This window comes from Stappia sp. TSB10GB4 (assembly GCF_900185745.1).
Lineage (GTDB): Bacteria > Pseudomonadota > Alphaproteobacteria > Rhizobiales > Stappiaceae > Stappia.
Map to the genome: position 1 here is coordinate 1 of NZ_FYAV01000031.1, position 57671 is coordinate 57671.

General features: G+C 67.9%; 44 protein-coding genes and 1 pseudogene (1 of these 45 running past the window's edge). 20 read left to right on the plus strand and 25 right to left on the minus strand.

Annotation, left to right across the window (positions count from 1 at the left end; translation table 11 throughout):
* Positions 1 to 114: pseudogene (locus tag TSB10GB4_RS04795) on the plus strand (IS5/IS1182 family transposase); the annotation flags it as partial.
* A gap of 27 nt (positions 115 to 141) precedes the next feature.
* Positions 142 to 669, plus strand: a complete 528-nt coding sequence (locus TSB10GB4_RS23625; protein ID WP_208984442.1) for a hypothetical protein — start codon at positions 142 to 144, stop codon at positions 667 to 669.
* 113 nt (positions 670 to 782) lie between these two features.
* Here the strand turns inward: TSB10GB4_RS23625 and TSB10GB4_RS04800 are convergent, their stop codons facing one another.
* Entirely contained in the window at positions 783 to 1544 is a 762-nt protein-coding gene (locus TSB10GB4_RS04800) for an IclR family transcriptional regulator (protein ID WP_186394783.1), read from the minus strand.
* Positions 1545 to 1703: 159 nt separating this feature from the next.
* Here TSB10GB4_RS04800 and TSB10GB4_RS04805 point away from each other — a divergent pair, with 159 nt between their 5' ends.
* Genes TSB10GB4_RS04805 through pcaF form a run of 3 tightly spaced genes read left to right on the plus strand, consistent with a single transcriptional unit; the run spans position 1704 to position 4308 of the window.
* Positions 1704 to 2435 carry a 3-oxoacid CoA-transferase subunit A gene (locus tag TSB10GB4_RS04805; protein ID WP_186388836.1) on the plus strand — a complete coding sequence of 244 codons (732 nt, stop codon included), beginning with the start codon at positions 1704 to 1706 and terminating at the stop codon, positions 2433 to 2435.
* Between the two features lie 3 nt (positions 2436 to 2438).
* Positions 2439 to 3107, plus strand: a complete 669-nt coding sequence (locus TSB10GB4_RS04810; RefSeq protein ID WP_186394784.1) for a 3-oxoacid CoA-transferase subunit B — start codon at positions 2439 to 2441, stop codon at positions 3105 to 3107.
* A 1-nt stretch (position 3108) separates the two neighbouring features.
* Positions 3109 to 4308, plus strand: a complete 1200-nt coding sequence (gene pcaF / locus TSB10GB4_RS04815) for a 3-oxoadipyl-CoA thiolase (protein WP_186394785.1) — start codon at positions 3109 to 3111, stop codon at positions 4306 to 4308.
* A gap of 37 nt (positions 4309 to 4345) precedes the next feature.
* On the opposite strand, the gene TSB10GB4_RS04820 is transcribed toward pcaF, so the two are convergent.
* Both TSB10GB4_RS04820 and TSB10GB4_RS04825 read right to left on the minus strand, forming a co-directional pair.
* Positions 4346 to 5359: a cyclase family protein gene (locus TSB10GB4_RS04820; protein WP_186394786.1), complete on the minus strand. Its 1014-nt coding sequence runs from the start codon at positions 5357 to 5359 to the stop codon at positions 4346 to 4348.
* A 1-nt stretch (position 5360) separates the two neighbouring features.
* Positions 5361 to 6296, minus strand: a complete 936-nt coding sequence (locus tag TSB10GB4_RS04825; protein ID WP_186394787.1) for a 3-hydroxyacyl-CoA dehydrogenase NAD-binding domain-containing protein — start codon at positions 6294 to 6296, stop codon at positions 5361 to 5363.
* Positions 6297 to 6388: 92 nt separating this feature from the next.
* On the opposite strand from TSB10GB4_RS04825, the gene TSB10GB4_RS04830 reads away from it, so the two are divergent.
* Genes TSB10GB4_RS04830 through TSB10GB4_RS04845 form a run of 4 tightly spaced genes read left to right on the plus strand, consistent with a single transcriptional unit; the run spans position 6389 to position 9028 of the window.
* Positions 6389 to 7711 (plus strand): short-chain fatty acid transporter, encoded by a 1323-nt coding sequence (locus tag TSB10GB4_RS04830; RefSeq protein WP_186394788.1) that lies wholly within the window; start codon positions 6389 to 6391, stop codon positions 7709 to 7711.
* 2 nt (positions 7712 to 7713) lie between these two features.
* Positions 7714 to 8019: a YciI family protein gene (locus TSB10GB4_RS04835; RefSeq protein ID WP_186394789.1), complete on the plus strand. Its 306-nt coding sequence runs from the start codon at positions 7714 to 7716 to the stop codon at positions 8017 to 8019.
* A gap of 2 nt (positions 8020 to 8021) precedes the next feature.
* Positions 8022 to 8312: a muconolactone Delta-isomerase gene (gene catC, locus TSB10GB4_RS04840; RefSeq protein ID WP_186388843.1), complete on the plus strand. Its 291-nt coding sequence runs from the start codon at positions 8022 to 8024 to the stop codon at positions 8310 to 8312.
* Positions 8309 to 9028: an SDR family NAD(P)-dependent oxidoreductase gene (locus TSB10GB4_RS04845; protein ID WP_186394790.1), complete on the plus strand. Its 720-nt coding sequence runs from the start codon at positions 8309 to 8311 to the stop codon at positions 9026 to 9028. Before catC ends, TSB10GB4_RS04845 begins: the two co-directional genes overlap by 4 nt.
* Before the next feature lie 186 nt (positions 9029 to 9214).
* Here TSB10GB4_RS04845 and pcaD read toward each other — a convergent pair whose 3' ends face one another.
* Together pcaD and TSB10GB4_RS04855 are read right to left on the minus strand one after the other, a co-directional pair.
* The gene (pcaD, locus tag TSB10GB4_RS04850; RefSeq protein WP_186394791.1) at positions 9215 to 9997 is read right to left on the minus strand and encodes a 3-oxoadipate enol-lactonase; all 783 of its coding nucleotides are present in this window, start codon (positions 9995 to 9997) and stop codon (positions 9215 to 9217) included.
* Complete coding sequence (locus TSB10GB4_RS04855) at positions 9981 to 10901, minus strand: LysR family transcriptional regulator (protein ID WP_186394792.1); 921 nt, start codon at positions 10899 to 10901, stop codon at positions 9981 to 9983. Before TSB10GB4_RS04855 ends, pcaD begins: the two co-directional genes overlap by 17 nt.
* A 293-nt stretch (positions 10902 to 11194) precedes the next feature.
* Between TSB10GB4_RS04855 and TSB10GB4_RS04860 the strand changes: the two genes are divergently transcribed.
* From TSB10GB4_RS04860 to TSB10GB4_RS04875, 4 genes are all read left to right on the plus strand, one after another.
* Positions 11195 to 11548 carry a helix-turn-helix transcriptional regulator gene (locus TSB10GB4_RS04860; protein ID WP_186394793.1) on the plus strand — a complete coding sequence of 118 codons (354 nt, stop codon included), beginning with the start codon at positions 11195 to 11197 and terminating at the stop codon, positions 11546 to 11548.
* Positions 11545 to 12021: an SRPBCC domain-containing protein gene (locus TSB10GB4_RS04865; protein ID WP_186394794.1), complete on the plus strand. Its 477-nt coding sequence runs from the start codon at positions 11545 to 11547 to the stop codon at positions 12019 to 12021. Before TSB10GB4_RS04860 ends, TSB10GB4_RS04865 begins: the two co-directional genes overlap by 4 nt.
* Complete coding sequence (locus TSB10GB4_RS04870; RefSeq protein WP_186394795.1) at positions 12018 to 12662, plus strand: glutathione S-transferase family protein; 645 nt, start codon at positions 12018 to 12020, stop codon at positions 12660 to 12662. Before TSB10GB4_RS04865 ends, TSB10GB4_RS04870 begins: the two co-directional genes overlap by 4 nt.
* Positions 12663 to 12814: 152 nt before the next feature.
* Positions 12815 to 13426, plus strand: a complete 612-nt coding sequence (locus TSB10GB4_RS04875; RefSeq protein WP_186394796.1) for a hypothetical protein — start codon at positions 12815 to 12817, stop codon at positions 13424 to 13426.
* Between the two features lie 54 nt (positions 13427 to 13480).
* Here TSB10GB4_RS04875 and TSB10GB4_RS04880 read toward each other — a convergent pair whose 3' ends face one another.
* From TSB10GB4_RS04880 to TSB10GB4_RS04890, 3 genes are all read right to left on the minus strand, one after another.
* Complete coding sequence (locus TSB10GB4_RS04880) at positions 13481 to 13705, minus strand: hypothetical protein (protein WP_186394797.1); 225 nt, start codon at positions 13703 to 13705, stop codon at positions 13481 to 13483.
* 207 nt (positions 13706 to 13912) lie between these two features.
* A complete protein-coding gene (locus TSB10GB4_RS04885) occupies positions 13913 to 15946 on the minus strand; it encodes a biotin carboxylase N-terminal domain-containing protein (protein WP_208984444.1) in 2034 nt (677 codons plus the stop codon).
* A gap of 5 nt (positions 15947 to 15951) precedes the next feature.
* On the minus strand, positions 15952 to 17487 hold the full coding sequence (locus TSB10GB4_RS04890; RefSeq protein WP_208984462.1) for an acyl-CoA carboxylase subunit beta: 1536 nt from the start codon (positions 17485 to 17487) through the stop codon (positions 15952 to 15954).
* Between the two features lie 185 nt (positions 17488 to 17672).
* On the opposite strand from TSB10GB4_RS04890, the gene TSB10GB4_RS04895 reads away from it, so the two are divergent.
* The gene (locus tag TSB10GB4_RS04895; protein WP_186394799.1) at positions 17673 to 18845 is read left to right on the plus strand and encodes an acyl-CoA dehydrogenase family protein; all 1173 of its coding nucleotides are present in this window, start codon (positions 17673 to 17675) and stop codon (positions 18843 to 18845) included.
* A gap of 107 nt (positions 18846 to 18952) precedes the next feature.
* A complete protein-coding gene (locus TSB10GB4_RS04900) occupies positions 18953 to 19561 on the plus strand; it encodes a TetR/AcrR family transcriptional regulator (protein ID WP_186394800.1) in 609 nt (202 codons plus the stop codon).
* 20 nt (positions 19562 to 19581) lie between these two features.
* Here the strand turns inward: TSB10GB4_RS04900 and TSB10GB4_RS04905 are convergent, their stop codons facing one another.
* Complete coding sequence (locus tag TSB10GB4_RS04905; protein ID WP_186388856.1) at positions 19582 to 20214, minus strand: LysE family translocator; 633 nt, start codon at positions 20212 to 20214, stop codon at positions 19582 to 19584.
* A 382-nt stretch (positions 20215 to 20596) separates the two neighbouring features.
* On the opposite strand from TSB10GB4_RS04905, the gene TSB10GB4_RS04910 reads away from it, so the two are divergent.
* Positions 20597 to 21988, plus strand: a complete 1392-nt coding sequence (locus TSB10GB4_RS04910) for a dicarboxylate/amino acid:cation symporter (RefSeq protein WP_186394801.1) — start codon at positions 20597 to 20599, stop codon at positions 21986 to 21988.
* Between the two features lie 42 nt (positions 21989 to 22030).
* Here TSB10GB4_RS04910 and TSB10GB4_RS04915 read toward each other — a convergent pair whose 3' ends face one another.
* From TSB10GB4_RS04915 to amt, 4 genes are all read right to left on the minus strand, one after another.
* A complete protein-coding gene (locus tag TSB10GB4_RS04915) occupies positions 22031 to 25240 on the minus strand; it encodes an efflux RND transporter permease subunit (protein WP_186394802.1) in 3210 nt (1069 codons plus the stop codon).
* A 118-nt stretch (positions 25241 to 25358) separates the two neighbouring features.
* Positions 25359 to 26522, minus strand: a complete 1164-nt coding sequence (locus TSB10GB4_RS04920) for an efflux RND transporter periplasmic adaptor subunit (protein WP_186394803.1) — start codon at positions 26520 to 26522, stop codon at positions 25359 to 25361.
* A complete protein-coding gene (locus TSB10GB4_RS04925; RefSeq protein ID WP_186394804.1) occupies positions 26519 to 27115 on the minus strand; it encodes a TetR/AcrR family transcriptional regulator in 597 nt (198 codons plus the stop codon). Before TSB10GB4_RS04925 ends, TSB10GB4_RS04920 begins: the two co-directional genes overlap by 4 nt.
* 103 nt (positions 27116 to 27218) lie before the next feature.
* Complete coding sequence (gene amt / locus TSB10GB4_RS04930; RefSeq protein ID WP_208984446.1) at positions 27219 to 30524, minus strand: ammonium transporter; 3306 nt, start codon at positions 30522 to 30524, stop codon at positions 27219 to 27221.
* A 343-nt stretch (positions 30525 to 30867) separates the two neighbouring features.
* Here amt and TSB10GB4_RS04935 point away from each other — a divergent pair, with 343 nt between their 5' ends.
* Positions 30868 to 31410, plus strand: a complete 543-nt coding sequence (locus TSB10GB4_RS04935) for an invasion associated locus B family protein (RefSeq protein ID WP_186388861.1) — start codon at positions 30868 to 30870, stop codon at positions 31408 to 31410.
* A 111-nt stretch (positions 31411 to 31521) separates the two neighbouring features.
* Here TSB10GB4_RS04935 and TSB10GB4_RS04940 read toward each other — a convergent pair whose 3' ends face one another.
* A complete protein-coding gene (locus TSB10GB4_RS04940) occupies positions 31522 to 32292 on the minus strand; it encodes a SapC family protein (RefSeq protein ID WP_186394805.1) in 771 nt (256 codons plus the stop codon).
* A 181-nt stretch (positions 32293 to 32473) separates the two neighbouring features.
* Here TSB10GB4_RS04940 and TSB10GB4_RS04945 point away from each other — a divergent pair, with 181 nt between their 5' ends.
* Both TSB10GB4_RS04945 and TSB10GB4_RS04950 read left to right on the plus strand, forming a co-directional pair.
* A complete protein-coding gene (locus TSB10GB4_RS04945) occupies positions 32474 to 32881 on the plus strand; it encodes a hypothetical protein (protein WP_186388863.1) in 408 nt (135 codons plus the stop codon).
* Between the two features lie 66 nt (positions 32882 to 32947).
* Positions 32948 to 33397 carry a hypothetical protein gene (locus TSB10GB4_RS04950; RefSeq protein WP_371328861.1) on the plus strand — a complete coding sequence of 150 codons (450 nt, stop codon included), beginning with the start codon at positions 32948 to 32950 and terminating at the stop codon, positions 33395 to 33397.
* Positions 33398 to 33406: 9 nt separating this feature from the next.
* Here the strand turns inward: TSB10GB4_RS04950 and TSB10GB4_RS04955 are convergent, their stop codons facing one another.
* The 5 genes from TSB10GB4_RS04955 to TSB10GB4_RS04975 all read right to left on the minus strand — a co-directional run bounded on the left by TSB10GB4_RS04955 (position 33407) and on the right by TSB10GB4_RS04975 (position 50365).
* Positions 33407 to 34087, minus strand: a complete 681-nt coding sequence (locus TSB10GB4_RS04955) for a GNAT family N-acetyltransferase (protein WP_186394806.1) — start codon at positions 34085 to 34087, stop codon at positions 33407 to 33409.
* A gap of 34 nt (positions 34088 to 34121) precedes the next feature.
* On the minus strand, positions 34122 to 34655 hold the full coding sequence (locus tag TSB10GB4_RS04960; protein WP_186394807.1) for a phage tail protein: 534 nt from the start codon (positions 34653 to 34655) through the stop codon (positions 34122 to 34124).
* A 10-nt stretch (positions 34656 to 34665) separates the two neighbouring features.
* The gene (locus TSB10GB4_RS04965; RefSeq protein ID WP_186394808.1) at positions 34666 to 35193 is read right to left on the minus strand and encodes a phage tail protein; all 528 of its coding nucleotides are present in this window, start codon (positions 35191 to 35193) and stop codon (positions 34666 to 34668) included.
* Positions 35194 to 35227: 34 nt separating this feature from the next.
* A complete protein-coding gene (locus TSB10GB4_RS04970; protein ID WP_186394809.1) occupies positions 35228 to 35728 on the minus strand; it encodes a phage tail protein in 501 nt (166 codons plus the stop codon).
* Positions 35729 to 36034: 306 nt separating this feature from the next.
* Positions 36035 to 50365, minus strand: coding sequence for a right-handed parallel beta-helix repeat-containing protein (locus tag TSB10GB4_RS04975; RefSeq protein ID WP_186394810.1), 14331 nt, complete (start codon positions 50363 to 50365; stop codon positions 36035 to 36037).
* Between the two features lie 353 nt (positions 50366 to 50718).
* On the opposite strand from TSB10GB4_RS04975, the gene TSB10GB4_RS04980 reads away from it, so the two are divergent.
* The gene (locus tag TSB10GB4_RS04980; protein WP_186388870.1) at positions 50719 to 51210 is read left to right on the plus strand and encodes an ureidoglycolate lyase; all 492 of its coding nucleotides are present in this window, start codon (positions 50719 to 50721) and stop codon (positions 51208 to 51210) included.
* Between the two features lie 18 nt (positions 51211 to 51228).
* Here the strand turns inward: TSB10GB4_RS04980 and TSB10GB4_RS04985 are convergent, their stop codons facing one another.
* The 6 genes from TSB10GB4_RS04985 to hutH form a co-directional block, all read right to left on the minus strand.
* Complete coding sequence (locus TSB10GB4_RS04985; RefSeq protein ID WP_371328857.1) at positions 51229 to 52779, minus strand: TRAP transporter large permease subunit; 1551 nt, start codon at positions 52777 to 52779, stop codon at positions 51229 to 51231.
* Positions 52779 to 53318, minus strand: a complete 540-nt coding sequence (locus TSB10GB4_RS04990; RefSeq protein WP_244296483.1) for a TRAP transporter small permease subunit — start codon at positions 53316 to 53318, stop codon at positions 52779 to 52781. The genes TSB10GB4_RS04985 and TSB10GB4_RS04990 overlap by 1 nt, the downstream gene beginning before the upstream one ends.
* 129 nt (positions 53319 to 53447) lie before the next feature.
* Positions 53448 to 54545 carry a TRAP transporter substrate-binding protein gene (locus TSB10GB4_RS04995; RefSeq protein WP_186394811.1) on the minus strand — a complete coding sequence of 366 codons (1098 nt, stop codon included), beginning with the start codon at positions 54543 to 54545 and terminating at the stop codon, positions 53448 to 53450.
* An 80-nt stretch (positions 54546 to 54625) separates the two neighbouring features.
* Positions 54626 to 56299, minus strand: a complete 1674-nt coding sequence (gene hutU / locus TSB10GB4_RS05000; RefSeq protein WP_186394812.1) for a urocanate hydratase — start codon at positions 56297 to 56299, stop codon at positions 54626 to 54628.
* Complete coding sequence (hutG, locus tag TSB10GB4_RS05005; RefSeq protein ID WP_186394813.1) at positions 56296 to 57114, minus strand: N-formylglutamate deformylase; 819 nt, start codon at positions 57112 to 57114, stop codon at positions 56296 to 56298. The genes hutU and hutG overlap by 4 nt, the downstream gene beginning before the upstream one ends.
* Positions 57111 to 57671: the 3' end of a histidine ammonia-lyase gene (hutH, locus tag TSB10GB4_RS05010; protein WP_186394814.1), read on the minus strand. Its footprint extends 987 nt past the window's final position; the window shows 561 of its 1548 coding nt (coding positions 988-1548); its start codon lies off the right edge, out of view — the gene reads right to left on this strand; it ends in the stop codon at positions 57111 to 57113. Before hutH ends, hutG begins: the two co-directional genes overlap by 4 nt.

The window sequence follows — 57671 nt, forward strand, 5'->3', positions numbered from 1 at the left end:
CGCATGTTCTGTCGCATCAAGGACTTCCGCCGCATCGCAACCCGCTACGATCGGCTCGCCCGGAACTTCCTCGCCGCCGTCTGCATCGCCGCAACAGTCAGCTACTGGTTATGAGTCTTGGCCCTAGAGGGCAAGAGAGTGATGTTCCACGCATCCGACACGCCAGTACGGCTTCCGAAAATGCCTCGCTCGGACAGGCGTGAGACGGAAGTACCGGTGGCGCTGTCGCCTATGTGGCGCCAGATTGTGCAAGAACTCTATCGCAACACGGACCAGCGGCACCGCTTTGATATTATTAACACTCTTCTAAATCAGTTTCCCCCCTCCCTTTTCGACTTTGAAAAGCGAGTTCGACGTTTCCGAAGGGGGGTTCCGCATAATGGTGAAGACGTCATCATTGCGAAGTTTGCTGTTGGGAGCAAGCTTTTTGTCGTCGCGTGCCACCTAGCAAGGACCGCATGGGACCCAGACGAGTGGCAAGATTTTGGACGAAACATCGTGAGGATGTTCGCAGAACAAGCCGAGTTCGTGGAGTGCGCGACCTTCCTATTCATGAGGCGATCCAAAGAACGCACTTTCGATGGCGTTAGCTTTTATCGGTATGGCTTCAAGCAAAGGCCAACGGCGCTGACCGGTTCCTCCATTCGAGCGGTTCGCAGCCGTAAGTGACAGATTCTGGCGCTTAGCTGCCGTGGTTAGCTAGATACCACCATTCCGTTTACCACGCCCTTGTCGCCGCGCGCGTCGCCCTGATGGGGGAGGCGGTCGAGGTCTTCCGGGCCCTATCCCAGCGTTCTGCGCAAGGTGTCCTGCACCCGCAGCAGCGCGGGCAGGAAGTGCCGGCGCAGGTCCTCCGGCGTGGCGCGGGCGGCCGAGACGCCGACATTCAGCGCGGCCACCACCTTGCCTCTTGCCGAGAGCACCGGCACGGCGATCGAGCGCAGGCCGATCTCGATTTCCTGGTCGTTCAACGCATGGCCGTCGGCGCGCACCTGCGCCAGCCGCCGCATCACCGCCTCCGGGTCGGTCAGCGTCAGCGGCGTGCGGGCGGGCAGCGGTCCGGGGCCGAGCCGCCGGCGCGCCTCCTCCTCGGGCAGGGCGGCCAGCAGCACCCGCCCCATGCTGGTGCAATGGGCTGGCAGGCGCGAGCCCGGCATCAGGGCGATCGACATCACCTTCTGCTGCGCGGCGCGGGCGATATAGACGATCTCGTCGCCGTCGAGGATCGACACCGACGAGCTTTCGCCGATCTCGTCCGACAGCGCATCGAGGACGGGCTGGACGAGCTGCGGCAGCGGCATCGCCGCAAGGCAGGCGGTGCCGAGCCGCAGCACGCGCGGCGTCAGGGTGAAGAACTTGCCGTCCCACTCCGCATAGCCCTGCCGGGTCAGCGTCAGCAGGCAGCGCCGCGCGGTCGCCCGGTCGAGCCCCGAGGCATTGGCGACCTCGGCGATGGACTGGCGCGGCCGGTCGGCGGTGAAGGTCTCGATCACCGCCAGTCCCTTCGCCAGCCCGCTCATCATGTCGCGCTCGCTGATCGTCATGCCTGCCTTCAGCGCCTTTTGTGCGATATCGTAACAAAGTGCAATTATCGCACAAACCGGATTTACGGCAAGCCCCGCGCCGCCTATCCGTTGGCGAGGATCGGGCGAGGGTGCCCGGAAAAAGGGACCGGAAAAGGGACCGGAAAAAAGGGACCCGACATGGACAAGACAGTCGCAGACCTTGCCACTGCGGTGGCGGGGATCGAGGACGGCATGACCGTGATGATCGGCGGGTTCGGCGGCGCCGGCGCGCCGATCGAGCTGATCCACGCCTTGATCGACCGCTACCGCGCCACCGGCCATCCGACGGACCTGACGGTGGTCAACAACAATGCCGGCAACGGCCATGTCGGCCTCGCCGCCCTGATCGAGGCGGGGATGGTGAAAAAGCTGATCTGCTCCTTCCCGCGCTCGGCCGATCCGGTGGTGTTCACCGAGCTTTATCTCGCCGGCAGGATCGAGCTGGAGCTGGTGCCGCAGGGCACGCTGGCCGAGCGGATCCGCGCTGGCGGCGCCGGCATTCCGGCCTTCTACACGCCGACCTCCTACGGCACCGATCTGGCGAAGGGCAAGCCGGTCGAGGAGTTCGACGGCCGTCCCTATGTGCGCGAGCGCTGGCTGAAGGCGGATGCGGCGCTGGTCAAGGCCGAGGCGGCCGACAGCTACGGCAATCTCGTCTACCGGGCGGCGGCGCGCAATTTCAATCCGCTGATGTGCATGGCCGCGCGCGAGGCGATCGTCCAGGTCAGCCGCATCGTGCCGCCCGGCGGGCTCGATCCGGAGGCGATCGTGACGCCGGGCATCTTCGTCCAGAAGGTGGTCGCCGTCGCCGATCCGCATCAGGAGGAAGACCTGAACCGCGCCAATGCCGCCTATCCGCTGGAGGCCTGAGACATGGACAAGCTCTCGAACAACCAGATCGCCTGGCGGGCGGCGCAGGATATCGCCGACGGCGCCTATGTGAATCTCGGCATCGGCTTTCCCGAGAAGGTCGCGCAGTTCCAGCCGGCCGGGCGCGAGGCGATCTTCCATACCGAGAACGGCATTTTGAATTTCGGCGAGGCGCCGCCGCCGGGCCAGGAAGACTGGGACATCATCAATGCCGGCAAGAAGGCGGTGACGATCCGCCCCGGCACGGCGTTCTTTCACCATGCCGACAGTTTCGCCATGGTGCGCGGCGGCCATCTCGATGTGGCGATCCTCGGCGCCTATGAGGTGGCGGAGACCGGCGATCTGGCGAACTGGTCGACCGGGCCGAAGGGCGTGCCGGCCGTTGGCGGCGCCATGGATCTGGTGCACGGGGCCAAGCGCGTTGCGGTGATCACCGAGCATGTCACCAAGGACGGCAAGCCCAAGCTGGTGAAACGCTGCAGCCTGCCGCTGACCGGCGTTGCCTGCGTCACCCGGGTCTATACCAGCCTTGCGGTGATCGACATCGAGGGCGGCCGCTTCGTGCTGCGCGAGAAGCTCCCCGCCCTGTCGCTCGAGGCGCTGCAGGCGGTGACCGGCGCCGAGCTGCTGGTGCCCGGTCCCGTTGCCGATCTGATCGTTCCCGAGGTCTGAGATGCGTGACGCCTTCCTCTGCGACTATATCCGCACCCCCATCGGCCGCTTCGGCGGCAGCCTGTCCTTGGTGCGGGCCGACGATCTTGGCGCGGTGCCGATCCGCGCCCTGATGGCGCGCCATGCCGGGCTCGACTGGGAGGCGGTCGACGATGTCATCTATGGCTGCGCCAACCAGGCGGGCGAGGACAACCGCAATGTCGCCCGCATGTCCTTGCTGCTGGCCGGGCTGCCGCTCACCATCGGCGGCACGACGATCAACCGGCTCTGCGGCTCGGGGATGGATGCGGTGCTCACCGCCGCCCGCGCCATCAAGGCGGGCGAGGCGGAGCTGATGATCGCCGGCGGCGTCGAGAGCATGAGCCGCGCGCCCTTCGTCCTGCCGAAGGCGGACACCGCGTTCTCGCGGGCGGCGGAGATCCATGACACCACCATCGGCTGGCGCTTCGTCAATCCCCTGATGCAGGCGCGCTACGGCACCGATTCCATGCCGCAGACCGGGCAGAACGTCGCCGACGACTTCGGCATCAGCCGCGAGGCGCAGGATGCGATGGCGCTGGCCTCGCAGGCCAAGGCGGCGGCGGCGCAGGCAAGCGGACGGCTGGCGCGGGAGATCGCGCCGGTCGCCGTGCCGCAGCGCAAGGGCGAGCCGCTGATCGTCGAGCGCGACGAACATCCGCGCGCCACCACCGCCGAGGCGCTGGCCAAGCTGAAGCCGCTGTTCGCCGGCGGCTCGGTCACGGCGGGCAATGCCAGCGGCGTTAATGACGGCGCGGCGGCGCTGATCATCGCCAGCGCCGAGGCGGCGGCGCGCCAGGGGTTGACGCCGATCGCGCGGATCCTCGGCGGCGCGGTGGCGGGCGTCGAGCCGCGGATCATGGGGATCGGCCCGGCCCCGGCGTCGGAAAAGCTGATGGCGCGGCTGGGGCTGGGTGAGGCCGATTTCGATGTGATCGAGTTGAACGAGGCCTTCGCCAGCCAGGGCCTGGCGACGCTGCGCCGGCTCGGCATCGCCGACGACGACCCGCGCGTCAACCCGAATGGCGGGGCCATCGCGCTCGGCCATCCGCTCGGCATGTCGGGCGCGCGGCTCGTCGGCACGGCGGGGCTGGAACTGGCGCTCGCCGGCGGCCGGCGCAGCCTGTCGACCATGTGCATCGGCGTCGGCCAGGGCATCGCCATCGCCCTGGAGCGGGTCTGACCGGAGCGGCGACGGGTTTCGCCGCCCGGTTCCCGTCTCAGATCGTCGCGACCGGCGTCACCGGAGAGCCGATCGCGCCGGGCAGGCGCAAGGGCGGGGCGGTGAGAAAGGCCGCGTGCCGGCCGCGCGCGGCAAGCGCCGCCGCCAGGTCGCGGAAGTACCACAGTTCCGCCAGCGGCAGGCCGAGGCGGAACAGGCAGTGGTGGTGCAGCGGCAGGCGGAAGCAGCAATGCTCCGAGGCCTTCTGCATGTGCTCCACTGCCTCGTTGTCGGCGGCGATCGCGGCGATCCGGCTGTCGCCGATCCAGGCGAGCAGGGCCGGGTCGCTGCCGTCCAGCACCGCGCCGAAGCGCGACAGGCCCTCCGGATCGGGCGCCTCCTGCATGTCCAGCAGCGCCTCGGCATAGCCGGTGCGCAGCATCAAGATGTCGCCGGGGCGCAGGGTGACGTCCTGGCTGTCCATCGCCTGTTGCAGCAGCTCGAGGCCGACCACCGTGCGGCCGGGACCGAAGGCGGTGAGCAGATCGACCAGCACGCCGCGTCCCTGCACGCCGGTCGCGGCCATCGGCGCGACCGACAGGCGGCGGGCATAGGAGCCGTGTGGGCTGCCCTCGCGCGCCCCCAGCACATGCTCGCCCGCGCGAAAGCCGTTGTAATAGACCGCCTCCGCCGTGCCGTCGCCATCGGCGTCGAACAGCGCGCCGACATGGGCGAGCGAATCCCACTGTGTCGAATATTGCATCGACATCAGCACCTGATCGTCGCTCAGCACATCCTGCAAGCCGGCTTCCGCCCGTTCCAGCGGGTAGTTGATATAGGGCGTGTCGCCGAGATAGGTCGGCTGCAGGCGCGGCGGCTTGCGGCGCGGATGGATGCTGACCGCACCGGGAATGTCCAGCGGCAGCGACAGGCAGAAGGCCAGCCCCTCGCGGATCTCCGCCGCCGCGGCCTTGCGCTCGGCCGCGCCGATATGGTTCAGCGTGCCGAGTTCGTCGTCAGGGCCGAATCGTCCCCAGTTGCCGCCCTCGGGCGCGGTCTTCCAGTCGGGCATCTCACTCGTCCTCCATCCCCTCGGTCTGCGACCGGTAGCCTGCGCTTTCACGCGCGGTCATCGTCGTGATCAGTGCCGCGAGATCGGCCTCGGCGGCGCGCACAGCCGCCTCGCGTGGCCCGTCCCAGGCGTAGAAGCCGCGCCCGGCCTTGCGCCCGGTCTTTCCGGCGGCAACGCGGCTGCGAAGAGGCTCGGCCGGGGTGTGGGTCGCTGAGAGCTGCGGATAGAGGTAATCCGCGATCGACAGATGGGTGTCCAGCCCGTTCAGGTCCCGCTGCAGGAAGGGGCCGAAAAACGCCATCCGCGCGCCGATCGACCAGCGCAGGATGCGGTCGAGCGTCTCGGCATCGGCCACCCCCGTTTCCAGCAGATGCAGGCATTCGCGCATCATCGCATGCTGGATGCGGTTGGCGACGAAGCCCGGCACCTCCTGCCGCAGGATCGCCGGAAGCTTGCCCGAGCGCGCCAGGATCGCGGCAAGCTCCTGCAACCGCGCCTCGTCCATCCCCGGCCCGGCGATCAGCTCCACCACCGGGATCACGTCGGCGGGATTGAAGAAATGCGCGATGGCAAGGCGCTGCGGCGCGCGCATTCCCGCCGCCAGGTCCGCCGTGGTCAGCCCCGACGTGTTCGAGGCGATCAAGGTCTGCGGGGTGAAGAACTCCTCGGCTGCCGCAAGGGCCGCATGTTTGATCGCCAGCTTTTCCGGCACCGCCTCGATCACCAGCGGGCAGCCGCGCCACCCGTCCGGCAGGCCCATGGGCGCGGCGGCGAAAACAGCGCGACCGGCCTCCGGCAGCACCTCCTTGAGGAAGGCATCGGCCTTTTCAAGGCTCTCCGGCAAGGGGTCGATCACGGCCACGGCAAAGCCCGCCCGCGCAAAATGCGCGGCCAGACGCTGCCCCATCACGCCCGCGCCCATGATTGCCACCTGCATCGGCGTCCCCCTGTCAACTTATTCATTGACAAAATAAGTAAAGTTTATTGATAAGCAAGCGTCATAAGCAGAAACCTCGAGGAGGGGGGAACATGAACGCAGTCGCGAATTTCTTCACAAGGATCATGAGCCGCTATCTGCCTGATCCGCTGGTGGTCGCCGTCATCCTGACGGCGCTGACGGTGGTCTTCGCCATGGTCAGCCAAGGCACCGGTTTCCTGGAGGCCACCCGGTTCTGGGGGGACGGGTTCTGGAACCTTTTGGCCTTCACCATGCAGATGACCATCATTCTCCTGGCCGGCTTCATCCTCGCCCGCACGCCGCTGGCCAACTGGCTGATGGACCGGCTGATCGCTCCGGTCAGCACCCCCGCCGGGGCGGTGATCGCGGCGACGATGATCGGCGCGGTGGCGAGCTGGATGAACTGGGGCTTCGGTCTGGTGATCGGCACGCTGATCGCCCAGAAGCTCGGCCACAAGGTCAAGGGCCTGCACTATCCGCTGGTGATCGCCGCCGGCTATTCCGGTTTCGCGCTTTACGGGGTCGGCCTGTCCGGCTCGGTGCCGCTGCTGATCAACACCCCCGGCCATTTCCTCGAAAAGTCCATCGGCCTGGTGCCGCTGAGCTCCACCATCTTCTCGCCGATCCTGCTGACCACCAGCGTGCTGATCGTGGTGACGCTGCCGTTCTTCAACGCGATGCTGCACCCGAAGGACCCGGCCCAGATCAAGGAGGTCGATCCCGGCACCCAGGCGGCCTTCACCGTCGCCGAGGTCAAGCGCGACACGCCCTCTGACCGGCTGAACAACAGCCCGGTCATCGGCATCGGCCTCGGCCTGTTCGGCATGCTCTATGTCGGCCAGTATCTGTGGAACGGCGGCGGCGTCACGCTGAACTTCGTCAACACCGTCTTCCTGTTCCTCGGCATCCTGCTCTTCGTCACGCCGCACCGCTTTCTGGCGGCGCTGACCGATGGCGTGAAGATCCTCGGCGGCATCATCATCCAGTATCCGTTCTATGCCGGCATTCTGGCGATCCTGTCCGGATCGGGCCTGGTGGTGACGCTGGCCAACTGGTTCGTGGCGATCTCCTCGGCCGAAACGCTGCCGATCTGGTCCTTCGTCTCGGCCGGCCTGATCAACATCTTCGTGCCGTCCGGCGGCGGCCAGTGGGTGATCCAGGGTCCGGTGATGATGGAGGCCGCGCGCCAGCTCGGCGCCTCGATCCCGGCGACCGCGCTCGCGGTGCAGATCGGCGATCAGTGGACCAACATGGTGCAGCCGTTCTGGCTGTTGCCGGCGCTGGCGATCTCGGGGCTGAAGCTCTCGGACATCATGGGCTACATGGTGCTGATCCTTGTCTATCTCGGCGTCATTTTCGGCGGCGCCTGCCTGATCTGGGGGATGGTGGGTTAGTCATGCCGTGGATGGTGGAAACCTATGACAGGCCCGGATCGGGCGATCTGCGCCTGCGCCTGCGCCCCGCGCATCTGGAGTATCTGGAGGCCAACCGCCACCTGCTGCTGGCCTGCGGGGCCAAGCTCGACGACAACGGGGAGGCCGCCTCGGGCGGCCTCTACCTCCTCGCCGTGGAGAGCCGGGCCGAGGCCGAGGCCTTCATCGCCGCCGACCCGTTCCACACGGGCGATCTGTTCGAGCGGGTCTTCGTGACCCGCTGGCGCAAGGCCTATCTCGATGGCCGCAATACACTGAACGAGGAGTGAGAATGCTGTTTCAGGTGGAGATGACGGTGCGTCTGCCGGCCGACATGCCGGAGGCCGAGGCCGCCGCCATCAAGGCCCGCGAGAAGGCCTATTCGCAGGACCTGCAGCGGCAGGGCATCTGGCGCCACCTCTGGCGGGTTGCCGGATCCTACCGGAATGTCTCGATCTTCGACTGCCGCGACAATGCCCATCTGCACGAGGTGCTGACCGGCCTGCCGCTGTTTCCGTGGATGGAGATCGCGGTGACGGCCCTGTGCCGTCACCCCTCCTCGATCCACGAGGACGACAGGTGAGCCGGCGCGCCGTCGTCACCGGCGGGGCACGGGGCATCGGGGCGGCCATCGTCGCGCGGCTGCGCGCCGACGGCTGTCATGTCACCGCGCTGGACATCGTCGAGCCGGACGGGGCCGGGCCGGACCGCTTCGTTCAGGTCGATCTTGCCGATGCGCCGGCCGCCCGCGCCGCCTGCGCGGAAATCGCCGCGCAAGGGTCCGTCGCCTGCCTCGTCAACAATGTCGGCATCGTCGCCCCGGCGCCGCTGGAAGCGGTGGCGCTGGAGGATCTCGACCGGCTGTTCCATGTCAACCTGCGTCCCTCGCTGATCGCCGCCCAGGCCTTCGTGCCCGCGATGAAGGCGGCGGGCCATGGCCGCATCGTCATGAACACCAGCCGGGTGACGCTCGGCAAGGAACTGCGCTCGCTCTACAGCGCCACCAAGGGTGCGGCCCAGTCGATGGCGCGCACCTGGGCGCTGGAGCTTGCGCCCTTCGGCATCACCGTGAACTGCGTCGCCCCTGGCCCCATCGCCACCGAGGCATTCTGGCGCAACAATCCGCCCGAGGCCGCCACGACCCGCGCGATCGTCGACAAGGTGCCGATGCGCCGGATGGGCACCGGCGAGGACGTGGCGCAGGCGGTCGCGTTCTTCTGCGACGCGAGATCGGGCTTCGTCACCGGCCAGACGGTCTTCGTCTGCGGCGGCGTGACGGTGGGCCTGGCCGGCGCTTGAGCGCCGGCGCCACCTAGCATTCCGGCGCTTGAGCGCCGGCGCCACCTAGCATTCCGGCGCTTGAGCGCCGGCGCCACCTAGCATTCCGGCGCTTGAGCGCCGGCGCCACCTAGCATTCCGGCGCTTGAGCGCCGGCCACCCATAGAGCCCGGCGCTTGAGCGCCGGCCGCGCCTTTTGCCGTTCCGTCAGGCCAGATGCTCGCGCAGCAGCGCCGCGAAACGCTCGGGCTGCTCGACGCAGGGCAGATGGCCGGCATCGGCAATCTCGACGAAGCGGGCGCCGGGGATCGCCTCGGCGGTCGCCCGCACCAGCGCCGGCGGGGTCGAGGCATCGCTACTGCCCGCCACCACCAGCGTCTTGACCGCGATGCGTGCCAGATCGGCGGTGTAATCCGCGTCGCGGATCGCCGCGCAGACATCGGCATAGCCCTGCGCCGGGGTCCGCTCCAGCATCGCCCGCCACAGCGCGAAATCCTCGCTCCCGGCATAGGCGGGCACGAACCAGCGTGACAGGATCGCGTCGGAGATCGAGGCGATGCCGCCGCCCAGCACGGCCTCGATCCGCGGGTTCCAGATCTCCGGCGTGCCGATCCTGGCGGCGGTATCGGCCAGCATCAAGTGGGTCATCGCCGCCGGCCGCCGCAGCGCCAGCCGCTGCATGATCAGCCCGCCGACGGAGAGGCCGATGCCGGCGAACCGGTCGATGCCGAGATGGTCGAGCAGCGCCTCCACGTCGCTTGCCATCGTCTCGATCGTCAGGCCCTCGCGCGCAAGGCTGAGGCCATGGCCGCGCTTGTCGTGGCGCAGCAGGCCCCAGCTCTGCGGCAGCAGGGCGACCACCCGGTCCCAGACCCGCAGGTCGGTGCCCAGCGAATTGGCGAAGACCAGCAGCGGTGCGTCGCCCTCGGCCGGCCGATAGCGGTAATGCAGCCCGTCATGGGCGGTGAAGGTTTCAAGGCGTGGGGTCAAGGTCGGGTCCTTCGGCAATGTCCTGGTCGATGCTGGAGAGGAAGAGCTCCAGCGGCGGGCTTTCGCGGTCGCGCCGGTAGATCAGCGCGATTTCGGCCCGTTTGGTGGTGCCCGCCAGCGGGCGATAGACGACGCCCGGCAGGTGCACCCGGCGCAGCGCGTCGGGCACGACGGCAACGCCCAGCCCGGCCTCGACCAGCGAGACGATCGAGGCGAATTGCGGCGCGCGATAGAGGATGTTCGGCGTGATCCCCGCCTCGGCCCAGGCCGCCTGGACGGCGGCGGCAAAGCCCATGTTCGGCGGCAGATGCGTCGCGATGAAATCGGCCCCGTCGAAGGCCGCGAGGCTGACCTCCTCCTGCGCGGCCTGCGGATGGTCCTTCGGCAGGGCGATCCACAGATCCTCGAAATGCAGGCTGCGCGTCGCCAGATGCGGCGAGATGTCGGGATAGGGCAGGCGCACGATCCCGGCGTCCAGATTGCCCGCGATCACCTCGGGAAACTGGCGGTCGAGATCCATCTGCACCAGCCGCAGGTCGATCTGCGTCGCCTTCGGCCGGAAGTTCCGCAGCACCCGTGTCAGCACGCCATTGTAGCCGGCCGTGCCGATATAGCCGAGCGACAGCTCCCCCAGCAGGCCGCGCCCCGCCCGCAGCGCCACATCCTCGGCCCGCTGCGCATGGCGGATCACCGCCCGTGCGTCGGGCAGGATGAGCTGTCCGGCCGGCGCGATTGCGACCTTGCGCCGCGTGCGGTCGAACAGCCGGGTGCCGACGATATCTTCCATCTGCTTGAGTTGCTGCGTAAGCTGCGGCTGCGACATGCCGAGGCGCTGCGACGCCCGGCCGAAGTGCAACTCCTCGGCCAGCACCGTGAGAAGCTCATAATGCTTCAGGGTCAGCACTTATACGCCTCTTGAATTATTCTCAGAATCTTATTGGAAAATATAATAAATTATCCGGTGCAGGACATCAAGCGTTTGCGCGCCCTGCGGCCTGCCGCAATCCGGCCAACCCGCTGGGCGCGGCGCGGCCGATGCTGGAGGCGGACGTCGCCGCCATGTTCGACAAGGGTCTGCCAGGCGCCCGCGCGCCGCACGCTCCCTTTCCGCCGCAGCCGCGCCCGTCGACGTCCCGCTTGACGGGAGGTCCTGTTCGTCGTATTTAGCGATCAAGCTAATTAGCTAAGAGGCTAAATATGCATCAAACAACCGATCCCCTCAGCCTGACGCTTTCGGCGCTGGCCGATCCCACCCGTCGGGCGATCCTGGCGCGGCTGGTCCGGGGGGCGGCGACGGTCAACGAGCTTGCGGAGCCGTTTGACATCTCGCTGCCCTCTGTCTCTCGTCATCTCAAGGTGCTGGAAGGCGCCGGCCTGATCTCGCGAGGCCGGGAGGCGCAGTGGCGCCCCTGCCGGCTGGAAACGGCCCCGCTTCGCGAGGTCGACGGCTGGCTGGAGACCTATCGCCGGTTCTGGACAGACAGCTTCGACCGGATGGAGGCCTATCTGGCCGAAATCACCGGCAAACCGGCGACGGAGGAGACACAGTGACCCTGCTGCGCGACGACGAATTGCTGATCGAGCGGGTCTTCGACGCCCCGCTTGCGCTGGTCTTTCGCCTTTGGGAAAGCCGCGAGCACATGCTGCGCTGGTGGGGGCCCGAGGCTTTCACCACGCTGGATCTGGACTGGCAGCTTGTGTCCGGCCGGCCCTGGCGTGGGACGATGGTCTCGCGGCGCCATGGCATCGCCGGCTTCGGCGGCGTCATCCGCGAGGTCGACAAGAACCGCCGCATCGTCTTCACCTTCCAGTGGGACGAGGGTCCCGGCCGCGACCTGGACACGCTGGTGACCGTCACCTTCGAGGAGCGGGACGGCAGGACCCTCCAGCGCTTTCACCAGACACCGTTCTCGAGCCTTGCCATCCGCGACAGCCATGTCGGCGGCTGGACCTCGCTGTTCAACCGGCAACAGCTCTATGTCGAGAATCTCGCCTTCGCTGAATCGAAAGGACTGCGCACATGATCACGCTGACCACCTATGAATGGGTTCCCGATTTCGCCGCGCCGCTGATGCGGGCGTTGAGGGTGCGCTGGGCGCTGGAGGAGGCGGGCCTGCCCTATGAGGTTCGCACCATCGCGCTGGGGCCGGAGCAGAGTTCGGCGGAGCACCTGGCGCGCCAGCCCTTCGGCCAGGCGCCGGCCATCGAGGACGACGGGCTGACCCTGTTCGAAAGCGGGGCGATCGCCCTCTATGTCGCCGAGCGCAGCGAGACGCTGCTGCCCAGCGACCCGGCAGGACGGGCGCGGGCGATCGGCTGGGTCTTTGCCGCGCTGAACTCGGTGGAGATCGCGGTTCAGCCGCTTGCCGAGATCGACCTGTTCCATGCGGAGGCGGACTGGGCGGCGGCGCGGCGCCCGCAGGTCGAGGCCTTCCTGCGTCGGCGGCTGGGCCAGTTGCAGACAGCGCTCGGCGAACGGCCCTACCTGGAGGACCGCTTCACCGTCGGCGACCTGATGATGGCCGACGTGCTGCGCATCCTTGGGTATACCGACATGCTCGCCGACTTCCCCAAGCTTGCCGCCTATCTGCGGCGCTGCGAGGCACGCCCGGCCTTCCAGCGGGCGCTCGCCGCCCAGTTGGACGGGTTCAAGGCGGCCGCGTAAGGGGCGGGGGCGCTCAGGGGCACGACCGGCATGTCACGCGGCGGCTGACTTTCCCCTCGAAACGCGCTGATATGGCTCCGGTCGACGGCCCGGCAGCGAAAGGACGCCCGATGCGATTGGCAATGCGTGCAACTGTGCAAGCGAAAGTGCGAATGACATTTCTCCTGCTGCTCGCGATGTTTGCGGCGCCCCTTGCCGGGCCGGTGCGGGCGCAGGCACCCGGCATCGCGCCTTCGGACATTCTCGACGCCGCCATCGGCGACTGGAACAAGGACGGGCGCGAGGACCTTGCCCTGTTGGCGGTGACCGACCGGGACGACATGCAGGTCGGGCTCTATGTCTATCTGCGCGGGGCGGAGACCGACGGCAGCCTGCTGACCTTGGCGCTCGCTGTTCCGGACAAGATCTGGGGCGGGCGCGGCGGCGACGGCGGCGCCTTCGGCCAGGAGCCGTCGATCAAGGCGCTCGCCAACGGCTCCATCGCCATCACCACCCAGAACTTCGGCATCGGCCGCGAGCGTTGGGAGCACACGCTCTCGCTCGCCTATCGCGACGGCCGCTTCCTCGTCGCCGGCCTCACCTTCAACGCCTTCGATTCCCTGCAGGAGGAGGAGCCGCTCGCCTGCGACCTCAACCTTCTGACCGGGCGCGGCGTCATCAACGACAAGCCGGCGCGCTTCGCGCCGCTGTCCCTGACCCTCGACCGCTGGGAGACGACCAGTGGCGAGGATCCCGGCATCCGGATCTGCCGGGGGCGCCAGTAGGAGACGGTCAAGGGGAGCGGGTAGGCTGGGCGATTGGCGGAGACGGCTGCGCGTTCAGCGCTTGCGCCGCAGGTCGCGCACCAGTGACACCAGCGCGAAGAGGAGGAAGCCGGGCAGGATCGAAATGATCGCCAGACTCGCCGCGCCCATCTCGCAGCCGCCGGAATCGCCCGCGCCGCAACCGCCGGCGGCATGGGCAAGGCCCAGCACGCCGAAAAACACCACGACCGGCGTCACCAGCAGGCCGAGAAGCCCGGACAGCAGCGCTCTCAAGATCATCACGATTCCCCCTCGCGGCGCGCGCCCGCGCTGCCACACCATCCGGCAGTCAAGCCCGGACGGGCGCGGGAGGCAAGTCTGTATCCGCTGGAGCAATTCCAGGAAAAGTGGGAACCGATTTTCCGTCCGGAATTGCGTAAAAACAACATTTTAGAGCATTTACTGATCCGGCAAAAGCAAATGCTCTAGCGCCCGCACCGTTCTCCCTCAGGCGCCTTCCACAGGCTCCAGCCGCACCAGCAGGCGGCCGGCCTCCACCGTGTCGCGTTCGGCGGCCCGAATCTCCGCCACCCTGCCGTCGGCCGCCGCCTTCAGCTCCATCAGGAGCTTCATCGATTCCATCACCACCAGCGTGTCGCCCTTGGTGACCCTGTCGCCCGCTTCAACGCGGATCTCGACGACGAGGCCGGGCATCGGCGCGGCGATGCGCTCGGGCGAGGCACCGTCGCCCGCCGCCCTGTCCTGGCCGAGATCGCCGAGCGGCAGCACCGCGCAGGCGATCTCCGTGCCCGGTCCGCACAGCCAGATCCGCCCGTCATGGTGAGCGGCGGCAAAACTCTCCGCCACACCATCGCGGGTGATGCGCAGCCGCTCCGGCCCGGTCCACTGCGCGGCGATCTCCTGCGCCTCGCCGTCCCTGCCGAGGACGTGCCAACAGCCCGTCTCGCGCGTCTCCAGCACGACGCGGCTCTCGGGCGCTTGCGCATCCACATAGGTTACCCGCGCCGGGCAGCCGGCCTGCGCGAGGAGGCGAAACCCGGAAAGCTGCTGCCAGGGCGTTGGTGCGGCGCGCGGTTTGCTGGCAAGCGCCGCCGCCGCAAGGGCGAGGCCGTCCGCCTCCGGCGCCCTCCACCCATCCGGCCAGATGCGGGCGATGAAATCGGTGGTGACCTTGCCTTGCACGAAGTCCGCCGAGGCCAGCGCATCGCGCAGGAACAGCCGCGTCGTCGCCAGCCCCGCCACTTCCAGCCGGTCGAGGCCGGAGAGCAGCTTGCGCCGTGCCGCGTCCCGGTCGGGCCCGTGGGCGATCAGCTTGGCGATCATCGAATCGTAAGCCGCCCCGATCTCCGCCCCCGGTTTGACGCCGGCATCGCAGCGCAGCTCCGCCGGCGGCGACCACAGCAGCACCTTGCCGGTGTCCGGGCGAAAGCCGGCACTTGCGTCTTCCGCCGTCAGCCGCGCCTGGATCGCGTGGCCGTTGCAGGTCACCTCGTCCTGCCTCAAGGCCAGCTTCTCGCCGGCCGCCGCGCGCAGTTGCAGTTCGACGAGGTCGAGCCCGGTGATCTCCTCGCTCACCGTATGCTCCACCTGCAGCCGCGTGTTCATCTCCAGGAAGTGGACCTCCTGCGTGACCGCATCCATGACGAATTCGACCGTGCCGGCGCTGTCATAGCCGATGGCCCGGCCGAGCCTGAGCGCGGCCTCGAACAGCCGTTCGCGGGTCTCGGGGCGCAAGCCCGGCGCCGGCGCCTCCTCGATCAGCTTCTGGTGGTTGCGCTGCACCGAGCAGTCGCGCTCGAACAGATGCAGCAAGGTGCCGTGCTTGTCGCCGATCAGTTGCACCTCGACATGGCGCGGATTGCGCACCAGCTTCTCGATGAGCAGCCGCCCGTCGCCGAAGGCCCGCTCGGCCTCCATGCGGGCCGCATCGATGGCGGCCTCCAGCCCCGCCTCGTCGTGGACGGCGCGCATGCCCTTGCCGCCGCCGCCCGCCGAGGCCTTGACCATCACCGGCAGGCCGATCTCCCGCGCGGCCCGGGCAAGGCTTTCTGTCGACTGGTCTTCGCTGCCAGTTCCGGGGCCGCCAGTTCCGGGGCCGCCAATTCCGGAGCCGCCAGTACCGGGAATGCAGGGCACGCCGGCCTCTTCGGCGAGGCGCTTCGCCTCGATCTTGGCGCCCATCGCCGCGATGGCCCGGGCGTTCGGCCCGACGAAGGCGATGCCGTTTTCTTCGCAGGCCCGCGCCAGTTCGGGCCGCTCGGACAGGAAACCGTAGCCGGGATGGATCGCGCCGGCCCCGCTCGCCCTGGCCGCGGCGATGATCCGGTCGAGGCGCAGGTAGCTGTCGCTCGCCGCCGCCCCGCCGATGGCGATGGCCCGGTCGGCCATCCTCACATGCAGCGCGTCGCGGTCGGCGTCCGAATGAACGGCGATGGTGGCGAGCCCCATGCGCCGCGCGGTGCGGATGATGCGGCAGGCGATCTCGCCGCGATTGGCAATCAGCAGGCTGTCGAACATCATCCGCCTCACATCCTGTAGACCGGCCGCGGGCCGGTGTCCGTGTCGCCGCCCGCCCCCAGCGCCAGGCACAGGCCCAGCACGTCGCGGGTCTGGTCGGGCTCGATCAAGCCGTCGTCCCACAGCCGCGCGGTGGCGTAATAGGGATCGCTCTGCTCCTCGAACTGGGCGCGGGTGCGCCGGTCGAGCTCGGCGATCTCCGCTTCGTTCGCCTGCGATTTCAGGCTGGCCCGGCGCAGCTCCGTTACCACGGTCGCGGCGACATCCGGGCTCATCGTCGCGATGCGGGCATTGGGCCAGGAGAACAGGAAGCGCGGGCGGAAGCCGCGCCCGCACATGCCGTAATTGCCGGCGCCGTAGGAGCCGCCGACGATCACCGTGTATTTCGGCACGCGCGCGTTGGAGACGGCATAGACGAGCTTGGCCGAATGCTTGGCGATGCCGCCGCGCTCGGCGTCGGTGCCGACCATGAAGCCGGTGATGTTCTGCAGGAACAGCAGCGGGATCTGGCGCTGGTCGCACAGTTCGATGAAATGCGCACCCTTCAGCGAACTTTCGGAAAACAGCGCCCCGTCATTGGCGAGGATTCCGACCGGGTAGCCATGGATATGGGCAAAGCCGGTGATCAGCGTCGCGCCATAATCGGGCTTGAACTCGGCGAGCTGCGATCCGTCGACCATCGAGCGGATCAGCGCGCGCATGTCGGCCGGGCGCTTCAGGTCCACCGGCGCATGCTCGCTGGGGCGCCCAGTGGTGGCAAGCGGCGCCATCGCCTCGCGCGGCGGCGGCGTCACCCTGCGGCCCTCGCCCAGATTGGCGACGATCTCGCGCAGCTTGCCGATGGCGCTTTCCTCGTCGGGTGCGACATGGTCGCTGACGCCGGAGACGGTGGTGTGCATGTCCGCGCCGCCCAGTGTCTCGCCGTCGACGATCTCGTTGATCGCCGCCTTGACGATCGGCGGGCCGCCGAGATGGATGCGGCCCGTGCCGCGCACCATGATCACCTGGTCGCTCAGCGCCGGGATATAGGCGCCGCCCGCGGTGCAGCCGCCGAAGACGACGGAGATCTGCGGCAGGCCGGCCGCCGACATCCGGCACTGACGCCAGAACGCCCCGCCGAAATGGTCCTTGTCGGGAAACACCCGGTCCTGTTCGGGCAGGAAGGCGCCGCCGCAATCGACGAGATAAATGCAGGGAAGGCCGTGCTCCTCCGCCACCTCCTGGGCGCGCGAGTGCTTGCGCACCGTCTCGGCGAAGAACGAGCCGCCCTTCACCGTGGCATCGTTGGCGATCAGCATGCAGGGCCGGTCGCGGATCAGGCCGATGCCGGTGACGATGCCCGCCCCAGGCACCTCGCCGCCATAGAGCCCGTGCGCGGCCAGCGGCGACAGTTCCAGGAAGGCGGTGCCGGGATCGAGCGCCAGCTCGATGCGCTCGCGCACGAAGATCTTGCCGCGCTCCGCGTGGCGGGCGCGGGATTTCTCGCCGCCGCCTTGCGCTGCCGCCGCCTGCACCTGTCTCAGTGCGGCCACCAGGTCGTCCATGCCTGCCACGAGCTGCTCCTCCCGTTTGCATCGCCTCGCCATCGTTCAAGACCCGTCCGTCTCCCCGTCCGTTTCCCCGGCCCGGTTGGGCGATTGACAATCTACCTAACGACCGTTAGAAAAACTGTCAACTGGCCGGGAGCGAGTGCCGCACACCACGGCCAGGCAATCGTGAGGGGGATCGAATGACAGCTTCCGGTTTCGATGTGACCAGCGCCAGCGACGTCTTCTTCGAGGAAGAGCACAAGATGCTGCGCGATCAGGTGCGCCGCTTCGTCGAGGAGGAGATCAAGCCTTACGGCGACCAGTGGGAGGCGGACGGCGCCACCCCGCGCGAGCTGCTGCGCAAGATGGGCGCCCTCGGGTTCTTCGGCATCCGCTATCCGGAAGCCTATGGCGGCAGCGCCATGGACGAGCGCGCCACCGTCGTCCTGTCGGAGGAGCTCGGCCGTTCGACCTATGCGGGCGTTGCCATCACCGCGCTGGTCCATACCGACATGGCCTCGGTCCATCTCTTCAACGCCGGCACCGACGCCCAGAAGGCGAAATACATGCCCGGCATCGTCAGCGGCGAGATCATCACCGCCGTCGGCGTCACCGAGCCGGACGCCGGCTCCGACGTCAAGGCCATCCGCGCCACCGCCCGCCGCGAGGGCGACCACTACCTGCTGAACGGCAGCAAGACCTTCATCACCAACGGCGTGCTCGCCGATGTCTACTGCATCGCCGCCAAGACCGGCGGCGACGGGCCGGCCAGCAAGGCGGTGACCATGTTCATCATCGAGAAGGGCATGGCGGGCTTCACCGTCTCGCGCGCCCTCGACAAGCACGGCTGGCGCAGCTCCGACACCGCCGAACTCTCCTTCGTCGACGTCCGCGTGCCGGCCGAAAACGTCCTCGGCGAGGAAGGGCGCGGCTTCTACGAGATCATGAAGAACTTCCAGAACGAGCGCCTGGTGCTCGGCGCCATGGCCATGGGCGAGGCCCAGGCGGCCATCGAGCTGACGCTCGCCTATGTCCGCGAGCGCAAGGCCTTCGGCGCCCCGCTCTGGGAGAAGCAGGCGATCCGCCAGCGCCTCGCCATGCTGGCGGCGCGGGTCGAGGCGGCCCGGCAGATGGTCTATGCCACCGCCGCCCGTGCCGCGCGCGGCGAACAGCTCGTGCGCGAGGTGTCGATGATCAAGGCGCTGTGCGGCGAGCTGGTCAACGAGGTGATGTATGCCTGCGTCCAGTTCCATGGCGGCATGGGCTTCATGCGCGAGAGCACCATCGAGCGCATGTCGCGCGACGCCCGCGTCCAGGCGATCGGCGGCGGCGCGACCGAGGTGATGCTCGAGGAAGTCGCCAAGCGACTGTGACCGCCATGCGCGCCTTCGTGCTGGAAACCGGCTTCGCCCTTCCGCACCCTTGAAAAGGGCGAGCACTTGCGAAACATAGGCCTCTCGCTCTCGCAGGACCCGTCCCGTTGACCTCCTCCCTTCCCAGGCCGCAGAAGAAGACGAAGAAGGCGCTGGAGGCCCGGCAGGTGATCATGGCCGCCGCCGCCCGGATGATGCGCGAGCGCGGCTATGCCGACACGTCCTTGCGCGATCTGGCGGCCGAAGTCGGCATGAAGGCCGGCAGCCTCTACTACCATTTCGCCTCCAAGGACGAGCTCGCCATCGAGGTCATGCGGCTCGGCGTGCAGCGCGTCTGCGATGCAGTGAACGAGGCGCTGGCGAAGCGACCGGACGCCGGCCCGCGCCAGCGGATCGTCATTGCCCTTAACGTCCATCTGGAGACGCTGCTGTCGGCGAGCGACTTCGCCTCGGCCCATATCCGCTGCTACCCCTTCGTGCCGGAGGCGGTGCAGCAGGAGCTGCTGGCGACGCGCCGCAACTACGACAAGGTCTGGAGCGCGATCATCCGCGATTATCTCGGACCGGATGCCGACGGCCTGCGCGTCCGCTACCTGCGCCACGCCCTGATCGGTGCGCTCAACTGGTCGCTGGAATGGTTCGACCCCGCCCGCGACAGCGTCGCCGGCTATGTCGCCGCGCTGGAGCGGCTGCTGCCACCAGAAACCAAAGTGTGAAGCGAAGTCTTGAGCCGCGCTCAGCGCTGCGAGGCGGCGACCATCGCGCCGACGCCGATGAAGGCGCCGCCCGTCACCCGGTTGAACACCCGTCCCCAGCGCGTCAGCCACGGCGCCAGCCGTCCGGCCGCCCCCGCCAGCACCACCTCATAGGCGAATTCGACCGCCGCGTAGGTGCCGGCGAAGATCACGAACTGCAGCCACAGCGAAGTGCCCGGCCGCATGAATTGCGGCAGGAAGGTCGAAAAGAAGATCAGCGCCTTCGGGTTCGACAGCGCCACCAGCAGCCCCTGCGTGAAGGCGCGGCGGCGGCTGATCGGACGCGCCGCCGGGCCGCCTTCGCTCGCCGCCTGGATGCCGGCGGTGAAGGCCGGTGCCCGCCACAGCCGGATGCCGAGCCAGACGAGATAGGCCGCGCCCACCCATTTGACGACGGTGAACAGCATCTCGGAGGTCAGCATCAAGGCGCCGAGGCCGGCAAGCGAGGCACCGATCAGCACCGTCATGCCGGTGATGCAGCCGAGCGCGGTGAACACCGTCCGCCCGAGCCCGTAGCGGACCCCGTGATTGAGACACAGAAGACCGTTCGGCCCCGGCGTCAGCGACAGGGCGACCGAGGCCAGCAGGTACACCAACCACAGATCGAAGCTCATGCCGGCACTCCAGACGGACAGACAGACAAGCAGACTGACGGAAAGATAGACACGCAGGCAGACAGGCAGACAGGCAGGCGAGGATAACATGCGGCCGGCGCGAAATCTCGGGGCCGTCGCGAGGGGCGATCCTAGCACGCGCCGCGCCGTTGGAAAGGGGCCGCGCGCGGCTTGGCGATTTTGCGACGATTGAGACGGGTTTGGCCGATTTCGAGACGGAATTTTGCAAAATTCGTCTCAATTTTTGCGAGCCGTGTTATCCCCGCGCGGTCGTGAGGCCGCGGGCTTTCCCCCTTGCCCCTGCCCGCCCCGCGCGGGCTATGGTGGGGCCTCGGGCGAGGGCGGGGCAGGGGTGGTCGAAACCGGAAAGGAACGGGAAAGAATGACGGAATTGCGCGCAGGCGGGGCGACGGAGACGGAGACGGGGCATCTTTCGGGCCAGCGCTTCAAGCTGCGGGTCTGGATCACCTCGCGGCTCTGGGCGCAGGTGGTCGCCGGCATGGTGCTCGGATTTGTCCTCGGACTGCTGCTCGGCGAGGGCGCGGGCCTGGTTGCGCCGGAAACCGCCGAGGCCATCGGCCTGTGGCTGGCCTTGCCGGGCCGGATCTTCCTGGCGCTGATCGCCATGGTTCTCGTGCCGCTCGTCTTTTCCTCCATCATCGGCGGGCTCGCCGGCGCCGGGTCCGGCGACACGCTGCGGCGCGTCGGCGTCCGGCTCGCCGGCTTTATCCTCGCCACCACGACGGTGGCGGCGATCCTCGGCGTGACGCTGGCGCAGTGGCTGCGGCCGGGCGCGGCGATGGCCGGTTACCCCCGCAGCGGCCAGCCGCAGCCCGGCCCCGTCCCCGGCTCCGGCCCTGGCTCCGGCGCGGAGGAGGTGGAAGCGGTTGCCGCGTCGGGCGTCGGCACGCTGCCGGATCTGATCGTCGACATCCTGCCGCAGAACCCCACCGCCTCCATCGCCCAGGGCGACATGCTCGCCGTCGTGGTGCTGGCGCTGCTGGTCGGCATCTCCGTCACCCAGATCGACCGGAGCCGGGCCGAGCCCTTCCTCAAGCTGATGGAAGCGCTGCTGTCGATCTCCATGAACATCGTCAAATGGGCGATGTTCCTGGCGCCGTTCGCCGTGTTCGGGCTGATGGCGCAACTGGTTATCCGGGTCGGGCCGGAGACGCTGGTCGGGATTTCCGGCTATGTCGGCGTGGTGCTGCTCGGCCTTGCCCTGCTGCTCGTCCTCTATCTGGCGCTGGCCGGCCTGGCCGGCGGCATCACCCCGCGCCGCTTCCTGGAGGCGGCCGGCGGCAACCTGCTGCTCGCCTTTTCGACGTCCAGTTCCTCGGCGGTGATGCCGGTGACGATCCAGACCGCGCGCCGCCTCGGCGTGCCCGAAGGCATCGCCAATCTGGTGGTGCCGCTGGGCGCGACCATGAACATGGCCGGCACCGCGCTCTACCAGTCGGTGGCGATCCTGTTCATGGCGCAACTGGCGGGAGTGGAACTGACCGGCCTGCAGATCGCCGTTATCACCGGCACGCTGGTCGCCTCCTCGATCGGCGCGCCCGGCACCCCCGGCGTCAGCATCGCCATTCTGCTCAGCGTCGCCGCCAGCGCCGGCATTCCGGCCGATGGCATGGTGATCATTCTCGGTGTCGACCGGCTGCTCGACATGTGCCGCACGGTGGTCAACGTCACCGGCGATCTGGTCGCCTCAGTGTGCCTGCGCGGTCTTGGAGAGGAGCCGCCGGCGGCCGACCCCGACCCTGTCCCCGTCTGAGACGGGCGGGCGCGGGGCGAACGGCCGCCGGGCGTCGCCGGCCTATTCGGCCGGGGTCCTGTCGGGCGCCCGATCCGCCGTCCTGTCGGCCGCCGGCGTCGTCTCCGCCTCGACCGGCGGATGCCCGTCGTCTTCGTGCCTGGGCAGGTGGCCGTCGATCGGGATGCGGCGGAACATCCGCATCACGAAGACGAAGAACACCGGCACGAAGAACACGGCGAGGATCGTGCCGGAGATCATGCCGCCCATCACGCCGGTGCCGATGGCGTTCTGGCTGCCGGCGCTGGCACCACTGGCGATGGCCAGCGGCGTCACGCCCAGGGTGAAGGCCAGCGACGTCATCAGGATCGGCCGGAAGCGCAGATGCGCCGCCTCGATGGTCGCGTCGATCAGCGAACGCCCCTCGGCCATCAGGTCCTTGGCGAACTCGATGATCAGAATGGCGTTTTTCGCCGACAGGCCGACAATGGCGATCAGGCCGACGGTGAAGTAGACATCGTTCGGCATGCCGCGCAGCGTCACCGCCGTCACCGCGCCGATCACCCCGAGCGGCACGACGAGCATCACCGCGAAGGGGATCGACCAGCTCTCGTAGAGCGCGGCCAGCAGCAGGAACACGAACAGGATGCTGAGGCCGATCAGGAACGGCGCCTGCGATCCCGACTGGATCTCCTGCAGCGACTGGCCCGTCCACTCGTAGCCGAAGCCGGCCGGCAACTGGCCGGCCAGCCGTTCCATCTCGGCGATGGCATCGCCCGACGAATAGCCGGGCGCCGCCTCGCCGGAAATGCGGATCGACGGGTAGCCGTTATAGCCGACGATCTGCGAGGGGCCCTTGCGCCACTCGACGCTGGCGAAGGCCGAGAGGGGCACCATGCCGCCATTGCTGTTGCGCACATTGAGCCGTAGCAGGTCGTCGGTCTGCATGCGGGCGTCCTGGTCGGCCTGCACGGTGACCCGCTGCATCCGCCCGGAGTTGGGGAAGTCGTTGACATAGCTCGAGCCGAGATTGGCCGAGATGGTGGCGTTGATGTCGGCGAAGGCGACGCCGAAGGCATTGGCCTTCTCGCGGTCGATGACGAGATCGACCTGGGCGGCGTCCGGCAGGCCGTCGATGCGCAGGCTGGTCAGCACCGGGCTCTGCCCGGCGGCGCCCATCAACTGGTCGCGGGCGGCGGCGAGCGCCTCGTTGCCGCGGCCGCCGCGATCCTGCAGGCGGAAGGTGAAGCCGTTCGAGGTGCCCAGACCCTGGATCGCCGGCGGCGACAGGGCGAAGGAGATCGCGTCCTTGATGCCGAAGAGCTGGCCGTTGGCGCGGCCGGCGATGGCGCCGGCGGAATCCGACGGTCCGCGCTCCGACCAGTCCTTCAGCGTCACGAAGGCAAGGCCGGCATTCTGGCCGGCGCCGGAGAAGCTGAAGCCGAGAATGCCGACGATGCGCGACACGGCGCTTTCCTTGCCGAAGATCGCCTCGACCTGCTCCATCACCTCCAGCGTGCGGTTGGCGCTCGCCTCCGGCGGGGCCTGGATGTTGACCAGGAGGTAGCCCTGGTCCTCGTTCGGCAGGAAGGAGGAGGGCAGGCGCATGAAGCCCCAGCCGAGGCCGACGAGCAGGGCGAGATAGATGATCATCATCCGCCCGGCCCGGCGCGAGATCCAGGAGACGACGGAGCTGTAGCCGTTGGTGGTGCGGCCGAAGCCGCGGTTGAACCAGCCGAAGAAACCCTTCTTCTCCTCGTGGTGCCCCTTCGGGATCGGTTTCAGCATGCTGGCGCAGAGCGCCGGGGTGAAGGACAGCGCCAGGAAGCCCGAGAACAGGATCGACACGACCATGGTCAGGCTGAACTGCTGGTAGATGACGCCGACGGCGCCCGGGAAGAACGCCATCGGCACGAACACCGCCGTCAGCACCAAGGTGATGCCGATGATCGCGCCGGTGATCTGCGTCATCGCCTTGCGCGTCGCGGCCCGCGGCGACAGGCCCTCCTCGGCCATGATGCGCTCGACATTCTCCACGACGACGATGGCGTCGTCGACGAGGATGCCGATCGCCAGCACCATGGCGAACATGGTCAAGACGTTGATCGAGAACCCGGCCGCCAGCATCACCGCGCAGGTGCCGAGCAGCGCCACCGGCACCACCAGCGTCGGGATCACCGTGTAGCGGAAGCTCTGCAGGAACAGGAACATCACCACGAAGACGAGGGCGACGGCCTCCAGCAGCGTGTGGATCACCTTCTCGATCGACGCCTCGACGAAGGGCGAGGTGTCGTAAGGGATCTCGTAGGCGATGCCGGGCGGGAAGAAGCGGGCGAGTTCCTCCATCTTGGCGCGCACCGCCGACGAGGTCGCCATGGCATTGCCGGTGGGCGAGAGCTGCACGCCGATGGCAGCGCTCGGCTGGCCGTTCAGCCGGGTCGAGAAATTGTAGCTCTCGCCGCCGATCTCGATGCGCGCGACATCCGACAGGCGGACGGTCGAGCCGTCCGGATTGGCTCTGAGCACCACCTGGCCGAACTCCTCGATCGAGGAGAGCTGGCCCTTGACCAGCACGCTGGCGGAGATCTGCTGGGTGATCGGATTGGGCAGCGCGCCGATGCGTCCCGCGGCGACCTGGGCGTTCTGCGCCCGGATCGCGTTGACGATGTCGCCCGACGTCAGGTTGAGGCCGAGCATCTTGTCCGGGTCCAGCCAGATGCGCATGGAGCGCTCGGTGGCAAAGAGCCGGGCGCTGCCGACGCCGTCGATGCGGCGGATCTCGCCGAGCACGTTGCGGCTGAGATAGTCGCCGAGGTCGACCACGTTGTAGGAGCCGTCGGTGGAGGTGACCGAGACCACCATGAGGAAGCCGGCGCCGGCCTGCTCGATGCGGATGCCCTGCTGGGTGACGATGCTGGGAAGGCGCGGCTCGACGCGGCGCACCGCGTTCTGCACGTCGACCGAGGCCTGCGACACGTTGGTGCCCGGCTGGAAGGTGGCGGTGATCGTGATTCCGCCCGAACTGTCGGAGGTGGATTCGAAATAGATCAGGCGGTCGACGCCGTTCAACTCCTCCTCGATGGGCCGCGTGACGCTGAGATAAGCGTCTTCCGGCGCGACGCCCGGATAGTTGGTCGAGATGGAGATCTGCGGCGGCGCGACGTTCGGATACTGGGCGACGGGCAGGAAGGGGATCGCGATCACGCCGGCAAGCGTGATGAAGATGGCGATGACCCAGGCGAAGACCGGCCGGTTGATGAAAAAGGACGGCATCAGATCAGATCCTGTGGGACCGGCCCGCGGGCGGCGCGGGAGGGCGCCGGCGGCCACGGGTGGGCCGTTGCGTCAGGACGGGGCGGGGCGGCCCTGGCGGGCCGTCCGTCCCGACGGGTTAGTTGGCCGCGACTTCGGCCGTCTTCTGGGCGCCCTGCCAGGGCGTCGCCGCGATCGGCGCGCCGGGGCGCAGCTTCTGGAAGCCCTCGACGATCACCTTGTCCCCGGGCGCCAGGCCCTTGGTGATGACCCAGCGGGTGTCGACGATGCGGCCGGTCTCGACGGAGCGCAGCTCCGCCTTGTCCTCGGCGCCGACCACATAGACCTGCGCCTGGCCGCCGGCATTGCGCTGCACCGCCTGCTGCGGCACGGCGACGGCGTTTTCCTCGATACCCTGCTCGATCAAGACCCGGACATACATGCCCGGCAGCAGGTCGCCGTCCGGATTGGGGAACTCGCCGCGCAGGGTGATCTGGCCCGTCGTCGTGTCGACCGCGGCCTCGGAAAACAGCAGCCGGCCCTTTTGCGGATATTCTTGTCCATCATCCAGCTTGAGCCGCACGGCGGCCTCGCCGGCGCGCGGACCGGTCAGCGCGCCGACCTGCAGCGACCGGCGCAGGCTCAGCAACTGATTGGCGGATTGAGTGAAATCGGCGTAGACCGGGTCGAGCTGCTGGATCGTCGCGAGCACGCCGCTGGAGGAATCGACCAGCGCGCCCTCGGTCAGCAATGCCCGGCCGATGCGCCCGGAGATCGGCGCCCGCACTTCCGAGAAATGCAGGTTGAGCTCGGCCGCGTCGAGGCCGGCCTGGGCGATGGCGACATCCGCGTCGGCCTGGGCGAGGGCGGCGATGGCGTTGTCGCGCGCCTGCACGCTGGTCACCCGGCGCTCATGCAGCTCCTTCTGCCGGTCCGCGTCCTGGCGGGCCTGCAACTGCACCGCCTGGGCGCGCTGCAGCGTCGCCCGCGCGCTCGCCACCTGGACGCGAAACGGTTCGGGATCAATGCGATAGAGCACGTCGCCCTCCTGGACGATACTGCCCTGCTCGAACACCCGCTCGACCAGGATGCCGGAGACGCGCGGGCGCACCTCGGCGATCCGCGTCGGGGCGATGCGTCCCGGCAACTCGTTGGTAATCGGCAGCGTTTCGGCCGCGAGTTCGACGAAACTCACGCCGGTCGGCGGCATGGCGGGGGCGCCCGCCTGGTTCTTGCTGGCAACGTCGTTGCAGCCGGCCAGCAGCGCGGCGGCAAGGATCACGGCAGTCAGTCTGGATGTCATCGGGTCGACCTCTCGGGGGAAGAGGAGGGTGAGGGGGCGGGCGCGGGAACCTGGTCCACGAGCCAGCCAATTTCGGCAATGATTCTAGCGCGTTCTTCCGGCGCCCAGTTGTGTAGTCCGAGCCATTCGAGCGACATCAGTCCCTCGAGGGCGAGAAAGGCAAGCAGCGCCCCGCGCGGACTGCGCGAGGTGCCGGTGATCTGGGCGATGCGCTGGCCATAGGTCCGCGCGATCGGCTCGCGCAGGTCGGCATCCTGGGCGAGCGAGGCGAGCAGGCCGAGCGCCACCGCCCGGTCCTCCTCGGTGAGCAGGTGCGAGGCCACCTCGATACGGCTGCGGATTGCCGCGTCCGGATCGCCGGAAAAGCTCTCTGCCAGTGCCTGCTCGCAGCTTGTATGCGCGGCCACCCGCCGTTCGACGACCGCTTTGATCAAGGCCTGTTTGGTCTTGTAGTCGTAAAGGACGCTGGCCTTGCTGATGCCGGCCTCGCAGGCCACCGCATCGAGCGTCAGGCGCGCCGCGCCGTCCCGGATCACGACCTGTTCGGCCGCGTCGAGCACGGTGTCGCGCTTGATTGTCCGCTTGCGTCCCATTCCAGCCTCGGTTTTTCCAACCGGATGGATATATATTTTCCAACGGCGGATGCAACCGCTTTTTGCGCCGCAGCACGGGGGGGAAGATCGGGTCCCGGGGGCGTCAATCGCTGCCGCGGACCTGCAGGGGGCGGCGGCGGGAGGGATGCGGCGCGCGCGGCCCGAGCATCTCCCGCATGCGGCCGGCCGTGCTGCGCAGCACTGGCGCCGCCCGCTCGCGGACATCGTCCGCCGGGTCGGCGCAGCGCATGGCGACGAGCAGCGCCACGGTCGTCGGGTCGAGCCGCGTCTGCAACTCGGACAGGGGCGCCGGCCGGCCGATCAGATAGCCCTGCACCTCGTTGCAGCCTTCCTCCGCCAGCACCCGCAATTCGTCCGCCTCCTCGACGCCCTCGGCCACCACGCTCATGCCGAGCGCGTCGCCGAGCCGGACGATGGTCTCGACGATGGAGCGTGCGCTCGGCGTCTTGCGCATGGCGCGGATGAAGGACCGGTCGATCTTGATGACGTCGAAGGGGAAGCGCGACAGATAGCCGAGCGACGAGTAGCCGGTGCCGAAATCGTCGAGGGCGATGCGCACGCCCAGCGATTTGAGCGCGGTAAGGATCTGCAGCGCCCGCCGGTCGTCGTCGATCAGCACGTTCTCGGTGACTTCGAGTTCCAGCCGGCTGGCGGCAAGCCCGGCCGTTTCCAGCACCTCGCGCACCGTCTCGACGAAGTGCTTCTCGCGGAACTGCAGCGGGCTGACATTGACGCTGATGCGCGGGATCTCGGGATGGGCGCAGGCGATGGCGCAGGCCTGGCGCAACACCCACTCGCCGATGGCGATGATGCGGCCCGACTGCTCGGCGACGGGAATGAAGTCGTTCGGGCTGATCATCCCCTTTTCCGGGTGATGCCAGCGGATCAGCGCCTCGTAGCTGCCGATGCCGTTGCTCCTGAGGTCGAGCCGCGGCTGCAGGTGGAGCTCGAACTCCTCCCGCTCGACGGCGAGGGTCAGATCCGCCTCCAGCAGCCGGCGCTTGCGCAGCACCGCGTCCATGCCGTCCTCGAACAGGCAATAGGTGTTTCGGCCGAGGCTCTTGGCCTTGTACAGTGCGGTGTCCGCGCGCGAGACGATGATCTCCGCGTCGTCACCATGCAGCGGGCTGACGGCGATGCCGATGCTGGCGCCGCTGCGCAGCGTCAAGCCGTTGCCGCAATCGATGGGCTGCGACAGGACATGGACGATCCGGTGCGCGAGGTCGGCTGCCTGGTTGGCGAAGGCGATCTGGTGCTGGATGACGGCGAATTCGTCGCCGCCGAGCCGCGACACGGTGTCGGTACCCGGCACCATCGCCTTCAGCCGGTCGGCGGTGACGCGGATCACCCGGTCTCCGGCGAGATGACCGTGAACGTCGTTGATTTCCTTGAACCGATCGAGGTCGATCATCAGCACCGCGGCGGATCCCCCGCGCCGCCGCGCCTCCGCCAGCACCGCCGACAGCCGCTCGGAAAAGACCGTCCGGTTGGGCAGGTCGGTGAGCGGATCGTGCTGGGCGAGGTGGCGGATGTGCTGCTCCGCCTTCTTGCGGTCGCGCAGGTCGACAATGGCCGATACCCGGGTGCGCTCGCCCCGATAGATCACTTCGCGGGCGCGCACCTCCACCGGGACGAGGCTGCCGTCGACATGAACGATGCGCAACTCGTTGGGACCGCTTTCGCTCAGGGCGAGTTGGTGCCGCACCCGCTCGCGGTCCTCCTCGATGACATGGTCGAGGATCGCGCTGCCCTTGAGCTCGTCCAGCGATCGGCCGGTGAGTTCCTCCAGCGCGTGGTTGCCGTCGATGATCGTGCCGCGTACCGAAATGACGATCGCCTCGAAGGTGGCATTGGCAAGCGCGGTGAGCCGTTCCGCCTCCTCCTCCGCGCGGCGCAACTCCGCCTCGCGGCCGCGCGCCCGTTCCTCGTTCTGGATCGACTCCATCAGACGGTTGAACAGCCTGCTCATCCGCTCCGCCTCGTCGCCCGGCTCCACGGCTAAGCGCAGGCTGAGATCGGCCCGCCCCTCGACGAGCCGGCCCACGGCATCCTCGACATGGCCGATGCCGAGCCGGGTGCCGTGCTCGGCCTCGTTGAGGCCGCGGATCTCGCCGTCGTGGTCGATGCGCAGGGCGACGCCCCGCTTCAGGACCAGGAAGAAGATCAGGCCAAGAGTGAAGGCGAAGGCGAAGTTGAGCGCCGCGCCGCCCGCCTGCACGGCAAGCTGTGCCAGCCGGTCGCCGGTCGGCAGGTTCGCGACCGGGGCCAGCAGGGCGAGGCCGAGCGTGCCGACCACGCCGGCAATGCCATGCACGCTGATGGCGCCGACCGCGTCGTCTATCCGGAACTGCCGCTCAAGGACAGAGATGCCGGCGACCGCGGCAAAGCCGCCGGCAATGCCGATGACCAGCGCCCCTTGCGGCTCCAGCACCATGCAGCCGGCGGTGACCGCGACAAGCCCGCCGATCATCCCCGAGAAAGCCTTTGCGGGCAGCAGAACGCCCTCCCGCGCCCAGGCGGTCAGATAGCCGGCGCAGGTGCCGGCGGCGGCGGCCAGCACGGTGTTGGCGATGACATGGGCAATGTCCGGGGACGCCTTCAGCGTCGAGCCGCCATTGAAGCCGATCCAGCCGACAAACAGCAGCAAGGCGCCGGCGGTCGCCAGCACCGGGCTGTGCCCCTGGAAGCGCACCGGCCGGCCTTCGGCGTCGAAGCGCCCGATGCGCGGACCGATGACGAGGCAGGCCGCCAGCGCGATCCACGCGCCGGTGCCATGCACGACGGTGGAGCCGGCGAAATCGACGAAGCCGGCATTGCCCAGGAAGGCGCCGGGATTTTTGACGAGCGCGTTGCCCCAGGCCCAGTGGGCGAAGACCGGATAGACCAGGCCGGCGATGAAGACGGAGCAGGCGACATAGGCTGCCAGCGGCATCCGCTCGGCAACCGCGCCGGAGACGATGGTCGCCGCCGTGCCGCAGAACATCACCTGGAAGACGAAGAAGGCAAGACCCCAGGAATCCAGCCCGCCGAGCAGCAGCATGGCCGGATCGAAGCCGATCCCGACGCTGGACGTGGGCCCGAAGGCGACCATGAAGCCGACGGCCGCAAAGACCAGCACGGAGAATGTGAAGTCCAGGAGGTTCTTCTGGGCGACGTTGATCGCGTTCTTCGAGCGCACCGTTCCCGCTTCCACCAGCAGGAAACCGACCTGCATCAGCAGCACCAGGCCGGCGGCGACCAGCAGCCAGACCAGGTCCAGGGTGCGGTGCAGCGAAGCCAGTGCGGCCGTCTCGCTCGCAGACGCCTGTGCGATCCCTGCGGACAGCACCGCCAGCGCTGCGGCGCAAGCCAGGATAGGCTGTCGAAGCCTTGAGCCGAATGCCGCCATGTGCCCCCAAGATCCCCGTCTGTCCTTTGTTTGTCGCAGGTTAGGAACCAGCAGTTAAAAACTGATTGAAACCTCATGATTGTGGATTGAACGTCAGGATTGCATGATAGAGAGCCCGCTTAAGCCATTGCGACCGGCGGCTTTTTATTGTGCATCGCGATATGTACTTCTTCCCTAGCGGCAGTTTTTCGCCCGGGTGACCGGCCTCCGCAGGCGCAGCCATGGCCGGGAGGCCGGAGATCGGCCAACAGCCGCTTCACTTTCCGCAGCGATGGGTTAGGATCGCGCGCTGATTGCAACCGGCACATCGCACAGGCATTCCTACGTCATGGAAAATCCGCTCATGTCCTTTTCTTTTCGTCATTCCGTTTCCGGTTTTCGTCGTGCCGCATTGGCCGGATTGATCCTGGGCGCAAGCTTCGGCACGGCCGCCGGGCAGGATGCCGCGCCGAAACCGGCTGAGGGCGGCGCGGCGGCGCCGAACTGGGTGGTGCAGTGCTCGGAGGCGACGGAGACGGCGCCCAAGCGCTGCCGGGCGCTGCAGAACATCGTCATGCAGGACAGCGGGCAGCGCCTGCTGACCGTTGTCGTCGAACCGCGCGAGGGCGCCCCCAACCATGCGCTGGTGCTGGCGCTGCCGCACGGCGTTTTCCTGCCGACCGGCACGCAGATCCAGGTCGACGAGGGCGAGCCGGTGGCGATGGCGATCCAGACCAGCGACGCCAATGGCGCCTATGCCGGCACGGCGATCAGCGACGAGTTGCTGGCCTCGCTGAAGAAGGGGCAGCGCCTGATCGTCGCCTTCAAGACCGCGCAGCAGCAGGATCTGGCGATCCCGGTGACGCTGATCGGCTTCACCGCCGCCTATGGCCAGCTCGGCGGCTGAGCGGCTGCCCGGCGCGGTGGCCAAAGGCCCGGCGGGCGGGGGTCTGCCGGGGAAACGAACAACGGGCAGGCCGATGGGCCCGCCCGTTGCGCGTCAGGGTGGAGGCGAAGCTCAAGCCTCGGCCGTACGCCGGACCAGGTCCGCCCAGTTCCGCATCGACCACAGATGCGCGTAGATCACCGGCAGGGCACCGCTCTTGCGCAGATCGAGGAAGGCCTGGTCGGACAGGGCGTTGACGCGGGTCTCGTCGATGATGCTGAAGTCGTTGACATTGAGCACCTCGCCGCCCGGCAGGGTGAAGCGGCCGGCATTGGGGGCGAACAGGTCGTGCTCGGCGATCTGGCGCATCAAGGCCTCGCTCTCGCGGCTCTCGCGCTGGAACGCGGCGCAGAAGTCGAGCGCCTTGCGCGTCGCCTCGGTCGGCTCGGCGCCCTCGAAAAACCGGGTCTCCCCGTCGGCGGCGATCTTGTCGCTGGCTGCGTCGATGCACAGGGCGAACTCGCTCGCCTCGTCATTGCGCGCCAGGATGAACGGATAGCGGCGCACATAGGAGGGAATGTAGGTGTCCGCCGCCCAGGCCCCCTCGCCGTCGACGAAGAGGTTGCGGTCCTGCCGCAGACCGAGCACGGCGACGGCGGCCGGCGGGGTGGTGCCGGCGGCGAAGACGATCGGATAATGGCGCGCGGCGACGCCGAATTCGATGGCATTGAGGGGAACGGCATGGGTGCGGGCGGCGAACCGGTAATCCGGCGCAAGAGCGATGCCGAGGTCGCCGTGGCGGTCGGCCCTGAGGGCTTCCGGGCGGCTGTAGAACAGCGGCAGCGCGGACGGCCCTCCCGACGCCGGGCGCGGCGTGTCCGTGTCGGCTTGGGTGCTGGTCATAATGGTCCGTCCTCGATTATGCATTTGTGATGAATGGTTGCTGTCCCGTCGACGACCGGACGGCGAATTTCTTGTACAAGTCCAACGGCTGGTTGCCTAGACCATACCATCCGGCCTTCAATAAGCGCGAGTGCCGACGGAGTCGGCCTCCGCGCGCGGCGTTGGGGAAGATCGGGAAACCATGGCGACACTTGGCGAAAGCCACCAGGGCGTGACCTTCAGCGGTGAGGACATCCGCCTCGATGGCGCGGCCTATCGGGCCTGCGTCTTTCGCGACTGCCGGATGCGCTATGAGGGCGGCCCTCTGCCGGTGCTGGAGGGCTGCGATTTCGTCGGTTGCAGTTGGGCCTTCGACGGCGCGGCGGCGAACACGCTGCTGATGCTGGGCGCGCTCAACCAGGGCGGTTTCGCCCCGGTGGTCGAGGCAACGCTGGCCGCGATCCGCAGCGGCGATGTGCTGTCCACGCCCGCGCAACCGGCCACCGCCGCTCGCAGCCCCGGCGCCCGGGTCATCGATCTCGGCTTCGGCCGGTTCCCCGTGCCGAGATTGCGGCGCCGTCCGGTCACGGGCAACGGAGAGGGGCACTAGTTGTCTTGCCGGTCCCGTGCGAACTTCAGAGTCGAAAAGAGTGTCGAGCAAGCTTATGTTTCTAATGTGGTTTTGGAGTTTGAATTAGGCTCCGAGGAGCGCTGGCAGAACGAGGCGACTTTCAAAGTCACCACACTGGATCGTCCGGCGTCTTTCAGGATGCACAAGGGCCGATGCCGCAAGGGGAGACGGATGACCAACGTGCTGGATCTTGCGACGGTGACCAGGGCCGATTTCGAGGCGATGCGGCAGGAGCCGATCCTGCTGGTCGCGGCCAATGGCACGGTCGATCTGTCGATCGAGGAGGTTCGCCAGATGGGCAGCGGAGCCGGCCTGCGCGCGGGCGGCGCCTTTTCCGTTGTCTTTCGCGGCCCGGCCACGCCGTTTGTCGAACAGGCGATTCACCGGCTGGAGGTCGGCCTGCCGGACAGCGGCCGGCTGGCGGCTCTCGACCTCTTCCTGGTGCCGGTCGGCCATGATGCGCAGGGGCGCCGCTATGAGGCCGTCTTCACCTGACCGCAGCGGTCAGGCCGGCGATCCGGTCTCGGTGGCGATCGCGGGGCGGGAAAGCGGATCGCGCGGCGGCGTCCAGCGCATCAGTTGGTAGACGCCGGCCTCGCCGGACGTGACGAAGCCGAGGCGCAGGTAGAGCCGCATCGCCGGATTGAACTGCTCCACATGGATGCTGACGCTCCGCCGGCCAGCGGCGGCGAGGGCCAGCACGTCCTCCAGCACCGCCCGACCCAGCCCCTGGCCGCGCTGGCCCGGCATCAGGGCGATGTCGATGATGCGGATCTCACTGTCCCGCGTGTCGAGATAGAGCCGGCCGACGGGTCCGCCCGAGACTTCCGCGATCAGCCAGTCGCTGCCGGGAAAATACCGCATGTAATGGCTGTGCTGGGCCTGGAACTGCTGGGCGAGAAAGGCCTGCTTCTGTTCCGCGCTCCATGGCACCGGGGCAAGCTCCTCCTCCCGCGTCGAGGCATAGAGGCGAAACAGGAACGGCAGGTCGTCGGCCTCCCGCATCCGCCGGAAGCCCAACCCCCGTTCCCGTGCGCGCGGCAGGTCAGGAAGGTTCGCAGACCCCGTCCGGGCAGGAGGGGCGGACGGGCCGAGGCTCTCCGGTACGGCGACGCCGGACACGCTCGACTTGCCGGTGGAGCCCGGGCGAGGGCGCTCGTCCGGGACCGGGGTCTGCTCGCTCATCTTGCGCGGTCCTGCGTGCTCGCCTGCCTCGCCCTCACGGACGCGGCGGGAAGATGCCGTACAGCGCGATGATGAAGTTCAGCGTCAGATACGGCTGCATGTTGTTGTGCGGCGAGCTGCCACCCTGCATCGCCACCATCTGCGGCGCCATGGACTCCGGCGGTGTGGAGGTTTCCGTGTACTGGGCGACGCCGCTTCGTGCAGACAGCAGGTTGCCTTCCGGCGAAAGGCTGTTGGCTCCGCTGAAGGGGCCGGATGCCACCGCCTGCAGCGCATGGGTGTGGTGCGGCATTTCGGTCTGGATCAGCGTCACGGTCGGGGTGCCGGCGGACTCGCCGAGCGCGCGGAACGTCAGCCCCGGTCCCTGTCCGTGCTGCATAGGCGAGCGGCCCTGCAGGTCGGGGAGGGCATAGGTTGTCTTGCCATCGCCGCCATAGGTGGTTCCCAGCAGAGAGAACAGCGCGGTGTTCTGCGAGATCGGCATGATCTGGCCATTGCAGAACGCCCAGTTCTTGGGGGCGAAGTTGCCGGCGAAGATACGGATTTCCGCAACGAAAGGGTCGGACATGGGGAACCTCTCAGGCCGGCGAGGGATAGACGCCGTAGAGCGAGATGATGAAGCTGACGGCGAGATACGGCGCCATGTTGTCGTGTGGCTGGTTGCCGCCCACCGGCAGGATCGAGTTGGCCGCCAGTTGCACCAGCGGCGGCGCGCTCTGGGAGGAGAAATAGGAGTTGCCGGCCGGGCTTGTTGCCAGCACATGGGCCTGCGGCGAGGCTTGCGTGCCGACCGCCCCGCTGGCCAGCAGCGGATGCGTGTGGTTCGGCATCTGCTGGGTGGTCAGCGTGACCTGTTCGGATCCGCCGATCTCCGCCAGGGCATAGTCCGGCAGGCCGGGACCCTGGCCAAAATGCTGCGGCAGGCGGCCGCGCAGGTCCGGCAGGGCGAAAGTGGTCTGGCCGTCGCCGCCATAGGTGGTGCCGATCAGGTTGTAGAGTACCTCGTTTTCGGAAATGGACAGGAGCTGGCCGTTGCAGAACTCCCAGCCGAGAGGCGCGAAATTGCCGCCGAACATGCGGATCTCGCCAACGTAGGGATCGGACATGAGGATTCTCCTCGTTCTGTCGAGACAACGTGGATCAGTTGTGAGACGGGAAGATGCCCTGCAGCGCGATGCAGAAATTCAGCGTCAGAAACGGCTGCATGTTCTGGTGCGGCTGGCTGCCGCCGATGCTTGCAAGGCTGGTCGCCTTCATTGTGACCGCCTCCGCGAATGGCCCGTAGAGCGGTTCGGGGGTCTCGCCGAGGTAGTTTCCGGTCGGTGTGGCTGTGTTTACGCTCGCGCCGGATCCCTCGGCAAAGTGGGTGTGCTGCGGCATCTCGGTGATGGTCAGCGTATGGGTCGTCTGGCCGGCAGGTTCGCCAAGGGCATGCCCGGCGCCGGTGTGAATCGGCACGCGGCCGCGCAGGTCCGGCAGGGCGAAATTGGTGACGCCATTGCCGCCATACGTGACCCCGAGCAGGGCGAACAGGGCCTGATTCTGGTTGATCGGCAGAAGCTGACCGTTGCAGAAGGCCCATCCCTTTGGCGGATAGTTGAAGCTCAAGATCTTGATTTCCGCAAGAAACGGTTCTGACATTCCGCCCTCCCAGGCGCCTATGGGTGTCGCGAGCCGCGACCGGGAATGAAAATCTCTGAAAAAGCCCCGGCCAAAAACTATGTGCCGATCCTGTTACAATTTACGATAGATATCAAGCGCTAATAAAACGTCATTTTCTGCGAGAAAAGTTGACTTTGAGGGGAATTTTACAACCAAAAATAGATTTTTCTGCTATGCGATTGCATTTGTGGTCATGCCTGTGGCGCGGTCTTCGTCCTGTTCCGAACGGACGGCCTTCGAGGTCATGCCGCCGCCGCGCGGGCGGCGGCGGTGAGCCGCCCCGGATCAGGGGCCGGTGGGCAGGTTGCAGGTGCCCGCGGTGAACGGCGCGGTCGACGTGAGGGGGTTCACGATCGCGCCCGAGGGGGCCGAAACTTGCTGCCCCGACAGGTAAGTTTCGACGGGTTGGCTATTGGGATCGAAGTCCGGCGGGTGGGTGGCATCGGTCGCACCGAGGCCCTGGACATGGAATGTGGCGGTGTTCGCGATGACGATGTCGAAGTATTCGCTGGGGGTGGTCGTGAACGTATTGTTCGCAATGTTGACGCAGACCGTTGCCGAACCCGAGCCGAGGTTGTCCACCTGGGCGCTATTGGCGCCGTTCGCGCTGATTGTGTTGTTGAGAATAGTGAGGTCGAGACGTGCCGTACTGCCATCCAACTGGGCCTGGATGCCGGCACCGTTGCTGACGTCTATGGTGTTGTTCTCGATCGTCAGGGCGTGGCTGCCGACGGCAGTTTGGAAGTAGATGCCGCTGCCGCTGCTGAGGGTGATGATGTTGTTCCGTATCGCCAGGTCGATGATGGTGTCGCCCGGTGTAAAGATATTGATGCCAGAAGCGGCGGTGATGCCCGACAGGGTGTTGTGACTGATCGTGCCTTGCAGAGTGCCGGCGCTGGAATCGTCGAAATCGATGAGCCGGCTGTCGGAACTCGAGGTACCGTTGCGGCTGAGCGTGTTGCCGGTGATGTCGAAGGCGAGTTGCCCGCCGCTAACACGAAGATCGAGCACGGCCTGTGCGCCGACACCCTCACCGCGCAGAGTGCTGTTCTGGAGCCGCAGGGTATGCGAACCGGCGGCGAAGTCGCCGCGAATCGCCGCTGCCCGTAGTGCCCCCGATCGGGTGCCGGTGTTGACGATCTCCACCTGGTAGAACGCGGCGGAGCCGCCAAGCAGCACCGTTGCCGTGGCATTGGACGAGGTGAGGATCGGACGCACGCTGTCGATCGTGCCGCCCGTTGCCGTGATGACCGCCGAACCTCCGGAGATTCCGGTCAGCAGCAGGTTCGCCGGCGCGCCGCCGCCGCCGGCGAAGCCGAGCGTGGTGACGTCGACGCTCTGGCCATTGGCCAGCGAGATCAGGCCCCGGCCATCCGGCAGGGTCAACGACCCGGATCCCAGATTGATCGTGTCCTGGGTGGTGTTCGCGGTCTCGTCGATCAGCACGATGATGTCCTGGCCCGAGGCGAGCGCTTCCGCGAGCGTGCCCGGGTCGGCGAAAGTGCCGGCGCCGCTGGTTTGGCTGCTGCCGACGACGAAGTAGCTCGCTCCGCCCTGCAGGTTGGAGATGTCCGTCGTGCCGAGGATCGAGCCGAAGGCCACATCCTCCAGGTCGAACGTGCCGGTCGCGGCCATGCCCGTCGTGACCACCGCGAAGCCGGTGGTGTCGATGGTGCTGGCCACCGGTGCCGAACCGTCGCCATACTGGAACCGCACGCCGTCCGCGATATTGGCGTTGGTCAGGTCGATACCGGTCTGGACGTTGTGGATCGCGCTCGGATTGGCGATGACCACATCGGCGTTGTTGGCATAGCCGGCAAGATCGATGCCCTTCGAGCCGACGCCGCCGGTGCCGGTGATGTCCAGCGTGTTGAACGTCATCGCGCCGCGATAGGTGCTGGTGAGCCTGAGGCCCGTACCGCTGGTCAGGCCGGTGACGTCCACATCGTTGAAGCTGACCGTGCCGTTGGTGCCGGCACCCTGGATCGCCACGCCGCTCGTCGTGGCGATGGCGAGCGTGCCGGTGGTGAAGCTGACCGTGGACGTGGCATCGTTGCCCGACAGCGAAATGCCGGTCTGGGCGCCGCTGGAGATGGTGTTGTTCGAGCCGGAGAAGGTGAAAGCGGCGTTGGCGGCGCTGTTGGCGATCGACAGGCCGGTCGAGGCGGACCCGGTGAGGGTTACGTTGCCGGTCAGGTTCACCGTGCCGCCGACGGTGTTGAAGGCCATGCCGGTGCCGGTGCTGTTCGTCGAGCTGACATTGGTCGCAGTGAGGTTCAGCGTGGTGCTGCTGATGTCGAGCGCGGCGCGGTTGTTGGCTTCGATACTGCCGGCGCTCGTCGTGCCGATATTGAGCGTGCCGGTATTGCTCGCGAGAACGCCGACCCCATTGTTGGTGGCAATCCGGTTGATCGAGCCGAAGGTGAAGCTGCCGGTGTTGTCGATCAGGCGGAGACCGCCGCCGGACTCGCCGCTATCGTCGTGGTCGATCGTGACGTTGCCGAAGTTGATCCCGCCCGCACCCGCCGTCGTGCCGCTGATGTCGACGGCATAGGTGTCGTTGCCGAGCGCGTTGTTGGTGACCAGGGATCCGGTGGCGATGGCAAGGGTGCCGCCATTGCTGACCAGTGCCCGGCCGCCCGCCGCCCCCGCGCCGCGCTGGTCGTCGTTGTAAACCAGATTGGCGAACGTGACAGACGAGCTGGAATGGTTGCCCAGCAGCACGAAGCCGGCGCCCACCGTCGCCGAGGCATTCGTGGAGTTGCGGACCTCGGTCTGGCCCTGGAAATTCGCGATAAAGCTGGCTTGCGCGTCGGTGATGTTAACGCCGCGCAGCGTCGGATTGATGATGTTGACGTTGCCGGTGACGGTGAAGCTGCCGGAGTTGTCGTTGAGGTGAATGCCGTAGGCGGCGTTGTCGGCGTTGGAGGCCGAGCCGAGGTCGAACGTGCCGAGCGAGACGGCGGCCGAGGATCCGAAAACGCGGAGGCCGCTGCCGGTGGTCCTGTTGATGCTGGAGGTGGCGACCGAGAAGGTGCCCGCGCCGCCGACACTGGTAAGCTGGATCACGTCGCTGGTCGACGTTCCGGTCTGAGTGACCGTGTTGAACGCGACACCCGATGCGCCGATGGTCATGCCGTCGATCAGGATCGCCTGCCCGGTCGCCGTATCGATCGTGTTGGCGGAATTGGACACCGTTATGGTGCCCCCGCCCGAGGCCGAGAAGCCGGCGCCGGAGGTGGTGTCGATGTCGAGAGCGCCGGTGAAGTTGACGGTGGCGCCGGTGTTGTTGAGCAACCGGACAGCCGTATTGGCGCCGGTCGCCAGCGTGCCGAGACCGGAGAAGGTGATCGTTCCGCCGGTGTTGCTCTCGACATTGATGCCGGTCGCGCCGCTGCCGGTAAATGTGATGTCGCCGGAGAGCGCGGCCGTAGAGCCGGTTCGCGACACGACATAGACGGCCTCGCCGACGCCGCTCTGGGTGATGTCGGCGGCAATGCTGATCGCCCCGCCGCCGCCATTGATCCACACGCCCCGGCCGCCCGCGACGTTGACCGTGCCGCCGTTGACGCTCACCGCGCCGTCGCCATAGGTGTAGATGCCGTTCTGGCTGCCGGAGATGTCGACCGTCGTGAAGGTGACGGTGCCTGCATGCGTGCTGGACACGCCGAAGAAGCTGTTCGCGACATTGGCGATGGTCGCGCTGTCAAAGGCAACGGTTCCGCCGGTGCCGCCGAGAAGAACGCCGTGTCCGCCCGTGGTGCCGGCGACCGACAGGGTGCCGCCGGAAAAGGCGCCGGCATCGAGGTCGAGCGAGATCGCGTGGCCGGCGACCGTGCCGGACGCGGTGAGCGTGTCGAAATTGATGCCGCCGACGCCGGCCATCAGGTTTTCCGCGTTGATCAGACGGCCGGTGTCGGTGGTGATCGATGTGGTGGCGGCCGCCGCGGTCCGCAGCGTCACGGTCGAGCCGCCGGAACTCTGCACGTCGAGACCGGTGCCGGAACTCGTGGTGATGGCGAGATCGCCGGTGAAGGTGAGGTTCAGCGTTTCGCCATTGGTCACGTCGATGTCGACACCGCCGCCGGCCGTGCCGGCATTGTTGATGACCGTGGCACCGATGCTGAACGTGCCGACCGAATTGGTGATCAGCAAGCCGGCATTGGTCGAATTGGTGACGTTCAGCGTGCCGATGGTCAGTGCGTTGTTGCCGGCCGCCGTCGCATTGCCGCCCTCGACATAGACGCCCGAGCCGCTTGCATTGGTCGAGTTCACCGTGCCGAAGGTGAGATTCATGGTCAGCGGGTCGAGGAACAGCGCGGTGCCGTTCGTCGTGTCGACCGTGCCGGAGCCGCCGCCATTCAGCGTGAAGACGGTGTTGAAGCCATTGGTCTTGGTGTCGACCTCAAGGCCGGTGCCGCCGTCGTTGAAGATGTTGAGCGTGGTGAAGCCGAGTTCGCCGGTCGTGTCGATCAGTGACAGGCCGTTGCCCGCAACCCGGTTGCCCGTGCCCTGGCCGACATTCAGCGTGCCGGCGGCAACCGCCGCGCCCGCGCCGTCGCTGTCGAAGTCGACCGCCTGGAACAGGATCCCGCCGCCGTTGCCGTTGCCGATCACCGTATTGTTGGCGAGCGAGCGGATGCCGATCGAGCTTGCCGTCGTCGAGACGTTCTGGCCGATGACCGACACGGTCGCGGCGGACGAGCCTGTTTCGAAGGTCGTGTTGTCGATCGACAGCAGCAGGTTGTTGGCCGTGCCGGCGCCGGTTTCGGCGACCTGCAAGGCGGTGCCGGTCGAGCGGATGACGTTGGTGCCCGTCAGGTTGACGGTCAAAGTGCCCGCGCCGGCGGACGAGACGACAAGGCCAGACCCGGCGATGTCGCCGGTATCGCCATTGCCGCCCGAGCCCATCGTGATGTCGGACAGGGACACGGTATTGGTGATCGCATTGCTGTTGGCGATGCGGATGCCGCCGCCGGAGATCTGGTTGCTGGCTCCGAGGGTCAGACCCGAGATCGTGGCGTTGGCATTCTGGATGAAGACGCCGTCGCCGCCGGTCGCATCGATGGTGTTCGCCCCGGTCAGCGTGAAGGAGCCGACGCCGTCGTCGTCCTGGATGAAGATGCCGTGGGCGCCGGCGTCCGATCCGGTGCCGTCGATGTCGATGTTGGTCGCGGTCACGACCGCGTCGGACCCGGCATAGGCGATGCCGAAGGCCGGTCCGGCGGCGGGGGTCGCGGTGAGGGCCGAGGTCGCCCCCGCATGGCCGAGGGCGAAGGTGCCGGTGCTGTCGGAGGCGAAGGTCACCGCCGTGCCGCGCGAGGCGATCTGCAGCCCCGTGCCGGCCGTGCCGACATTCACCGTGCCGTGCGATCCGGCGAAGACCATGCCGAGGCCGGTATTGTTGATGACCACACCGTTCGCCCCGGTGCCGATGTTGAGGGTCGTGGTGGTCGTGCCCGACGTCCCGAGACCGACGAAGGTCTGGGTGCTGGTGGACCCGATGTCCAGATTGGCAATGGTGAACACGCCGGATGTGGTGAGGTCAGCGAGCGCGACGACGTCCGCGGTGGCGGTGCCCGATCGTGTGAAGGCGGCGTTCTGGATGGTGAGGCTGCCGGTGCCCGACACCCCGTCGAGGCGCATGCCGGCCGCGTCGCCGGTCGAGGTGATCTGGTCGAAGGTGAAGCCGCCGATGCCCGCGACAACGGTGTCGAGCGTCAGTGCTGCTGTCTGGGAACTGGTGATCGCGTTGGTGCCGACTGCGGAGGCCGTCAATGTGCCGCCGGCCGTACCATTGAGGCGCAAGCCGCCGTTCAGCGTCACGCTGTCGAGAAGCACCGTGGAATTGCCCGCGGTGGTGGCGATATCGAGCGCGGAGGCACCGGTGCCTCCGCCGATGGTGCTGGACCGGATCACTGCGTCCGAGCCCGCGCCGTAGCTCGCCGAGATGCCGCTGCCGGTGCCGCTATTGGTGATGAAGACGTTCTGGATCGTCGCCGTTCCGGCAATCACCACGGTGCCGCTGCCCGACGAGGACGTGAGAATCGGAACCACGGTGTCGAAGGTGCCGGGGGCGGTGATCGTCGAGCCGGACGCGATGCCGGTGAGCCGGAGGCTCGCCGGTGCGCCGCCGGCGGAAACGCCGAGTGTCGTGACGTCGACGCTGTCGCCGCCAGCCATACCGAGCAGCGCCTGACCTGCGGCCAGATTGAAGCTCGATGCGCCCAGATTGATGATCTGCTGCACGCCGCCGGTCGTCGCGTCGACCAGCACGATCACATCGGCGCCGGAGGCCTGCGCCTGAGCTATTGTACCCGGATCGGAGAACGTGCCGGTGCCGGAGGTGCCATTCGTGTCGACGACGTAGTAGCTGACGCTCTGCAGGTTGGCGACGTTGCTCGTCCCGAACCCAACATCCTCGAAATTGTACTCGCCGGTCGCCGTGAGGCCGGTGGTGACGATGGCGACATTGCCGCCGACTGCCGATGTGTCGATGGTGCTCGCCACCGGCGCCGAACCGTCGCCATACTGGAACCGCACGCCATCGGCGATATCGGCATTGGTCAGGTCGACGCCGAACTGCACGTTCTGGATCGTGCCGGAGCCGGTGGTCACCACGTTCTGGCTGTTGGTATAGCCGGTCAGGTTGATGCCGCGCGATCCGGCCTGCCCGGTGCCGGCGATGTCGAGCGTGGCGAAGGTGATCTGTCCGTCGAATGTGCCGCCGGACAGGTCGAGGCCGGTTCCGGATGCGCCGACGCCGGTGATGTCGACGTCGCCGAAGGTGATAGCGCCATTGGCGCCGGTGGCGCGGATCGCCCGGCCGCTCGACCCGCTCATGGCGATGGTCGTGTCGCCGAAGCCCAAGGTGCCGGAATTGCCGTCAAGGAGAAGGCCGAAGCCGGACGATGTCGCGATGTTCGTCGTGCCGAACCCGACCGCCGACGAGGTGCCGGTGATCTGGATCCCGGCTCCGAGCGTTCCCGAGACCGTCGTGGTTCCGGTGACGGTGAAGGCGCCGCCCGAAACGGTATCGAGGCCGATCGCCGGGGCGGCACCGACATCGCTGCTGTCGATCGAGGTCAGTGTAATGCCGCCGGCGCCGATACCGGTGTTGGCGAGCGACACGGTCTCGCTGTCGAGGGAGGACAGTGTCCCCCCGCCAATCCCGATCATGCCGCCGTTCTGCACCGACAGCGCGAGCCCGCCGAACGAGGCGACGTCGAGATCGGCAAAGGTATAGTCCGCCGCCTGCCCGTTGTTGTTGATCAGGATACCAACGGAAACCCGATTGCTGGTGGTGCCGAAGTCCACGGTGCCGGTGAAGGAAACGCTGTGCGCGCCCGAGGCGCCGCTCGCGGTGAGGCCCGCGACCCCCGTGCCGCTGGCGCTGACGCTGCCGGCATGGGCGAAGCTGCCGCCGGCAAGGTCCTGAAGCTCCACGGAGGTTCCGCTCGTTGCCCCCGTCAGGTCCCAGGTGCTGCCGGCGTCGAACGAATAGGCTGCGTTGCCGCCGAAGATGCGGATCGCGGAGCCGCCCGAAATGTCGACATTCGTGCCGGTGACCGTGCCGCCGGCATTGGTGAACAGCAGGCCGCGACCGCCGCTCGCCGTCGTGATCGACAGGTTGCTCAGCCCCGTCGTGCCGCTCGTGCCGGATAGCGAGAGGGAGGTTCCGGTCGCGCCCGTCGAGACGAGGTTAGAGAGGGTGGTGCCCGAGGCGCTGCCGAGAGTGATATCTCCCGCGTTGCCCGAGAAGGAGGAATTCGAGATGGCGGTGCCAACGGACGTGCCGATGGAGATGCCGAAACCGGAAAAGTTGCGGATGATCGATTGATCCACCGTCAGTCCGGTCGATGTGCCGGACGTCCGGATACCCGTCGTGGTCGTGCCGCCGCCCTCGAGGATCACGCCGGAGATGCGGTTGCCGGTCGAGGCGAGGGTGATGACGTCGTTGCCGGCCGTCGTGGTCAGGGTCGCGGCACCGTTGCCGGTCGGGTCGGCGATGGTGAGGCCGGCCGCAGACAGCAGGATGGTCGGGGGCGCGGTGATGTTGACCGCGAGCGCCTGGCTGCCGCCCGCTCCGTCGCCGAAGCTGAGAAGCTGGACGTTGTCGAGCAGGTTCAGCGTGTCGTTGAGATTGCTGCCGGCGGTGCTGATCGCCATGCCGTTGTCGATCAAGACGATGATGTCGCCCGCCGCGATCGCGGCCTCCGCAGCCGCCAGGGTCATCGGGTTGGAGGCGTCCGAGCCGGAGCCGTCGCCGCCGCCGACCGCGCCGTCGGCGTCGACGAAATAGACCCGGCCCAGGCCGAACCCGTTGCCGGGGCTCGTCTGGAAGGCGATGTCACGGAAATTGTAGGTGCCGGCCACCGGGGCGCTGCCGGCGTCGATGGCAACGGTCGCCGAGATCGACGAGCCGGTGTCGGTGGTGTCCTCGCCATCGCCGAAGGTGAAGGCGAGATTGGTGGTGTTGTCGAGGAAGACGCCGGTATGGACGCCGGCGATGGAACTGGACTGTCCGCCCGCCACCGTGTCGCCGAGCTGCACCGTGCCGCCGCCGAGCGCACCGCGCAGGTCGACCGCGATGGTGCCGGCGGAGCCATTGCCGGTCACGTCGAAATCGCCGGCCGTCACGGCGGCGTTGAGCGTTGCCCCGGTCATCTCCAGACCCGTCGAGTCGCCTGAGTTCAGTGCGATGTCGAGGCTGGCGAAAGAGATGTTGCCGTCGATCGTGCCGGAAATGTCGACGGCTGCGCTCCGCGCTTCGCGCGCATTTAACGGCGACCCGGCGGGGATGAAGGCGGCGAACGGATTGCTGATCACCGTCTGGCCGAAGCTGATCGCGCCGCTGGTCGAGGTGATGCGGATCGCATCCTCGGCCGTGTTCGAGATCGTCGTCGTGCCGCCGACCGTGAAGGTGCCGCTGTTGCTGCTCAGATCGATGCCGACGGTGGCGCCGCCCGTCGAGACGTTGGAAGCGCCGGAGGTGCCGATGGTGAGAGTGTCGAACGAGAAGGCGGCGCTGGAACTGGCGACCGAGACCGCCGTCGTGGTCGTCCGCAGGAAGTTGCCGCCGCCCAGATCCAGGAAGGTCTCCGGCGCGGTGATGGTGGTGGCGCCGGTGACCGAGAAGGAGCCGGCATACTGGTTGGCGCTGAGACCCGAGCTCAGCGTCAGGCTCGACAGGGTGATGTCGCCATTGGCCACGCCGCTGCCGCTGCCGAGCCGCACGGTGCCGGCGGAGATGTCGCCGTCGGCGATCCCGACTGTCAGGCCGGGATTGCCCGATCCCAGCGACAGGCCGGTGGTTATCGCATTGACGGTGTAGTTGCTGAAATCGATCCGGCCGGAATTGGCGCCGGCCGTGTTGTCGAAGAAGATGCCGTGGACGACCGCCTGTCCCGGCGTGCCGGCGGTGAAGGTGCCACCATTGACGGCCTGGATGCCGGCTGTGAACGGATCGGCGTCGAACGTGACGCCCTGGAACATCACGCCATTGCCGAAGACCGCCGGATCGAAGGAGGTGGCGTCGCCGAGCAGCGTGTTGTTGGCGAAGTTGGTGACCGTGGCCAGACCGTTATTGGCGATGACGCGCACACCGCTGTCTTCGGTCCGGAACGTCGAATTCGAGATCGAGACAATGGCGCTGTCGTCGCCGCTCGTGGTCACGACGAGCCCGTGCTCGGTCGGTGTCAGGGTGGCGCCGGAGGCGTCGTGAGTGATGGTCAGGTTGTCGACGGACAGCGTCAGCGAGCGGGTGGCGCCGCTGTCGTTCTGGATGACGTCGAAACTGTTGAACGACGTGCCGCTGGCGACGGTGGAGAGCACGCCGCCATTGACCGAGAACGAGCCGTCGAGATTCTGCAGCACCACCGAGGACATGTTGGAATTGGTGGCATTGACCTGGTCGAGCGTCACGTCGACCGCCATTCCGGCGAGGTTGAGCGCCGCGCCGCCTGTTGCGGAGAGTGTTCCGCCGGTGATGTTGAGGGTTCCGCCGCCGCTGGCGGTGAGGGCGGCCGCGCCGCTGGTGACGATGTCGAGCCCGCCGGTGAAGGCGATGGTGGAGGCGGTGCCGGCATTGTCGAGGGTGACGCCGCCGCCGAGCGCGGTGGTGGTGCCGAGGGAGACCTGGCCGCCGAAGGTGACGTTGCTGGTGCCGGTTGCCCCGGAGATGGTGATGCCCGAGGCGGTGCCGCCGTTGGAGGAGATCGCGCCGAAATGGCTGAAGCTGCCGCCGATGCGCCCCGAGAGCGAGACGGCGGTGCCGGCCGTATTGACGATCGAACTGTCGGCATCGAAGGAGATCGTCGCATCGCCGCCGCTGACGGCGAGCGCGCTGCCGCCGGCGATGTCGACATTGCTGCCGGTGACCGTGCCGCCGGCGCCCGACAGCGACAGGGCGGTGCCGGTCGTGTTGGAGATCGCAAGGTTTGTGAGGGTCACCGCGCCGGTTGTGTTGGCAAGGTCGATGCCGGCGGTGGCGGTGACGCCGGTGAGGGTGAGGCCGGCGATGCCGGAGCCGGAGATGGCGTTGCCGGCGGAACTGCCGATGAGGATGTTGCGGATCGCGTTGCCGTTGGCGAGCGACAGGGTCGCCACCGCGCCGGAGGAGTTGGTCAGCGTCGCCGCGCCCAGGCCCGTCGGATCGGTGATGGCGATGCCGCCGGCCGGCAGGTTGGCGCCGGTGATGTTGACCGGGATGACGAGGCCGGCCTCGGTGAAGGAGCGGCCCTCGCCGAACGTGTCGATGGTCTGGCCGTCGTCCAGCGTGAAGGTGAGGCCGGCGGTGTCGATGGCCGAGCCGTCGTTGATCAGGATGAAGTTGACGGCGCCGAGGCTGCTGGCCTGGGCGATGGCGGTGGCGATGGAGGCGCGGTTGTCGGCGCTGGAGCCGTCGCCGGTGCCGGTGGCGGTGGCGGCGACATAGTAGTTGTTGGAGAGGCTGACGGCGAAGTTGAAGCCGCCGGTGAAGGCGGTCGAGCCGAAGGCATAGGAGCCGTTGCCGGCAACGACGCCGATGCCGTCGAGCGCATAGGTGTTGCCCGAGATGCTGCCGCCGCCGAAGGTGAAGTTCGCGCTGGGGGCCGCACCTGCCGCGCCGTTGCTGCCGAGCACGATGCCGGTGTCGACGCCCGAGATGGTGCCGCCATTGGTGATGGTGACCGCTCGGCCGTTCTGCGTGCCGGAGATGTCGATGCCGCGCGAGCCGGCCGCATCGGTGCCGGTGACGTCGAGGCTTGCCATCGTCACCGTCGCATCGCCGCCGGCAAGGTTCAGGCCCGTCCCCGACCCAAGGCCGGTCACGTCGACATTGCCGAAGCTGAAGCTGCCGCCGGTGGAGCCCGACAGGTCGATGCCGTTGCCGCCCATGCCCGACAGGGTGGTGGCGCCGGTGACGGTGAAGCTGCTGCCCGCGCCGAGCGCCAGCGACAGGGCATCGCCGGCCGCGCCGCTGCTGGCGAGGCTGGACAGCGTCACGTCGACCGCCATTCCGGCGAGGTTGAGCGCCGCGCCGCCTGTTGCGGAGAGTGTTCCGCCGGTGATGTTGAGGGTTCCGCCGCCGCTGGCGGTGAGGGCGGCCGCGCCGCTGGTGACGATGTCGAGCCCGCCGGTGAAGGCGATGGTGGAGGCGGTGCCGGCATTGTCGAGGGTGACGCCGCCGCCGAGCGCGGTGGTGGTGCCGAGGGAGACCTGGCCGCCGAAGGTGACGTTGCTGGTGCCGGTTGCCCCGGAGATGGTGATGCCCGAGGCGGTGCCGCCGTTGGAGGAGATCGCGCCGAAATGGCTGAAGCTGCCGCCGATGCGCCCCGAGAGCGAGACGGCGGTGCCGGCCGTATTGACGATCGAACTGTCGGCATCGAAGGAGATCGTCGCATCGCCGCCGCTGACGGCGAGCGCGCTGCCGCCGGCGATGTCGACATTGCTGCCGGTGACCGTGCCGCCGGCGCCCGACAGCGACAGGGCGGTGCCGGTCGTGTTGGAGATCGCAAGGTTTGTGAGGGTCACCGCGCCGGTTGTGTTGGCAAGGTCGATGCCGGCGGTGGCGGTGACGCCGGTGAGGGTGAGGCCGGCGATGCCGGAGCCGGAGATGGCGTTGCCGGCGGAACTGCCGATGAGGATGTTGCGGATCGCGTTGCCGTTGGCGAGCGACAGGGTCGCCACCGCGCCGGAGGAGTTGGTCAGCGTCGCCGCGCCCAGGCCCGTCGGATCGGTGATGGCGATGCCGCCGGCCGGCAGGTTGGCGCCGGTGATGTTGACCGGGATGACGAGGCCGGCCTCGGTGAAGGAGCGGCCCTCGCCGAACGTGTCGATGGTCTGGCCGTCGTCCAGCGTGAAGGTGAGGCCGGCGGTGTCGATGGCCGAGCCGTCGTTGATCAGGATGAAGTTGACGGCGCCGAGGCTGCTGGCCTGGGCGATGGCGGTGGCGATGGAGGCGCGGTTGTCGGCGCTGGAGCCGTCGCCGGTGCCGGTGGCGGTGGCGGCGACATAGTAGTTGTTGGAGAGGCTGACGGCGAAGTTGAAGCCGCCGGTGAAGGCGGTCGAGCCGAAGGCATAGGAGCCGTTGCCGGCAACGACGCCGATGCCGTCGAGCGCATAGGTGTTGCCCGAGATGCTGCCGCCGCCGAAGGTGAAGTTCGCGCTGGGGGCCGCACCTGCCGCGCCGTTGCTGCCGAGCACGATGCCGGTGTCGACGCCCGAGATGGTGCCGCCATTGGTGATGGTGACCGCTCGGCCGTTCTGCGTGCCGGAGATGTCGATGCCGCGCGAGCCGGCCGCATCGGTGCCGGTGACGTCGAGGCTTGCCATCGTCACCGTCGCATCGCCGCCGGCAAGGTTCAGGCCCGTCCCCGACCCAAGGCCGGTGATCGCGACGGCGCCTGTCGAGATCGTCGCGCCGGTGGTGCCGGTGAGGTCGAACCCGTCGCTGGTCGTGCCCGCGCCGAGGCCGTCGATCACCGTCGTTCCGGTGAAGGCGAAGGACCCGCCGCCGGTGATCACCACACCGTCATTGCCGGTGTTGGTGGCGGTCAGGTTGCTCACATTGATGACGCCGCCATTGTTGGCGAAGGACAGCGCATCCCCGGTGACATTGGAGATGTTGATCGTCGAAAGGCTCGTCGTGCCGCTGTTGTTGGCGATCGAGACGCCGTTGGTGCCGCCGTCGATGGTGATGTTCGAGAGGGTCGCCGACTGGTTGTTCAGGAAGACCGACGTGCCGGTGATGCCGCTGAAGGTGAGGTTGCTCAGCGAGGCGCCGGTCGCGCCGGTGATGCGCACGCCGTCGACGGCGTTCTCGATCGCCAGGTTCGACAGCCGGACATTGGCGACGTTGTTGCCGGCGATCACCGTCGTGCCGCCCTGCAGCGTCAGTCCCTGGATGAGGACGTTGTCGGCCAGGGTCACGGTGGTCACGCCGGGATCGCCGTCGATGGTGCCGGCGGTGCCCGAGGTCAGGAAATTCGTGGTGAGGCCGCTGGACAGGCGCACGGCGACGCTCTGGCCGCCGCCGACCAGCACCTGGCCGGACTGCAGCGTCACGCCGGAGGTGGTGACGGTGCCGTTGTCGCCGAGCACCACGACGATGCCGTCGGCGCCGGCGCTGGCGAGCGCGGCGGACAGGCTGGTCGGATCGAGGAAGCCGCCGGTGCCGCCGCCGGTGCTGTCGGCATAATAGATGCCGCCATAGCTGCGGCCGGTGGTCGGGTTAACCACCGGAATGGCGGCCTGTGCCGACGAGCGGGTGCGAGTGCCGGCGCGGATGCCCTTGTCGCGGCGCACGCCCTCGCCCATGCGCTCGCGGATCGGCGTCAGGCGCGAGGCGCGATCGTCTCCGGCCTCGACCCGACCGGCATAGAGCGGCATGCGGAAGCGCGCCGAAGCGATGGCATCCAGCTTGTCGTGCTTGTCATAGACGAGTTCGGCGCCCAGCGTCAGGCGCGAGCCGGACAAGCCGAGCGCGTCGTTGATCCGGTATTCCACGCCGAGGCGGGCGCCGGTCTCCATCTTGTAGCCGCCGCGGTCGTAGACATAGCCGCCGACATAGGTGCGGAACTGCTGGTCACGGGCAAAGGGCGAATCGAAGAGGGCGCCGATCTCGCCGGTCAGGCCGTAGAGCAGGGCCTCCTTCCGCTCGACCAGGGCGCGCTGCTCGACGAGCTGGTTGCTGACGATGTCGACGCCGGTGGCGACGGTGCGGCTGGCAAGTTCGGTCGCGCCGCCCAGCGGGATATGCGCGTTGAGCCGCAGGTCGAAGATGGAGGTGAAGGCCTCGAGGCCCAGCGTGGCGCCGAGGTGGTACTTGCTGTTCTCGGTACGGACCACATCGACGAAGGCATTGGCGCCGAGCACCAGATCGTCGGCGACCAGTTCGCGGATGCCGAAGCCGACCGACATCGACCCTCGGGCATTCTCGCCATAGTCGAGGCGCAGGTCGAGGAAGACCAGGCTGTCGCCGTCCTGTCCGACGGGCATGAAGCCTTCGAGGAAGGCGGCCGATTCCGAACCGGCCTGGGCGCCGAGTTCACCCCACGCGCCCCAGTAGCGATCGATCTGGGGCGCCGCATCCTGGGCCGCCGCCGATCCGGCACCGGCAAGCAGGGCGGCCACGCAGGATGTGGACAGCAGTTCGCGACCGGGCCCTGCGCGAAAACGGCTATGAGGAAAACGGTAGGAAATGGCCCCCTCCCAAGGTGCACGTCAACGCCTGCAAGCAATAAAAGGCACGCCAGAAATGATGGTGCGTGCACCTGCCACTTTCACCACCTTTAAGGGATATGCAATCGTCGCTACACGCCATGGGTGGGTGCGGTAAGGATTCCTTAATCCCTGTTGCCGGCGGGTGACACTTGCAACGACTGCCGTTACAGGCGCGTTATGAGGTGCATCGGGCGGTGGATGCACCCTCGTGCCGGGGTCTGCCGGTGCGACGTCGATGCCGCAAACTTGTCTGGGAGGATCGCTTGAGCCATCTGCTGACGCCGGAGCCGCTGACCCGCGAGGCCTTTGCGCCCTTTGGCGAGGTGATCGAGGCCCGTCATGAGGCAAGCCACCTCATCAACGGGGGGCGCACCCGCCGGTTTCACGCCCTTGCCGAGGCCGATTCCGGCCCGGACGGCAAGCCGATCCTCTCGATTTTCCGGGGGACGCCGTGGCCGAGCCCCGTCACCGTGCGGATGCTGGAGCGCCATCCCCTGGGCAGCCAGGCTTTCGTGCCGATGCAGGATCATCCGTGGCTGGTGGTCGTCGCCAGCCACGCGCGCCCCGGCGATTGCCGTTGCTTTCTGGCGCGGGGCGACCAGGGCGTCCAGATCGCCCGGGGCGTCTGGCATCACCCGCTGCTGGTGCTCCAGCCGGTGCAGGACTTCCTGGTCGTCGACCGCAGCGGTCCCGGCGTCAATCTGGAGGAAGTGTTCTTCCCCGAGGACGAGGGCGTGGTCATCGCCCCTGTGTGAGTGCCTGCCGAGACGTGTTCAGAAGATCAGGCGCGGCAGGGTCGTCGCCACCCGCGGCAGCAGCCAGATCATGCCGATGCCGGCGATCTGCAGCACGATGAAGGGGATGACGCCCTGGTAGATCTGGCCGGTCGTCACCTCGGGAGGCGCCGCGCCGCGCAGGTAGAACAGCGAGAAGCCGAAGGGCGGGGTCAGGAACGAGGTCTGCAGGTTGATCGCGATCAGGATCGACAGCCAGACCGGATCGTGCCCCATCAGGATCAGCACCGGTGCGACCAGCGGCAGCAGGATCACCGAGATCTCGACGAAGTCGAGGAAGAAGCCGAGCAGGAAGACGAGCGCCATGACGAAGAGCAGGGCGGCGTCGGGGCCGCCCGGCATATTGGTCAGGAACTCCTCGATCCGGTGATCGCCGCCGAGCCCGCGGAAGACCAGCGAGAAGATGCTGGCGGTGAGGATGGTGGCGAAGATCATCGCCGTCACCGACAGGGTGGAGTTCATCACCGGCTTCAGCACATCGGCGCGGAAGGTGCGGGCGAGCGCCTGCAGGATCGCGGCGGTGGCGATCGCCACCAGCAGGGTGGCGAGGCCGCCGATCGCCCAGTCGATCGGCCCGACGTCGCTGCGTTGCAGCCGGACCGGGTGGACCGAGATCAGCACGGCGAGCAGGGCAAGGCTTGCGGCACCGGCGATCACCAGGCCACTGCGGCCGTTGCCGAGCCGGGCGGAGGCCATCAGCAGCGCGCCGATGGCGCCGACCGCCGCGGCCTCGCCCGGCGTCGCGATGCCGCCGAGAATGGAGCCGAGCACGGCGATGATCAGCAGCACCGGCGGCAGGATGGCGGCGGCGATCTTCGAGGCGGGAGGGCGGTCGCCCCCGTGCTGCATCGCCGGGGCGGAGGCGGGCGACAGCCACGCCTTGACCAGCAGATAGACGATGTAGATGGCGACCAGCATCAGGCCGGGCAGCAGCGCGGCAGCGAAGATCTGGCCGACCGAAATGGTCTCGATGGTGAACTTGCCCTGGCGGAACTGCGCCTGCTGATAGGCATTCGACATCACGTCCGAGAGGATGATCAGCAGGGTCGAGGGCGGAATGATCTGGCCGAGCGTGCCGGAGGTGCAGACGATGCCGGAGGCAAGCCGCGGATCGTAGCCGTTGCGCAGCATGGTCGGCAGGGCGATCAGGCCCATGGCGACGACGGTGGCGCCGACGATGCCGGTGGAGGCGGCCAGAAGTGCGCCGACCAGCACGACGGAGATGCCGAGCCCGCCGCGCAGCGTTCCGAACAGCCGGCCGGCGGTCTCCAGCAGGTCTTCGGCGATGCGGCTCTTCTCCAGCACCACCCCCATGAAGACGAAGAGCGGGATGGCGATCAGCACGTCGTTGGTCATGACGCCGAAGACGCGCTGGCCGAGCGCGCCGAGCAGGCTGATGTCGAACTGGCCGGTGAAATGGCCGAGAATGGCGAAGAGCGTCGCGATGCCCGCGAGAATGAAGGAGACCGGATAGCCGATCAGGATCGCGGCGATCAGCGCGGCGAACATCAGGAGGTCGAGCGGCAGCATCAGGCGCGGGTCCCGGTGTCGGAGGCGGCAGTGGTGCCGTGCGGCGCAGCGAGGCGGGAAAGGTCGCGCAGCAGGCAGGCGAGGCCCTGCAGGGCCAGCAGCACGCAGAAGGCGGGCACCAGCGACTTGAGCAGGAAGGAGGCCGGAATGCCGCCGACGGAGATGGCGCCCTCCATCACGGCCCAGGAATTGCGGACCGAGGGCCAGGACCACCAGATCAGGATCGCCATGGACGGCAGCAGGAAGACCACGGCGCCGAGCGCGTCGATCGCCGCGCGGCCGCGCGTGCCGAGCTTGGCGTAGAAGATGTCGACGCGCACATGGCCGTCGACCAGCAGCGTGTAGCCGGCGCCGAGCATGAACAGGGCGGCGTGCATGTAGAGCACGCCCTCGTTCAGGAAGATGAAGCTGATGCCGTAGACATAGCGCAGCACCACCACGCCGAATTGCAACAGCACCATGAAGAGCGCCAGCCAGCGCACCAGGGCGCCGACGGAGCGGTTGACCAGGTCGAGCCAGTCGGCGAGGCGGGCGAGCACGGGCCTTGTCCTCTCGTGCGGTCGGTCGGGGGGAAGATCGCGGGCCGGCGAACGGCCCGCGACCTGTCACGGATGCAGCGCCGGGGTCCGGAAGCGCGCCCGGACCCTAGCAGGTTTTACCGAGGGCGCTCAGTACTTGTAGTCCATGGCGCGGGCGTTCATCTGCCCGTTGTCGGCATAGACCATGTAGTCGGAGACCGAGGCGCGATAGGCAAGGAAGCTCTCGACGATCCGGCGCACCAACTCGTCGTCGTTCTCGCGCAGTTCGCCGATGACCTCGCCGGCGGCATTGCCCATGGCGACGATGACGTCGTCCGGCAGCTTCTTCACCTGCACGCCCTGCTCGGCGACGAGCTGCTGCAGCGCCAGCGCATGCTTGGTCGTGTACTCGGTCCAGACCGGGTTGTAGAGCGACTCGCAGGCAAGCGCGACGGCCTGCTGCAGGTCGGCCGGCAGGGCCTCGTAGGCGGCCATGTTGACGGCGCATTCCTCGGCGGAGGACGGTTCGCCGACGCCCGGCCAGTAGTAGTTCTTGGCGACCTGCTGGAAGCCGAGGGCGGAATCCGACCAGGGGCCGATGAACTCGCCGGCGTCGAGCGCGCCCGACTGCAGCGCCTGGAACATGTCGCGCCCGCCCATCGCCTGCACGGCCATACCGAGTTTGGCGCACATTTCCGAGGCAAGGCCGGTGGTGCGGAAGCGCAGGCCCTTGAGGTCGTCGACCGAGTTGATCTCGTTGCGGAACCAGCCGGCCCATTGCGGGCCGGAATTGCCGCAAAGGAACGGCTTCAGGCCGAAGCGGCCATAGATCTCGTCATAGAGCGCCTGACCGCCGCCATGGGCGAGCCAGCCGAACTGCTCGTCGGCGCGCAGGCCGAACGGCTGCGAACCGAACAGCAGGATGCCCTTGGACTTGGAGCCCCAATAGGCCGGAACCGCGTGATAGAGCTCGGCGGTGCCTTCCGCGACGGCGTCGAACACGCCATTGCCCGGCACCAGCTCGCCGGCGGCAAAGAGCTGCACCTCGATGCGGCCGCCCGACAGGGCGGTGATGCGGTCGGCGAGCATCTGCGCGGCAACGCCCGGGCCCGGCAGGTTCTTCGGCCAGGCGGTGACCATCTTCCAGCGCTTCACGTCCTGGGCGATGGCCGGGGCCGCGAGGGCTCCGGTGGCGGCGGTGGCGACGGCGCCGACACCGGCGGTCTTGAGGAAATCACGTCTCTTCATGGCAGCACAGTCCTCTGGTTGGTTTTCCTTCACAGCATCATGGGGCCTTGCCGGCCCTTTGAACGTCCCGCGGTCCCGCCTCAGTTTCCGAGGATAGCGGGCAGGCGCAGGCCGTGTTCCCTGGCGCAGTCGAGCGCGATCTCATAGCCGGCATCGGCGTGGCGCATCACGCCGGTCGCCGGGTCGTTCCACAGCACCCGCTCGATGCGGCGGTCGGCATCCTCGCTGCCGTCGCAGCAGATCACCATGCCCGAATGCTGCGAGAAGCCCATGCCGACGCCGCCGCCATGGTGCAGGCTGACCCAGGTCGCCCCGCTTGCGCAATTCAGCAGCGCGTTGAGCAGCGGCCAGTCGGAGACCGCGTCCGAGCCGTCCTGCATGGCCTCCGTCTCGCGGTTGGGCGAGGCGACGGAGCCGGAATCGAGGTGATCGCGGCCGATGACGATCGGCGCCTTCAGCTCGCCGTTGCGCACCATCTCGTTGAAGGCGAGGCCCAGCCGGTGGCGGTCGCCGAGGCCCACCCAGCAGATGCGCGCCGGCAGGCCCTGGAAGGAGATGCGCTCGCGCGCCATGTCGAGCCAGCGATGCAGATGCGTGTTGTCGGGCAGCAGCTCGCGCACCTTGGCATCGGTCTTGTAGATGTCCTCCGGATCGCCCGACAGGGCCGCCCAGCGGAACGGACCGACGCCGCGGCAGAACAGCGGGCGGATATAGGCGGGCACGAAGCCGGGGAAGGCGAAGGCGTTTTCCAGACCTTCCTCCAGCGCGACCTGGCGGATGTTGTTGCCGTAGTCGAGCGTCGGAACGCCCTTGTTCCAGAAGTCGACCATGGCGGCGACGTGCTCGCGCATGGAGGCGCGCGCGGCCTTCTCCACCGCCTTCGGGTCGCTCTCGCGCTTGGCCGCCCATTCGGCCATGGTCCAGCCCTTCGGCAGGTAGCCGTTGATCGGATCGTGGGCCGAGGTCTGGTCGGTGACGATGTCCGGCTTCACCCCGCGCCGCACCAGCTCGGGGAAGATCTCCGCCGCATTGCCCAGCAGGCCGACGGACTTGGCCTCGCCGGCCTTCGTCCAGCGCTCGATCATCTCCAGCGCCTCGTCCAGCGTTTCCGCCTTCTCGTCGACATAGCGGGTGCGCAGGCGGAAATCGATAGACTCCGGATTGCACTCCACCGCCAGGCAACAGGCGCCGGCCATCACCGCGGCGAGCGGCTGGGCGCCGCCCATGCCGCCGAGGCCGCCGGTGAGGATCCACTTGCCCTTGAGCGACCCGCCATAGTGCTGGCGGCCGGCCTCGACGAAGGTCTCAAAGGTGCCCTGAACGATGCCCTGGCTGCCGATATAGATCCACGAGCCGGCGGTCATCTGGCCGTACATCATCAGCCCGGCCTTATCGAGCTTGTTGAAGTGGTCCCAGTTGGCCCAGTGCGGGACGAGGTTTGAATTGGCGATGAGCACCCGCGGCGCGTCCTTGTGGGTGCGGAAGACGCCGACCGGCTTGCCCGACTGGACGACCAGCGTCTCGGTCTCCTCAAGGTCGCGCAAGGTGGCGACGATGCGGTCGAAGTCGTCCCAGGTGCGCGCCGCCCGGCCGATGCCGCCATAGACGACGAGTTCGTTCGGCTTCTCGGCCACATCCGGATCGAGATTGTTCATGAGCATCCGCAAGGGCGCTTCGGTCAGCCAGGATTTTGCGGTGATCTCGGTGCCGGTGGCCGCCCGCACGGTGCGGGTGTTGTGGCGCGGGTTGGTCATGTGGTTCCTCCGGAGACAAGCGACCCGTCGAGCGCGAGGCGTTCCAGACGGGTGAGAAGGGTCTTGAGATGGACGCGAAGGGCGCTCGCCTTCGCCTCGTCATAGGCGAAGGGTGCGCTTTCGCTCGCCAGATGGGTCGACTGGGCGAGCTCCATCTGGATGGCGTGGACATTGTCGGCCGGGCGGCCGTAGTGGCGGGGGGTCCAGCCGCCCTTGAACCGGCCGTTGAGGACGCTGGAATAGCCGTCCGCCCCGTCGCAGACCTCCACAGTGGCCTGCTCGATCAGGGGATGGCAGGTCGCCCCGCCATTGGTGCCGATGTTGAAGTCCGGCAGCGTGCCCTCGAACAGGAAGGGAATGTGCGAGCGGATCGAGTGGCAGTCGTAGAGGATCGCGACGCCGTGGAGCGCCTTCACCCGCTGGATCTCGGCGGCGAGCGCGGCATGATAGGGCGCGTGGAACGCTTCGCGTCGGGCGGCGACATCGGCTGGCGTCGGGGCTTCGCCGTCCTTCCAGATCGGAACGCCGTCGAAATCCGTCTCCGGCACCAGGCCGGTGGTGTTCTGGCCCGGATAAAGGCTCGCGCCGGCAGGGTCCCGGTTGGCGTCGACGACATAGCGGTGGAAGGTCGCGCGCACCGTGGTGGCATCGTCCAGCAGCCCGTCATAGAGCCGGTGGATGTGCCAGTCCGTGTCTGCCAGCTCCAACCCGCGCGCGTTGAGCCGTGCGGCGATCGCCTCGGGCACATGGGTGCCCGTATGGGGCAGGCCGAGGATGACGGGGCTCGTGCCCTTGCGGATCTCGACGGGCGTCATGCGGCCTCTCCCAGCGACAGCAGGGCGGCTTCGCTTGCCGCCGCGACGACCTCGCGGCTGGTGACGAGGCGGGCTGCGACCTGAAGGTCGGGCGCCATGTAGCGGTCGGCCTCGAGCGGGGCCACATGCCGGCGCAGCCTGGCGACGGCGGCGGCCAGCGGCGCGCTGGTGGCGAGCGGGGCGCGGTGCTCGATGCCTTCGGCCGCGCACAGCATCTCGACGCCGAGAATGACGGCGAGATTGGCGTTCATCCGCTCCAGCCGCCGTGCGCCATGGGCGGCCATGGACACATGATCTTCCTGGTTGGCGCTGGTCGGGGTGGAATCGATGGAGCAGGGATGGGCGAGATGCTTGTTCTCGCTCATCAAGGCTGCCGTGGTCACCTCGGCGATCATCATGCCGGAGTTGAGGCCGGGATCGCGGGCAAGGAAGGGCGGCAGGTCGAAGGACAGCGTCGGGTCGACCATCAGCGCCACCCGGCGCTGGGCGATGGCGCCGAGTTCGGCGATGGCCAGCGCGATCTGGTCGGCGGCGAAGGCGACCGGCTCGGCGTGGAA

Bases quoted from the DNA above. Each gene is read 5' to 3' on its own strand.
- TSB10GB4_RS04965 (WP_186394808.1), bottom strand. From the start codon at position 35,193: ATGTCCGATCCCTACGTTGGCGAGATCCGCATGTTCGGCGGCAATTTC.
- TSB10GB4_RS23625 (WP_208984442.1), top strand. From the start codon at position 142: ATGTTCCACGCATCCGACACGCCAGTACGGCTTCCGAAAATGCCTCGC.
- TSB10GB4_RS04925 (WP_186394804.1), bottom strand. From the start codon at position 27,115: ATGGGACGCAAGCGGACAATCAAGCGCGACACCGTGCTCGACGCGGCC.
- amt (WP_208984446.1), bottom strand. From the start codon at position 30,524: ATGGCGGCATTCGGCTCAAGGCTTCGACAGCCTATCCTGGCTTGCGCC.
- TSB10GB4_RS04920 (WP_186394803.1), bottom strand. From the start codon at position 26,522: ATGACATCCAGACTGACTGCCGTGATCCTTGCCGCCGCGCTGCTGGCC.
- TSB10GB4_RS04985 (WP_371328857.1), bottom strand. From the start codon at position 52,779: ATGCTGCCGCTCGACCTCCTGATGTTCGCCGCGCTGATCGCCGCGATC.
- TSB10GB4_RS04895 (WP_186394799.1), top strand. From the start codon at position 17,673: ATGACAGCTTCCGGTTTCGATGTGACCAGCGCCAGCGACGTCTTCTTC.
- TSB10GB4_RS04875 (WP_186394796.1), top strand. From the start codon at position 12,815: ATGACATTTCTCCTGCTGCTCGCGATGTTTGCGGCGCCCCTTGCCGGG.
- TSB10GB4_RS04885 (WP_208984444.1), bottom strand. From the start codon at position 15,946: ATGATGTTCGACAGCCTGCTGATTGCCAATCGCGGCGAGATCGCCTGC.
- TSB10GB4_RS04805 (WP_186388836.1), top strand. From the start codon at position 1,704: ATGGACAAGACAGTCGCAGACCTTGCCACTGCGGTGGCGGGGATCGAG.
- TSB10GB4_RS04915 (WP_186394802.1), bottom strand. From the start codon at position 25,240: ATGCCGTCCTTTTTCATCAACCGGCCGGTCTTCGCCTGGGTCATCGCC.
- TSB10GB4_RS04820 (WP_186394786.1), bottom strand. From the start codon at position 5,359: ATGCCCGACTGGAAGACCGCGCCCGAGGGCGGCAACTGGGGACGATTC.
- TSB10GB4_RS04955 (WP_186394806.1), bottom strand. From the start codon at position 34,087: ATGAGCGAGCAGACCCCGGTCCCGGACGAGCGCCCTCGCCCGGGCTCC.
- TSB10GB4_RS04810 (WP_186394784.1), top strand. From the start codon at position 2,439: ATGGACAAGCTCTCGAACAACCAGATCGCCTGGCGGGCGGCGCAGGAT.
- TSB10GB4_RS04835 (WP_186394789.1), top strand. From the start codon at position 7,714: ATGCCGTGGATGGTGGAAACCTATGACAGGCCCGGATCGGGCGATCTG.
- TSB10GB4_RS04860 (WP_186394793.1), top strand. From the start codon at position 11,195: ATGCATCAAACAACCGATCCCCTCAGCCTGACGCTTTCGGCGCTGGCC.
- TSB10GB4_RS04800 (WP_186394783.1), bottom strand. From the start codon at position 1,544: ATGACGATCAGCGAGCGCGACATGATGAGCGGGCTGGCGAAGGGACTG.
- TSB10GB4_RS04905 (WP_186388856.1), bottom strand. From the start codon at position 20,214: ATGAGCTTCGATCTGTGGTTGGTGTACCTGCTGGCCTCGGTCGCCCTG.
- TSB10GB4_RS04830 (WP_186394788.1), top strand. From the start codon at position 6,389: ATGAACGCAGTCGCGAATTTCTTCACAAGGATCATGAGCCGCTATCTG.
- TSB10GB4_RS04910 (WP_186394801.1), top strand. From the start codon at position 20,597: ATGACGGAATTGCGCGCAGGCGGGGCGACGGAGACGGAGACGGGGCAT.
- hutU (WP_186394812.1), bottom strand. From the start codon at position 56,299: ATGACCAACCCGCGCCACAACACCCGCACCGTGCGGGCGGCCACCGGC.
- pcaF (WP_186394785.1), top strand. From the start codon at position 3,109: ATGCGTGACGCCTTCCTCTGCGACTATATCCGCACCCCCATCGGCCGC.
- catC (WP_186388843.1), top strand. From the start codon at position 8,022: ATGCTGTTTCAGGTGGAGATGACGGTGCGTCTGCCGGCCGACATGCCG.
- TSB10GB4_RS04995 (WP_186394811.1), bottom strand. From the start codon at position 54,545: ATGAAGAGACGTGATTTCCTCAAGACCGCCGGTGTCGGCGCCGTCGCC.
- TSB10GB4_RS04960 (WP_186394807.1), bottom strand. From the start codon at position 34,655: ATGTCCGACCCTTTCGTTGCGGAAATCCGTATCTTCGCCGGCAACTTC.
- TSB10GB4_RS04935 (WP_186388861.1), top strand. From the start codon at position 30,868: ATGTCCTTTTCTTTTCGTCATTCCGTTTCCGGTTTTCGTCGTGCCGCA.
- TSB10GB4_RS04940 (WP_186394805.1), bottom strand. From the start codon at position 32,292: ATGACCAGCACCCAAGCCGACACGGACACGCCGCGCCCGGCGTCGGGA.
- TSB10GB4_RS04825 (WP_186394787.1), bottom strand. From the start codon at position 6,296: ATGCAGGTGGCAATCATGGGCGCGGGCGTGATGGGGCAGCGTCTGGCC.
- TSB10GB4_RS04945 (WP_186388863.1), top strand. From the start codon at position 32,474: ATGGCGACACTTGGCGAAAGCCACCAGGGCGTGACCTTCAGCGGTGAG.
- TSB10GB4_RS04970 (WP_186394809.1), bottom strand. From the start codon at position 35,728: ATGTCAGAACCGTTTCTTGCGGAAATCAAGATCTTGAGCTTCAACTAT.
- TSB10GB4_RS04890 (WP_208984462.1), bottom strand. From the start codon at position 17,487: ATGGACGACCTGGTGGCCGCACTGAGACAGGTGCAGGCGGCGGCAGCG.
- TSB10GB4_RS04880 (WP_186394797.1), bottom strand. From the start codon at position 13,705: ATGATCTTGAGAGCGCTGCTGTCCGGGCTTCTCGGCCTGCTGGTGACG.
- TSB10GB4_RS04870 (WP_186394795.1), top strand. From the start codon at position 12,018: ATGATCACGCTGACCACCTATGAATGGGTTCCCGATTTCGCCGCGCCG.
- hutG (WP_186394813.1), bottom strand. From the start codon at position 57,114: ATGACGCCCGTCGAGATCCGCAAGGGCACGAGCCCCGTCATCCTCGGC.